This is a genomic window from Serratia sp. LSHTC3, from assembly GCF_057197125.1.
In genome coordinates this window covers 274,080-331,750 of the sequence record NZ_JBXUNP010000005.1, presented here as the reverse complement: position 1 = coordinate 331,750, position 57,671 = coordinate 274,080, and the positions used below count along the sequence as shown (strand labels likewise).

Annotated in this window: 48 protein-coding genes and 3 tRNA genes (1 of these 51 only partly in view); 21 read left to right on the top strand and 30 right to left on the bottom strand. The window is 60.0% G+C overall.

Going from position 1 to position 57,671, the window contains the following annotated elements:
* On the bottom strand, nucleotides 1–316 hold the beginning of the coding sequence (cydA, locus tag AC2CGI_RS19855; protein ID WP_004939873.1) for a cytochrome ubiquinol oxidase subunit I. Its footprint begins 1,253 nt before the window's first position; the window shows 316 of its 1,569 coding nt (coding positions 1–316); it begins with the start codon at nucleotides 314–316; its stop codon lies beyond the left edge, outside the window.
* A gap of 683 nt (nucleotides 317–999) precedes the next feature.
* Between cydA and AC2CGI_RS19850 the strand changes: the two genes are divergently transcribed.
* Complete coding sequence (locus AC2CGI_RS19850; RefSeq protein ID WP_076740477.1) at nucleotides 1,000–2,898, top strand: bifunctional metallophosphatase/5'-nucleotidase; 1,899 nt, start codon at nucleotides 1,000–1,002, stop codon at nucleotides 2,896–2,898.
* A gap of 72 nt (nucleotides 2,899–2,970) precedes the next feature.
* Here the strand turns inward: AC2CGI_RS19850 and sucD are convergent, their stop codons facing one another.
* The 8 genes from sucD to sdhC form a co-directional block, all read right to left on the bottom strand.
* Nucleotides 2,971–3,843: a succinate--CoA ligase subunit alpha gene (gene sucD, locus AC2CGI_RS19845; RefSeq protein WP_004939878.1), complete on the bottom strand. Its 873-nt coding sequence runs from the start codon at nucleotides 3,841–3,843 to the stop codon at nucleotides 2,971–2,973.
* Nucleotides 3,843–5,009 carry an ADP-forming succinate--CoA ligase subunit beta gene (gene sucC, locus AC2CGI_RS19840; protein ID WP_015376978.1) on the bottom strand — a complete coding sequence of 389 codons (1,167 nt, stop codon included), beginning with the start codon at nucleotides 5,007–5,009 and terminating at the stop codon, nucleotides 3,843–3,845. The genes sucD and sucC overlap by 1 nt, the downstream gene beginning before the upstream one ends.
* A gap of 122 nt (nucleotides 5,010–5,131) precedes the next feature.
* Nucleotides 5,132–6,349, bottom strand: coding sequence for a 2-oxoglutarate dehydrogenase complex dihydrolipoyllysine-residue succinyltransferase (gene odhB, locus AC2CGI_RS19835; protein ID WP_015376977.1), 1,218 nt, complete (start codon nucleotides 6,347–6,349; stop codon nucleotides 5,132–5,134).
* A gap of 64 nt (nucleotides 6,350–6,413) precedes the next feature.
* Entirely contained in the window at nucleotides 6,414–9,221 is a 2,808-nt protein-coding gene (gene sucA / locus AC2CGI_RS19830) for a 2-oxoglutarate dehydrogenase E1 component (protein ID WP_015376976.1), read from the bottom strand.
* 275 nt (nucleotides 9,222–9,496) lie between these two features.
* Nucleotides 9,497–10,213, bottom strand: coding sequence for a succinate dehydrogenase iron-sulfur subunit (locus AC2CGI_RS19825; RefSeq protein WP_015376975.1), 717 nt, complete (start codon nucleotides 10,211–10,213; stop codon nucleotides 9,497–9,499).
* A 16-nt stretch (nucleotides 10,214–10,229) separates the two neighbouring features.
* Nucleotides 10,230–11,996 (bottom strand): succinate dehydrogenase flavoprotein subunit, encoded by a 1,767-nt coding sequence (sdhA, locus tag AC2CGI_RS19820; RefSeq protein ID WP_015376974.1) that lies wholly within the window; start codon nucleotides 11,994–11,996, stop codon nucleotides 10,230–10,232.
* On the bottom strand, nucleotides 11,997–12,344 hold the full coding sequence (gene sdhD, locus AC2CGI_RS19815; protein ID WP_004939891.1) for a succinate dehydrogenase membrane anchor subunit: 348 nt from the start codon (nucleotides 12,342–12,344) through the stop codon (nucleotides 11,997–11,999). It abuts the gene before it with no gap.
* Nucleotides 12,338–12,727, bottom strand: coding sequence for a succinate dehydrogenase cytochrome b556 subunit (gene sdhC, locus AC2CGI_RS19810; RefSeq protein WP_004939893.1), 390 nt, complete (start codon nucleotides 12,725–12,727; stop codon nucleotides 12,338–12,340). Before sdhC ends, sdhD begins: the two co-directional genes overlap by 7 nt.
* 729 nt (nucleotides 12,728–13,456) lie before the next feature.
* Here sdhC and AC2CGI_RS19805 point away from each other — a divergent pair.
* Complete coding sequence (locus AC2CGI_RS19805; RefSeq protein WP_016928730.1) at nucleotides 13,457–14,749, top strand: citrate synthase; 1,293 nt, start codon at nucleotides 13,457–13,459, stop codon at nucleotides 14,747–14,749.
* 56 nt (nucleotides 14,750–14,805) lie between these two features.
* On the opposite strand, the gene nei is transcribed toward AC2CGI_RS19805, so the two are convergent.
* The 12 genes from nei to AC2CGI_RS19745 form a co-directional block, all read right to left on the bottom strand.
* The gene (nei, locus tag AC2CGI_RS19800) at nucleotides 14,806–15,597 is read right to left on the bottom strand and encodes an endonuclease VIII (RefSeq protein WP_076740478.1); all 792 of its coding nucleotides are present in this window, start codon (nucleotides 15,595–15,597) and stop codon (nucleotides 14,806–14,808) included.
* A gap of 54 nt (nucleotides 15,598–15,651) precedes the next feature.
* A complete protein-coding gene (gene pcp, locus AC2CGI_RS19795) occupies nucleotides 15,652–16,296 on the bottom strand; it encodes a pyroglutamyl-peptidase I (RefSeq protein ID WP_004939899.1) in 645 nt (214 codons plus the stop codon).
* Nucleotides 16,297–16,304: 8 nt separating this feature from the next.
* Complete coding sequence (locus AC2CGI_RS19790; protein WP_033642193.1) at nucleotides 16,305–17,324, bottom strand: DUF979 domain-containing protein; 1,020 nt, start codon at nucleotides 17,322–17,324, stop codon at nucleotides 16,305–16,307.
* Entirely contained in the window at nucleotides 17,321–18,052 is a 732-nt protein-coding gene (locus AC2CGI_RS19785; RefSeq protein ID WP_016928734.1) for a DUF969 domain-containing protein, read from the bottom strand. The genes AC2CGI_RS19790 and AC2CGI_RS19785 overlap by 4 nt, the downstream gene beginning before the upstream one ends.
* A 54-nt stretch (nucleotides 18,053–18,106) precedes the next feature.
* Nucleotides 18,107–18,847, bottom strand: coding sequence for a 5-oxoprolinase subunit PxpA (gene pxpA / locus AC2CGI_RS19780; protein WP_004939906.1), 741 nt, complete (start codon nucleotides 18,845–18,847; stop codon nucleotides 18,107–18,109).
* Nucleotides 18,837–19,769, bottom strand: coding sequence for a 5-oxoprolinase subunit PxpC (pxpC, locus tag AC2CGI_RS19775; protein ID WP_076740479.1), 933 nt, complete (start codon nucleotides 19,767–19,769; stop codon nucleotides 18,837–18,839). Before pxpC ends, pxpA begins: the two co-directional genes overlap by 11 nt.
* The gene (pxpB, locus tag AC2CGI_RS19770; RefSeq protein ID WP_015376968.1) at nucleotides 19,763–20,419 is read right to left on the bottom strand and encodes a 5-oxoprolinase subunit PxpB; all 657 of its coding nucleotides are present in this window, start codon (nucleotides 20,417–20,419) and stop codon (nucleotides 19,763–19,765) included. The genes pxpC and pxpB overlap by 7 nt, the downstream gene beginning before the upstream one ends.
* 156 nt (nucleotides 20,420–20,575) lie before the next feature.
* Nucleotides 20,576–21,319, bottom strand: a complete 744-nt coding sequence (locus tag AC2CGI_RS19765) for a type 2 GTP cyclohydrolase I (RefSeq protein ID WP_004939910.1) — start codon at nucleotides 21,317–21,319, stop codon at nucleotides 20,576–20,578.
* A gap of 18 nt (nucleotides 21,320–21,337) precedes the next feature.
* Nucleotides 21,338–22,318 (bottom strand): MBL fold metallo-hydrolase, encoded by a 981-nt coding sequence (locus AC2CGI_RS19760; RefSeq protein ID WP_076740480.1) that lies wholly within the window; start codon nucleotides 22,316–22,318, stop codon nucleotides 21,338–21,340.
* 22 nt (nucleotides 22,319–22,340) lie between these two features.
* Nucleotides 22,341–23,771: a deoxyribodipyrimidine photo-lyase gene (gene phrB / locus AC2CGI_RS19755; RefSeq protein ID WP_076740481.1), complete on the bottom strand. Its 1,431-nt coding sequence runs from the start codon at nucleotides 23,769–23,771 to the stop codon at nucleotides 22,341–22,343.
* Nucleotides 23,772–23,787: 16 nt separating this feature from the next.
* Nucleotides 23,788–24,744 carry a YbgA family protein gene (locus tag AC2CGI_RS19750; RefSeq protein WP_004939915.1) on the bottom strand — a complete coding sequence of 319 codons (957 nt, stop codon included), beginning with the start codon at nucleotides 24,742–24,744 and terminating at the stop codon, nucleotides 23,788–23,790.
* 142 nt (nucleotides 24,745–24,886) lie between these two features.
* On the bottom strand, nucleotides 24,887–25,096 hold the full coding sequence (locus AC2CGI_RS19745; protein WP_004939916.1) for a YbfA family protein: 210 nt from the start codon (nucleotides 25,094–25,096) through the stop codon (nucleotides 24,887–24,889).
* Nucleotides 25,097–25,537: 441 nt separating this feature from the next.
* On the opposite strand from AC2CGI_RS19745, the gene AC2CGI_RS19740 reads away from it, so the two are divergent.
* From AC2CGI_RS19740 to kdpE, 6 genes are all read left to right on the top strand, one after another.
* Nucleotides 25,538–25,627, top strand: coding sequence for a K(+)-transporting ATPase subunit F (locus AC2CGI_RS19740; protein ID WP_016928742.1), 90 nt, complete (start codon nucleotides 25,538–25,540; stop codon nucleotides 25,625–25,627).
* Nucleotides 25,627–27,315, top strand: coding sequence for a potassium-transporting ATPase subunit KdpA (kdpA, locus tag AC2CGI_RS19735; RefSeq protein ID WP_076740482.1), 1,689 nt, complete (start codon nucleotides 25,627–25,629; stop codon nucleotides 27,313–27,315). The genes AC2CGI_RS19740 and kdpA overlap by 1 nt, the downstream gene beginning before the upstream one ends.
* A gap of 26 nt (nucleotides 27,316–27,341) precedes the next feature.
* Complete coding sequence (gene kdpB, locus AC2CGI_RS19730; protein WP_021504609.1) at nucleotides 27,342–29,411, top strand: potassium-transporting ATPase subunit KdpB; 2,070 nt, start codon at nucleotides 27,342–27,344, stop codon at nucleotides 29,409–29,411.
* Between the two features lie 18 nt (nucleotides 29,412–29,429).
* A complete protein-coding gene (kdpC, locus tag AC2CGI_RS19725) occupies nucleotides 29,430–29,999 on the top strand; it encodes a potassium-transporting ATPase subunit KdpC (RefSeq protein WP_076740549.1) in 570 nt (189 codons plus the stop codon).
* Between the two features lie 73 nt (nucleotides 30,000–30,072).
* Nucleotides 30,073–32,769, top strand: a complete 2,697-nt coding sequence (gene kdpD / locus AC2CGI_RS19720; RefSeq protein ID WP_015376962.1) for a two-component system sensor histidine kinase KdpD — start codon at nucleotides 30,073–30,075, stop codon at nucleotides 32,767–32,769.
* Nucleotides 32,770–32,785: 16 nt separating this feature from the next.
* Nucleotides 32,786–33,475: a two-component system response regulator KdpE gene (kdpE, locus tag AC2CGI_RS19715; protein ID WP_033637458.1), complete on the top strand. Its 690-nt coding sequence runs from the start codon at nucleotides 32,786–32,788 to the stop codon at nucleotides 33,473–33,475.
* A gap of 27 nt (nucleotides 33,476–33,502) precedes the next feature.
* Here the strand turns inward: kdpE and AC2CGI_RS19710 are convergent, their stop codons facing one another.
* From AC2CGI_RS19710 to seqA, 4 genes are all read right to left on the bottom strand, one after another.
* Nucleotides 33,503–33,802 (bottom strand): DUF3861 domain-containing protein, encoded by a 300-nt coding sequence (locus AC2CGI_RS19710; protein ID WP_044031761.1) that lies wholly within the window; start codon nucleotides 33,800–33,802, stop codon nucleotides 33,503–33,505.
* Complete coding sequence (locus AC2CGI_RS19705) at nucleotides 33,802–34,440, bottom strand: PadR family transcriptional regulator (protein ID WP_484593964.1); 639 nt, start codon at nucleotides 34,438–34,440, stop codon at nucleotides 33,802–33,804. The genes AC2CGI_RS19710 and AC2CGI_RS19705 overlap by 1 nt, the downstream gene beginning before the upstream one ends.
* Before the next feature lie 191 nt (nucleotides 34,441–34,631).
* The gene (pgm, locus tag AC2CGI_RS19700; RefSeq protein WP_041922314.1) at nucleotides 34,632–36,275 is read right to left on the bottom strand and encodes a phosphoglucomutase (alpha-D-glucose-1,6-bisphosphate-dependent); all 1,644 of its coding nucleotides are present in this window, start codon (nucleotides 36,273–36,275) and stop codon (nucleotides 34,632–34,634) included.
* A 77-nt stretch (nucleotides 36,276–36,352) separates the two neighbouring features.
* Nucleotides 36,353–36,895 (bottom strand): replication initiation negative regulator SeqA, encoded by a 543-nt coding sequence (gene seqA, locus AC2CGI_RS19695; RefSeq protein ID WP_076740483.1) that lies wholly within the window; start codon nucleotides 36,893–36,895, stop codon nucleotides 36,353–36,355.
* Between the two features lie 224 nt (nucleotides 36,896–37,119).
* Here seqA and ybfF point away from each other — a divergent pair, with 224 nt between their 5' ends.
* From ybfF to fur, 4 genes are all read left to right on the top strand, one after another.
* A complete protein-coding gene (gene ybfF / locus AC2CGI_RS19690) occupies nucleotides 37,120–37,893 on the top strand; it encodes an esterase (protein ID WP_015376956.1) in 774 nt (257 codons plus the stop codon).
* Between the two features lie 256 nt (nucleotides 37,894–38,149).
* Nucleotides 38,150–38,437, top strand: coding sequence for a LexA regulated protein (ybfE, locus tag AC2CGI_RS19685; protein WP_004939936.1), 288 nt, complete (start codon nucleotides 38,150–38,152; stop codon nucleotides 38,435–38,437).
* 255 nt (nucleotides 38,438–38,692) lie between these two features.
* Complete coding sequence (fldA, locus tag AC2CGI_RS19680) at nucleotides 38,693–39,232, top strand: flavodoxin FldA (RefSeq protein ID WP_004939938.1); 540 nt, start codon at nucleotides 38,693–38,695, stop codon at nucleotides 39,230–39,232.
* Nucleotides 39,233–39,561: 329 nt separating this feature from the next.
* Complete coding sequence (gene fur / locus AC2CGI_RS19675) at nucleotides 39,562–40,008, top strand: ferric iron uptake transcriptional regulator (protein ID WP_004939939.1); 447 nt, start codon at nucleotides 39,562–39,564, stop codon at nucleotides 40,006–40,008.
* A 248-nt stretch (nucleotides 40,009–40,256) separates the two neighbouring features.
* Here the strand turns inward: fur and AC2CGI_RS19670 are convergent, their stop codons facing one another.
* From AC2CGI_RS19670 to nagE, 5 genes are all read right to left on the bottom strand, one after another.
* Nucleotides 40,257–42,914 (bottom strand): beta-N-acetylhexosaminidase, encoded by a 2,658-nt coding sequence (locus tag AC2CGI_RS19670; RefSeq protein ID WP_076740484.1) that lies wholly within the window; start codon nucleotides 42,912–42,914, stop codon nucleotides 40,257–40,259.
* Between the two features lie 13 nt (nucleotides 42,915–42,927).
* Nucleotides 42,928–43,254, bottom strand: a complete 327-nt coding sequence (chiQ, locus tag AC2CGI_RS19665) for a ChiQ/YbfN family lipoprotein (protein ID WP_076740485.1) — start codon at nucleotides 43,252–43,254, stop codon at nucleotides 42,928–42,930.
* A 46-nt stretch (nucleotides 43,255–43,300) separates the two neighbouring features.
* A complete protein-coding gene (gene chiP / locus AC2CGI_RS19660; protein ID WP_004939945.1) occupies nucleotides 43,301–44,704 on the bottom strand; it encodes a chitoporin ChiP in 1,404 nt (467 codons plus the stop codon).
* A 578-nt stretch (nucleotides 44,705–45,282) separates the two neighbouring features.
* A complete protein-coding gene (gene glnS, locus AC2CGI_RS19655; RefSeq protein WP_015376953.1) occupies nucleotides 45,283–46,947 on the bottom strand; it encodes a glutamine--tRNA ligase in 1,665 nt (554 codons plus the stop codon).
* Nucleotides 46,948–47,187: 240 nt separating this feature from the next.
* The gene (gene nagE, locus AC2CGI_RS19650; protein ID WP_031299992.1) at nucleotides 47,188–49,224 is read right to left on the bottom strand and encodes an N-acetylglucosamine-specific PTS transporter subunit IIBC; all 2,037 of its coding nucleotides are present in this window, start codon (nucleotides 49,222–49,224) and stop codon (nucleotides 47,188–47,190) included.
* 334 nt (nucleotides 49,225–49,558) lie between these two features.
* On the opposite strand from nagE, the gene nagB reads away from it, so the two are divergent.
* From nagB to AC2CGI_RS19605, 9 genes are all read left to right on the top strand, one after another.
* Entirely contained in the window at nucleotides 49,559–50,359 is an 801-nt protein-coding gene (gene nagB, locus AC2CGI_RS19645; RefSeq protein ID WP_076740486.1) for a glucosamine-6-phosphate deaminase, read from the top strand.
* Between the two features lie 18 nt (nucleotides 50,360–50,377).
* Nucleotides 50,378–51,517, top strand: coding sequence for an N-acetylglucosamine-6-phosphate deacetylase (gene nagA, locus AC2CGI_RS19640; protein ID WP_015376951.1), 1,140 nt, complete (start codon nucleotides 50,378–50,380; stop codon nucleotides 51,515–51,517).
* A gap of 27 nt (nucleotides 51,518–51,544) precedes the next feature.
* Nucleotides 51,545–52,765: a DNA-binding transcriptional regulator NagC gene (nagC, locus tag AC2CGI_RS19635; protein WP_004939956.1), complete on the top strand. Its 1,221-nt coding sequence runs from the start codon at nucleotides 51,545–51,547 to the stop codon at nucleotides 52,763–52,765.
* Between the two features lie 67 nt (nucleotides 52,766–52,832).
* Nucleotides 52,833–53,585, top strand: coding sequence for an HAD-IIA family hydrolase (locus AC2CGI_RS19630; protein ID WP_004939957.1), 753 nt, complete (start codon nucleotides 52,833–52,835; stop codon nucleotides 53,583–53,585).
* Between the two features lie 190 nt (nucleotides 53,586–53,775).
* On the top strand, nucleotides 53,776–55,218 hold the full coding sequence (chiC, locus tag AC2CGI_RS19625; RefSeq protein WP_076740487.1) for a chitinase ChiC: 1,443 nt from the start codon (nucleotides 53,776–53,778) through the stop codon (nucleotides 55,216–55,218).
* A 284-nt stretch (nucleotides 55,219–55,502) separates the two neighbouring features.
* Nucleotides 55,503–57,167: an asparagine synthase B gene (gene asnB, locus AC2CGI_RS19620; protein WP_019454068.1), complete on the top strand. Its 1,665-nt coding sequence runs from the start codon at nucleotides 55,503–55,505 to the stop codon at nucleotides 57,165–57,167.
* 219 nt (nucleotides 57,168–57,386) lie between these two features.
* Nucleotides 57,387–57,463, top strand: a tRNA-Met gene (locus tag AC2CGI_RS19615).
* A gap of 16 nt (nucleotides 57,464–57,479) precedes the next feature.
* Nucleotides 57,480–57,564, top strand: a tRNA-Leu gene (locus tag AC2CGI_RS19610).
* A 30-nt stretch (nucleotides 57,565–57,594) separates the two neighbouring features.
* Nucleotides 57,595–57,669: transfer RNA gene (locus AC2CGI_RS19605), tRNA-Gln, on the top strand.
* Nucleotides 57,670–57,671 lie beyond the last annotated feature (2 nt).

The following is a 57,671-nucleotide window of genomic DNA, read 5'->3' as shown; positions in this document are numbered from 1 at the left end:
GGAAGAACGCCATCAGACCTTCGATGGCCAGTGGGGCCCCGAAGATATCGCCGACGTAGTGAGAGAAATACGACCAGTTAGTCCCGAACTGGAACTCCATGGTCAAACCGGTGGCCACACCCAGAGCAAAGTTAATCGCAAATAACTTTCCCCAGAATTTGGTCATGTCTTTATAGATTTGTTTGCCAGACAGGACATATACCGTTTCCATAATTGCCAGCAAGAACGCCATACCGAGCGTTAATGGGACAAATAAGAAATGGTACATCGCCGTTAAAGCAAACTGTAAGCGCGACAGTTCGACAATATCAAACATCTTGACTCCTTGCTCCTCGCAGGAAGACTCCGACACGCGGTTATCGGCATACTTCTTTCAAAGCCGCCAGTAACGCCCCGCAGTGAATGCCCTTAAACACAACAAATTTGATCCAGCTTCTCCGCTTTCAACCGCACACTCGGCCAATAGCCCCTCGGGCCGCCGACAAGCACGCCACTGAAAACCGACAACGGGTAACAAATGCAACAAGATCAACCATCCATAATCACAACATGGATGATACTCGCCCAATCCCACACAATAAATAGGTTTTTACGTGACGTGGGTTGGACTTTTGGTTACAGGTCAAATCTTAGCCGAAAGAGGTACTTCGGGCTAATTTGATCTGAGACAATTTAAGCCTATCCGCATATTATTTCCATATTCATCAGCACATTTCGCCTATTTTTCTTGAGGGCATGTTGCGCAATGGTTTAATTGTTTTTTAATGATATTTTTGTGTTAAATAAATGTAATTTAAAAGAGCCGCCATTGTATTATTACGCGCTTATTCTGCGACATAATTAACCTTTTATTTCCATTAAGCCGTGACAGTGATTGCAGTCACAAAACAACAAATCTCTCTCCAATATTAGTCTATTTCTCGCGATGGGATCGTAAAGGTTGCGATTTTGTAGCAAAATGACCACTTATGTTAAAATTCCATTGAGTGACAATAAGTTATGAAAAAAATCATCTTTGCCTCTGTCTTGGGACTCTCGGGAAACGCCATGGCCGCCGAAACGGTAAACATCACCCTGCTGGGCACCTCCGATCTGCACGGCACCTTCGTGCCCTGGGACTACGCCAGCGACACGGAAAACCTGGCGGGCAGCCTGAGCCAGATAGCCACTCAGGTCAAAAAGGTGCGCGCCGAGCAGCCTAACCTGATCCTGGTGGACGCCGGCGACACTATTCAGGGCAACTTCGTTGAAACCTTCAAGCATGAGGCCATCAGCCCGATGATGCTGGGCCTCAATGCGCTCAATTACGACGTCTGGGTGATGGGCAATCACGAGTTCGACTTCGGCCTGCCGGTGCTGACCACCCCGCTCAAGCAGTTCAAGGGCGCGGCGCTGGCGGGCAACATCGTCTGGGACAACGGCAAGCCTTATCTGCCGGCCTACACCATCCTCGAACGTCAGGGCGTGAAGATCGGCATTATCGGCATGGACACGCCGATGACCGCTGAATTCGCCAAGGGCACCGATCGCATCAAAGGGCTGAACTTCACCGATCCGGTGCAGGCGGTGAAACAGGTCATCAAACAAATCGACGGCCAGGTCGACGCCATCGTACTGGTGGCGCATATGGGCATCGACAACGAGAACCAGCGCCCGGGCACCGGCGTGGCCGACATTGCCAACGCCAACCCGGAACTGGCGGCAATCGTCGCCGGCCACATGCATGTGAAGATCGACAAGGCGGTGGTCAACGGCGTCATCATCACCGAACCGGACAAATACGGCCGCGCGCTGTCACGCATCGATCTGCAATTTGAACGCCGCGACGGCAAATTCACGCTGATCGACAAAAACAGCTACACCTACCCGATCAAAGGGCTGACGCCGGACAGCGCCATGCAGGCTCTCTACCAGCCGTATCATGACATTTTGCGCGCCAACGCCAACCGGGTGGTAGCGAAGCTGAGCGGCAGCGATCTGGTGCCTGCCGACGAGTTCCGCGGCATTCCTCAGGTGCACGTGCAGGACACCGGCATCAGCGCGCTGTTCCAACAGGCCGCCCGGCACTATGCGCCGCTGGCGCAGGTGATCGCCCTGCAGATCGACAACGATCGCGCCAAACTGGACGTCGGCGACATCAAGGCCAAGGATATCGCCTTTAACTACCAATACGCCGGTGGCGAGATCACCGTTTATCAGCTTAACGGTAAAGCGCTTAAACGCTACATGGAGTGGTCCGCCGGCTACTTCAATCAGTTGCAGCCGGGCGACGTCACCTACAGCTTTAACCCGGCGCGGCGTTCGTCCAAATATTCCACCAACGATTTCTTCGATGGCGTCACCTATACCATTGATCTGCGCCAACCCGCCGGTTCACGCATCGTCGATCTGCATCTGGCGGACGGCACGCCGGTCACGGACGACATGCCGATCCGTCTGGGCATGAACAGTTACCGTATGGGCCACCTGACGCAAAAGGGCGGCGCGCTGGAAGGGCAATCCTTCCCGGTGCTGTTCGACAGCAAAGCGCAGTACGGTGAAGAAGAAGGCACCATTCGCCACCTGGCCCTGCGCTACCTGACGGAAGTGAAACACGGCCAATACCAGGGCGTGCCGCCGCAGCGCTGGAAACTGATCGGCATGGAGGGATACGAACCGCAGCGGGCGATCGTTAAACGGCTGCTGAATGAAGGCGTTATTCAGGTGCCGACCACCGACGATGGCCGCTACACCAACGTCGCCTCGATCAACGTCAAAGACGCGCTGTTCCGCAACGCCGACGATTACCGCGCCGCCCTCGCCTCGCTGGAGCAGCAGCGGCAAGCCGCCGCGGATCCGGTGCAGCAGCGCCGCCTGCAGGATCGGATCGCGCTGATCAAGGCGCTCAACGTTTTCTGAGTTTCGCCCATAAAAAAGGCCACCCAATGGGTGGCCAAACATGTCGAGATATTGTTATTTCGTACTAGGTTCTTAGCGCTTCAGCACCGCTTTTACCGCATCGCCGATGTCCGCCAGGCTGCGAACGGTTTTCACGCCCGCCGCTTCCAGCGCAGCAAACTTCTCGTCCGCCGTGCCTTTGCCGCCGGCGATGATGGCGCCTGCGTGGCCCATACGCTTGCCTTTCGGCGCGGTCACGCCGGCGATGTAGCCGACAACCGGTTTGGTGACGTGTTCTTTGATGTAAGCCGCCGCTTCTTCTTCAGCGCTGCCGCCGATCTCACCGATCATCACGATTGCTTCGGTCTGCGGATCCTGTTGGAACATCTTCAGGATATCGATGAAGTTGGAGCCCGGGATCGGGTCGCCGCCGATGCCCACGCAGGTGGACTGGCCCAGACCGGCATCGGTGGTTTGTTTCACCGCTTCATAGGTCAGGGTGCCGGAGCGGGAAACGATGCCCACTTTGCCCGGCAGGTGGATGTGGCCAGGCATGATGCCGATTTTGCACTCGCCCGGGGTGATCACGCCTGGGCAGTTCGGCCCGATCATGCGCACGCCGGCTTCGTCCAGCTTCACTTTCACGGTCAGCATGTCCAGGGTCGGGATGCCTTCGGTGATGGTGATGATCAATTTGATGCCGGCATCGATCGCTTCCAGAATGGAGTCTTTGCAGAACGGCGCTGGAACGTAGATGACAGAGGCCGTCGCGCCGGTCGCTTCAACCGCTTCGCGCACGGTGTTGAACACCGGCAGCCCCAGGTGCTGAGTGCCGCCTTTGCCTGGAGTGACGCCGCCAACCATTTTGGTGCCGTAAGCGATAGCTTGTTCGGAGTGGAAAGTCCCCTGGCTACCGGTGAAGCCCTGGCAAATTACTTTGGTGTTTTTATCGATTAAGATGGACATTATTTACCCTCCACTGCTGCAACAACTTGCTGAGCCGCATCAGTCAGGCTGGTCGCAGCAATGATATTCAGGCCGCTGTCCGCCAGTTTCTTGGCGCCCAGTTCGGCGTTGTTCCCTTCCAGGCGCACCACGACCGGGACGTTAACGCCCACTTCAGCCACTGCGCCGATGATGCCGTCAGCGATCAGATCGCAACGTACGATACCACCGAAGATGTTAACCAGAACCGCTTTCACCTTGTCGTCGGACAGGATGATTTTGAACGCTTCGGTCACGCGCTCTTTGGTCGCGCCGCCGCCAACGTCCAGGAAGTTGGCCGGTTCGCCGCCGTGCAGTTTAACGATGTCCATGGTGCCCATCGCCAGACCGGCGCCGTTCACCATGCAGCCGATGTTGCCGTCGAGGGCAACGTAGTTCAGCTCCCACTGAGCCGCACGGGATTCACGCTCGTCTTCCTGGGAAGGGTCACGCATTTCACGCAGTTCAGGCTGACGGAACAGGGCGTTGCCGTCGGCGCCCAGTTTGCCGTCCAGGCACACCAGATCGCCCTGCTTGGTGATCACCAGCGGGTTGATCTCAACCATCGCCAGGTCGCGCTCCAGGAACAGCGTCGCCAGGCCCATGAAAATCTTGGCGAACTGGCTGACTTGCTTGCCGGTCAGGCCCAGTTTGAAGGCCAGCTCACGGCCCTGATAAGGCTGTGGACCCGCCAGCGGATCGATGGTCATTTTGTGGATCAGTTCTGGGGTTTCTTCCGCCACTTTCTCGATTTCCACGCCGCCTTCGGTAGACGCCATGAATACGATGCGACGGGTCGCGCGGTCTACGACGGCGCCCAGGTACAGTTCTTTATCGATGTCGGTCGCCGCTTCAACCAGGATCTGGTTAACCGGCTGGCCCAGCGCGTCAGTCTGGTAAGTCACCAGACGCTTGCCCAACCAGGCTTCCGCGAAAGCACGGATATCTTCTTTGCTGTTGACGACTTTAACGCCGCCCGCTTTACCGCGGCCGCCAGCATGAACCTGACATTTCACCACCCACGGGCCGGAGCCGATTTTGGATGCGGCTTCTTCTGCTTCACGCGGAGTGGTACAGGCGTAACCGGTCGGTGCCGGCATGCCATACCGAGCAAACAGCTGTTTTGCCTGATATTCGTGTAAATTCATGATGTTCTATCCATTCAGTTCTGAAGGTTTTTAGCCGGACCATTATTACGCGGTAAACCGCATGGTTTTCCGGCCACATAGCACAGAGTGCGGGCGCGGCACGCCGCGCCCGGCAAGGGTTACTAGACGTCCAGCAGCAGACGAGCCGGATCTTCCAGCATCTCTTTGACCGTCACCAGATAACCGACGGATTCCTTACCGTCGATCAGGCGGTGGTCATAAGACAGCGCCAGATACATCATCGGCTGGATCACCACCTGACCATTGACCGCCATTGGGCGATCTTTGATGGCGTGCATGCCCAGGATGGCGCTCTGCGGCGGGTTGATGATCGGGGTGGACATCAGCGAGCCGAATACGCCGCCGTTGGTAATGGTGAAGTTACCGCCGGTCAGCTCTTCCACGGTCAGTTTGCCGTCGCGGCCCTTAACGGCCAGCTCTTTGATTTTCTTCTCGATGTCAGCCATGCTCATGGCGTCTACATCGCGCAGTACCGGCGTCACCAAGCCGCGCGGGGTAGAAACCGCGATGCTGATGTCGAAGTAGTTGTGGTAAACCACGTCGGAACCGTCGATCGACGCGTTCACTTCCGGGAAACGCTTCAGCGCTTCAACCACCGCCTTGATGTAGAAGGACATGAAGCCCAGACGCACGCCGTGGCGTTTCTCGAAGGCTTCGCCGTACTGCTTGCGCAGATCCATGATCGGCTGCATGTTGATTTCGTTGAAGGTGGTCAGCATCGCGGTGCTGTTCTTCGCTTCCAGCAGACGCTCGGCGACGCGTTTGCGCAGGCGGGTCATCGGCACGCGTTTTTCGCTGCGGCCGGCCAGAGCCGGCTGCGGTGCGGCTTCAGCGGCGGCGGCCGGTTTGGCGGCGGCGCCGCCTTTGGCCAGGTGCGCTTCCACGTCTTCACGGGTGATGCGGCCACCCACGCCGGTGCCTTTGATGGCGCCGGCATCGAGGTCATGTTCGGCGATCAGGCGGCGAATCGCCGGGCTGAGCGCGTCATTGCTTTCTTCTTCCAGGCTCGCGGTCGCGCGCTGTGCAGGCGTGGACTCTTTCTCCTGGCTCTTCTCGGCGGTCGGTTTGCCGGAGCTGTCGCCTGGGCGAATGCGGCCGAGCAGCTGGCGAGACAGCACGGTCGCGCCCTCTTCTTCCACGATAGCATCGAGAATGCCCGCTTCACTGGCCGGCACTTCCAACACCACTTTGTCGGTTTCGATTTCAACCAGGACTTCATCACGCTGCACGCTGTCGCCCGGTTTTTTGTGCCAGGTGGCTACGGTCGCATCGGCAACCGATTCAGGAAGGTCAGGAACCAGAATATCTACGCTACTCATTTAGCTTTCCCTTAAGTTTTTTATCATCTGCTTGCCGGCCCCTCGGCCGGCAAGCGAGCGAACATTAGTCAATATTCAGCGCGTCATTCACCAGAGCCTGCTGCTGCTTCTGGTGTACGGACATATAGCCCACCGCCGGAGAAGCGGAGGCCGGACGTCCTGCGTAACGTAAAGAAGCCCCGAACGGCACCACTTCACGGAAGTTGTGTTGGCTGCAGTACCAGGCGCCCTGGTTCAGCGGCTCTTCCTGACACCAGACGAAATCATGCACGTGCGAGTATTGCTCCAGCACGGCCTGCACGGCCTGATGCGGGAACGGATACAGCTGCTCGATGCGCACGATGGCCACGTCTTTCTGCTCGTTCTTGCGACGCTGTTCCAGCAGGTCGTAGTAGACCTTGCCGGAGCACAGCACGACGCGCTTGACCGCTTTCGGATCCAAGTCGTCGATCTCGCCGATCGCCGGCAGGAAGGTGCCGTTGGCCAGCTCGTCCAGCGAAGAAATCGCCAGCGGATGACGCAGCAGCGACTTCGGCGACATCACCACCAACGGACGGCGCATACCGCGCAGCGCCTGACGACGCAGCATATGGTAAACCTGCGCCGGCGTAGACGGGACGCACACCTGCATGTTCTGCTCTGCGCACAGCTGCAGATAGCGTTCCAGACGCGCGGAAGAGTGCTCAGGGCCCTGGCCTTCATAGCCGTGCGGCAGCAGCATCACCAGGCCGCACATACGGCCCCATTTTTGCTCGCCGGAGCTGATGAACTGGTCGATAACGACCTGTGCGCCGTTGGCGAAGTCGCCGAACTGCGCTTCCCAGATGGTCAGCGTGCGCGGTTCCGCCGTGGCGTAGCCGTATTCGAACGCCAGCACCGCTTCTTCAGACAGCACGGAGTCCCAGACCTTGAATTCGCCCTGGCCGCTGTGGATGTTCGCCAGCGGAACGTAGACCGAACCGTTTTTCTGGTTGTGCACCACCGCGTGACGGTGGAAGAAGGTGCCGCGGCCGGCGTCTTCACCGGAGATGCGGATTGGAATGCCTTCATCCGCCATGGTGGCGTAGGCCAGCGTTTCGGCGGCGCCCCAGTCGAACGGCTTGTTGCCTGCGGCCATCTCGGCGCGGTCCGCGTAGATTTTCGCCACGCGCGACTGCATTTCGATCGCTTCCGGCACGGTGCTGATGCGGCGGCCCAGCTCCTGCAGGCGCTTCATCTCAACCTTGCTCGGGTACTCTTCGTCCCACTCGTGGTTCAGGTACGGCGACCAGGTGAAGGAGTGCAGGTTCATCGGACGCCACTCTTCAACCACGCAATCGCCGCGGTCGAGCGCATCACGATACAGGTTGACCATTTCCGTGGCATCTTCCAGGCTGGCCACTTTCTGTTCGGTCAGAACGTCAGCGTAGATTTTGCGCGGCGTAGGGTGTTTCTTGATCTTCTGATACATCACCGGCTGGGTGGCGCTCGGCTCGTCGGCCTCGTTGTGCCCATGGCGACGGTAGCAGACCAGATCGATCATCACGTCACGCTTAAAGGTGTTACGGAAATCCAACGCCAGGCGAGTGACGAAGGCCACGGCTTCCGGATCGTCCGCGTTAACGTGGAAGATCGGTGCCTGAACCATTTTGGCGATGTCGGTACAGTATTCGGTAGAGCGCGCATCCAGCGGGTTGGAGGTGGTGAAACCAACCTGATTGTTGATGACGATGCGCACGGTGCCGCCCACTTCGTAGCCGCGAGCCTGAGACATGTTCAGGGTTTCCTGAACCACGCCCTGGCCGGTGATGGCGGCGTCGCCGTGGATGGTGATCGGCAGCACCATGTTGCTGCGCGCTTCGTCCAGACGATCGCGACGGGCGCGTACCGACCCCATGACCACCGGGCTGACGATCTCCAGGTGCGACGGGTTGAACGCCAGCGCCAGGTGAACCATGCCGCCTTCGGTTTCCACGTCGGAGGAGAAGCCCTGGTGATATTTCACGTCACCGGTGCCGAGGTGTTCTTTATGCTTGCCGGCGAATTCGTCGAACAGATCGGCCGGCTTTTTGCCCAGCACGTTGATCAGCACGTTCAGACGGCCGCGGTGGGCCATGCCCAACACCACTTCGCGCGTGCCGTTCTTGCCGGCGTGGCGCACCATCTCTTTGAGCATCGGCACCAGCGCGTCGCCGCCTTCCAGCGAGAAGCGTTTGGCGCCCGGGAATTTGGCGCCCAGGTAGCGCTCCAGGCCCTCCGCCGCGGTCAGCTCGTTCAGGAAACGGCGTTTTTCGTCGGCGGTAAAGCTGGCGCGCCCCACCACCGACTCGATGCGCTGCTGGATCCAGCGTTTCTCTTCGGTGTTGGTGATGTGCATATACTCAGCGCCGATCGACCCGCAATAGGTCTGCTTCAGCGCGGCGTACAGATCGCCCAGCTTCATGGTTTCTTTGCCGATGGCGAAAGAGCCCACGTTGAAGGTTTCCTGGAAATCGGCTTCGGTCAGGTTGTGGTAAGCGGGATCAAGGTCAGGAACTTGCTCGCGCTGCCACAGGCCGAGCGGATCGAGGTTGGCATGCTGATGCCCGCGGAAGCGGAAGGCGTTGATCAGCTGCAGTACCTTGACCTGTTTGGCGTCGGTTTCCGGATCGGTGATGGTGGTGTTGTAGCGCGCGGAGTCTTTCGCCAGGCGGCGGAAGTAATCGCGCGTTTGAGAGTGAAGCTGATCGGGTTTGACACCCGCGGTTGGTAGCTGTTGAAAAATGGAACGCCAGCTATCTTCAACGGAACCCGGATCGGTTAAGAAGTCTTCATAGAGCTGCTCTATGTAAGACTGGTTCGCGCCCGCCAGATAGGAGGAATCCAGCCAGGCCTTCATTGCGCCGTTCTGCATCATGATCCCTTAAGCTTTGAAGCTTTAGTTTTCGCCGTGGTTAACATAATTACCGTGATGAATACGGTTTGCCGTAAAACGGTTCACTCGACGTACTTGCGGCCATGTCGGCCCGATACGTTCTGTTATGGACCTTGCGGTCCCTTACAAGGAACCTCTAAAAACCGGCGGAAGAACCAGGCTGCATAGCGCCGCAGCCGCGGGTCAGTTTTTAGAGGTTCCCTCCCCTATGGGACGTGCGCCGGAAAAGAGCCCGGCGCAGCATCTCATTCCGTTTATGCGCCGCGTTGCAGCAGCATGGACTTGATATGCCCGATCGCACGCGTCGGGTTCAAGCCTTTAGGACATACACTGACACAATTCATAATGCTATGGCAGCGGAAAACACTAAAAGCGTCGTCCAGATCATCTAAACGTTCTTGCGTTTCCGTGTCACGGCTGTCGATCAGGAAGCGATACGCCGCCAACAGACCGGCTGGGCCGATGAACTTGTCCGGGTTCCACCAGAACGATGGGCAAGAGGTCGAACAGCAGGCGCACAGGATGCACTCGTACAGACCGTCCAGCTTGGCGCGCTGCTCCGGCGACTGCAGGTGCTCGCGCGCCGGCGGGTTCTTGCCGTCGTTCAGCAGGTATGGCTTGATCTTTTCATATTGGGTATAGAACTGGCCCATATCCACCACCAGATCGCGCACCACCGGCAGGCCCGGCAGCGGACGGATCACGATCTTGCCGTTGCCTTTGCGCAGCGACGAAACCGGAGTGATGCACGCCAGGCCGTTTTTACCGTTCATGTTCAGGCCGTCGGAACCGCACACGCCTTCGCGGCATGAGCGACGGAACGACAGGGTCGGGTCTTTTTCTTTCAGCTGGATCAACGCATCCAGCAGCATCATGTCACGGCCTTCTTCCGCTTCCAGGGTGTAGTCCTGCATGTGCGGGGCATCGTCGACATCCGGGTTGTAGCGATAAATGGAAAATTCGAGTTTCATCTGTCGATCTCCGCAATTAGTAAGAACGCACTTTCGGCGGGAATGCCGGGCGCAGCTTCGGTTGCATGTTCACTTCGCGGCGCGTCATGCTTTCCGATTGCGGCAGATACAGCGAATGGCACAGCCAGTTGGCGTCATCGCGTTCCGGATAGTCGAAGCGGCTGTGCGCGCCACGGCTCTCGGTACGGAAGTTGGCCGACACGGCGGTGGAATACGCGGTCTCCATCAGGTTATCCAACTCCAGGCATTCGATGCGCTGGGTGTTGAACTCGCTGGAGGTATCGTCCAGGCGTGCGTTCTTCAAACGTTCACGGATCACTTTCAGTTCTTCCAGGCCCTTGGCCATCGCATCGCCTTCGCGGAATACCGAGAAGTTGTGCTGCATGCAAGACTGCAGCGCTTTGCGAATTTCGACCGGGTCTTCGCCGGAACGGGTGTTGTTCCAACGGTTCAGACGATCCAGCGAGGCTTCCACGTCGGAGTCGCTGGCGTCACGGCTCACGCCCTGCTCTTCCAGCGATTCCTGCAGGTGCATGCCGGCGGAACGGCCGAACACCACCAGATCCAGCAGCGAGTTGCCGCCCAGGCGGTTGGCGCCGTGCACCGATACGCAGGCGATTTCGCCCACGGCGAACAGCCCCGGGATCACCACGTCTTCACCTTTCTCGTTCACGGTCAGCGCCTGGCCGGTCACCTTGGTCGGAATGCCGCCCATCATATAGTGACAGGTTGGGATAACCGGGATCGGCTCTTTCACCGGATCGACGTGCGCGAAGGTGCGGGACAGTTCCAGAATGCCCGGCAGACGGGATTCCAGCACCTCTTTGCCCAGGTGATCCAGCTTCAGCTTGGCGTGCGGGCCCCAAGGACCGTCGCAGCCGCGGCCTTCGCGGATTTCGATCATGATCGAACGGGCAACCACGTCGCGGCCCGCCAGATCTTTGGCGTTCGGCGCATAACGCTCCATGAAGCGCTCGCCGTGCTTGTTCAGCAGGTAGCCGCCTTCGCCGCGGCAGCCTTCGGTCACCAGCACGCCCGCGCCGGCGATGCCGGTCGGGTGGAACTGCCACATTTCCATGTCCTGCACCGGCACGCCGGCGCGCAGCGCCATGCCGACACCGTCGCCGGTGTTGATGTGGGCGTTGGTGGTGGACTGGTAAATGCGGCCAGCGCCGCCGGTCGCCAGCACGGTGGCCTTGGCTTTGAAGTAAACCACTTCACCGGTTTCGATGCAGATAGCCGTGGTGCCGACCACCGCGCCGTCCTGGTTTTTCACCAGATCAAGCGCATACCACTCGGAGAAGATGGTGGTGTGGTTTTTCAGGTTCTGTTGATACAGGGTGTGCAGCAGCGCATGGCCGGTACGGTCGGCTGCGGCTGCGGTACGCGCCGCCTGCTCGCCGCCGAAGTTCAGCGACTGGCCGCCGAACGGGCGCTGATAGATGCGGCCGTCGTCCAGACGAGAGAACGGCAGCCCCATGTGTTCCAGTTCCAGAATCGCTTCCGGGCCGGTTTTACACATATATTCGATGGCGTCCTGGTCACCGATATAGTCGGAACCTTTCACCGTGTCGTACATATGCCATTCCCAGTTGTCCTCGTGGCTGTTGCCCAGCGCGACGGTGATGCCGCCCTGTGCAGACACGGTATGGGAACGGGTCGGGAAAACTTTGGACAGCAGGGCACAGGTCGAGCCCGCTTGGGAAATTTGCAGCGCGGCACGCATGCCCGCACCGCCGGCGCCGATTACGACGGCATCAAACTCTCTGACTGGCAGTTTCATTTAAGCACCCCACACTACGATTGTTCCGTACAGTAAATAGACCAGCAACGCGACCACGACAGCCAGCTGCAACACCAGGCGAACCGCCAGCGGCTTGACGTAGTCCGTCAGCACCTGCCACAGCCCGATCCAGGCGTGCACCAGAATCGACAGCAGGGTCAGCAGAGTGAACACTTTCGTAATGGAAGTGGCGAAGAAACCGCGCCAGATGTCATAAGTGAGTTCCGGAGCCGTGACGAAAAAGCCCAGGATATACAGGACGTACAGGGTAATGATGATAGCGGAAGCGCGCAGCAGCAGCCAATCGTGCACGCCGTTGCGCCCTAATGCAGAAACGTTGTTTACCATACGAGGACTCCAGCCAGAACTGACAGCACGACGGTCAGACCGATCGCCACCTGGGCGGAACGGGTGCCGGCGGCCAAACTCTCTTCGATGTAGCCAAAATCCATTAACAAGTGACGGATGCCACCGCAAATGTGATAGGCCAGCGCCGTGAGGATGCCCCAGAATATGAATTTGACGATGAAGCTATTCATGATGGCGGCCGCCTGCAGGAACCCCTCTTGGGAAGAGAGTGACAGGCCCAGCAGCCAGAGGAGGATACCCACGGCAACGAAGGTAATTACGCCAGAGACTCGGTGTAAGATAGACGCTATCGCAGTTACGGGGAACCGGATCGTTTGCAGATCCAAGTTGACAGGTCGTTGTTTTTTCACGTATTTGCCCACACAGCTCTTATTATTTTCCTTCCTCCGGGCCTGGGCGGGGATCAGACAGCGTTAAGAGCCTAAAACCCTTACACGTCACGCGCTCAAACATCAACATCCTCTGTGCTCAAACGGCGCGCATTTATAACGCTGGGTGCTCCTACTTCAGGGTAATCCGGAGACCTGGCGGCAGTATAGGAGGATCACATTCTGATTACAATTCTCATACAACCGCTTTGATAACATTTCCCCCGAACAGTGATTCAGATCACGGATTTCACAATTAGTGCAAAATTAATTATCTGATTTGACAAGAGATCAACATTTCCATTACATATAGGGGCACAAACGGTCCTATGATGCGCTATGGGTCAGCAGATACACTTCCTCCCGGGTTCGAGTTATGCAACAGTGTATTTGGCGAACCTATCCCAATAGCCGTTGTTTCCCGCTCGAGTTTGCCGGCGTCTAAAGCAAATAAAGCACACAAAAACAGATTATTGGGATAGGTTCACATCTCTTCGAACAGCTCATAGGTAAGATTAACAGACTATAACGAATTACTATGAATCGTTAACAACTGGTCACCCGTCTCGTTCGCCTGGTCAGCACTCTGTACCCTACCCGCGCACAGTTGCGCAGTCGCTCACAGAGTTAGCGTCCGCACCATTTTTTTGCGGGCAACCTGCAGAGATTTAAGGTATTTCAGTTGTTAGTGGTTTTTAAAATAAGGCGCTAAGGAGACAGTAAATGACTGATAAGAAAGCGACGCTAACCATTAACGACAGCGAAGCTCCGATCGAACTGGGCGTATTGACACCGACACTGGGCCCCGATGTCCTCGATGTCCGCGCTCTGGGTTCCAAAGGTTATTTCACATTTGATCCCGGCTTTACCTCCACCGCTTCTTGCGAATCCAAGATTACCTTCATCGACGGCGACAAAGGCGTGCTGCTGCACCGCGGCTTCCCTATCGAGCAGCTGGCGAAAGAATCTTCCTACCTGGAAGTGTGCTACATCCTGCTGTACGGCGAGACCCCAACGCCGGAAGAGTTCGAAACCTTCAAGACCACCGTGACCCGCCACACCATGATCCACGACCAGATCACCCATCTGTTCCGTGGCTTCCGTCGCGACTCGCACCCGATGGCGGTGCTGTGCGGCGTGACCGGCGCGCTGGCGGCGTTCTACCACGATGCGCTGGACGTCAACAACGAGCGTCACCGTGAAATCACCGCGTTCCGTCTGCTGTCCAAAATGCCGACCGTGGCCGCGATGTGCTACAAATACTCCCTGGGCCAGCCGTTCGTTTATCCGCGCAACGATCTGTCCTACGCCGGCAACTTCCTGCACATGATGTTCGCCACCCCGTGCGAAGAGTACGTGGTGAACCCGGTACTGGAACGCGCCATGGATCGCATCCTGATCCTGCACGCCGACCATGAGCAGAACGCCTCTACCTCAACCGTGCGCACCGCCGGCTCTTCCGGCGCCAACCCGTTCGCCTGCATCGCGGCCGGCATCGCCTCCCTGTGGGGGCCGGCGCACGGCGGCGCCAACGAAGCGGCGCTGAAAATGCTGGAAGAGATCAAGACCGTCGAGCACATTCCGGAATTCATCAAGCGCGCCAAGGACAAGAACGACTCCTTCCGCCTGATGGGCTTCGGCCACCGCGTGTACAAGAACTACGATCCGCGCGCCACCGTGATGCGCGAGACCTGTCACGAAGTGCTGAAAGAGCTGAACAAGAAGGACGACAACCTGCTGCAGGTGGCGATGGAGCTGGAACACATCGCGCTGAACGACCCGTACTTCATCGAGAAGAAACTGTACCCGAACGTCGACTTCTACTCCGGCATCATCCTGAAGGCGATGGGCATTCCTTCTTCCATGTTCACCGTGATCTTCGCCATCGCGCGCACCATCGGCTGGATCGCCCACTGGAACGAAATGCACGACGAAGGCATCAAAATTGCCCGTCCGCGTCAGCTGTACACCGGCTATGCCGAGCGTGATTTCAAATCCCAGCTGAAAAACAAGTAAGCCGCTTTACCGGCTGAAACGCACAGCGCCGCCCTTTCGGGCGGCGTTTTTTTTGGTTATTTCTGGCAGCCCGGGCACCAATAAAACGGCCGCGACGACAGCTCGGTACGCACGATCATCCCACCGCAGCGTTCACAGGGTTCACCGCTGCGATGAAACACCTTGAAGCGAAACAGCGCGCCATGATGGCGGTTGTCATCCGCCTGCCCGCGCGTCTGGTAGGAAAGGCGCGGCACCGCCAGCAATGCCTCCGCCAGGCGCCGCAGCGCCTCTGGCGCCAGATCCTGTGGTTTGTGCTGCGGCGCCAACTCGGCCTGCCACAGGATTTCGGCGCGCAGATAGTTGCCCAATCCGGCGAGAAACGCCTGATCGAGCAGCATGCCGCTCAGCTGCCGGCGGCGAAAACGCGGCGTCAGCAACCGCTCCACCACATCGTCTACCGTCAGCGACATGTCCAACACGTCAGGGCCGATGCGTTGCAAAAACGGGTGTTGCTCTATTTCCTCGCGCGGCCCGACGGTAATATCGGAAGCGCTGTAGAGCAATATCGCGCGGTGGGCGGTTTCCAGCCGCACCCGCAGATCGCGCTTGGTCTCCGGCGTCTCCCCGGCCGCCGCCACTTTCCACACGCCGTACAGCTGGTTATGGCTGTACATCGTCAGCCCGTTGGAAAAGTGGGTCAGCAGCGCCTTGCCGCGCGGCTCGATGGCGACGATACGCTCGCCGAGCAGACGCTGGCGATAGTGCTTCAACTGGGGAAAAGCGAAATCGACGGCGGTCAGCGGCTGCTCGATCACCGCCGCCGCCAGTTTGTCCGCCGCCCGGCGGATCTCCGGTCCTTCCGGCATAGACCACTCCTTGCGTAGACCCGGCGCAGCCCGATGCGCCGGGGATTCTCTTGATTAATGCGTTGCGCCGCCCGCCACTTTCAGATCGTGTTCCACCTGCAACGCGATGGAAACGGCCAGCTCCAGCGCAAACAGCACCGTCGAGGCCGCCATGCTCGGTGCGCCGGGGTGCGCCGCCGCCTGTTCCGGCAGGTACGGGATATGAATAAACCCGCCCTTCACCTCGCGCTGGCCGCTCAACCGGTGCAGCAGGCCGTACATGACATGGTTGCACACGTAGGTGCCGGCGGTCTGCGAAACGGAGGCCGGAATGCCGGCCTCGCGCATCGAGCTGACCATCGCCTTGATCGGCAAGGTGCTGAAATAGGCCGCCGGACCGCCGGCGACGATCGGCTCATCCACCGGCTGCTGCCCCTGATTATCGGGGATACGTGCGTCGTCGACGTTGATCGCCACCCGTTCAATCGTGATGTCGGTGCGGCCGCCGGCCTGGCCGACAGCCAGCACCATCAGCGGCTGCACCTCGTCGATCGCCGCATTGAGCGCCTCCAGCGCCGCGCCGAACACGCACGGCAGCTGGCGCGCCACAATGCGCGTACCCACCAGCTCCATATCATTGAGCTGCTTCACCACTTCCCAGGAAGGGTTGAGCCGCTCGCCGCCAAACGGCTCAAAGCCGGTAATCAATACTTTTTGCATCCTTACTCCTACAGGAACATCAGGAAATACAGCAGGAACACGTTAACCAATAGCAGCAGCACGCCGGTCGGCACCTGCGCCTTGATCACCGCATTCTTGTCCGGCAGCTCCAGCAGCGCCGCCGGCACAATGTTGAAGTTCGCCGCCATCGGCGTCATCAGGGTGCCGCAATAGCCGGAGAACATGCCGATCGCCGCCATCACCGCCGGGTTGCCGCCGTGTTGCAACACCAGGATCGGAATGCCGATGCCGGCGGTAACGATCGGGAAAGCGGCGAAGGCGTTGCCCATCACCATGGTCAGCACCGCCATACCGATAGCGTAGACCGCCACGGCGATAAAACGGTTATCGACCGCCAGATATTCCTGGGTCAAATGCGAGATCGCAGTGCCAACGCCGGCGACGGTAAACAGCAGCCCCAGCGTGGCGAGGATCTGCGGCAGAATGAACGCCCAGCCGATCGAATCCAGCAGGCGCCGCGCTTCCTGTATCGGCTGCAGCGCCTTCTCATGGGTCATTGTCACCGCGATCGCCAACCCGATCAGGCAGCCGACGGTCATCGAGAACAGGGTAATTAGCGTCGCGTGGTTACCGCTGCCGAATACCGCGTTTTGCAACGCCGGCACGTTGTTGAACAGCAGCACGCCGACCACCGTCACCACCGGGATCGCCAGCGCGGGAATGAACAGCTTGTTGCCCAGGCGCTTGGCGCTCGCCTCGCGCTCCTGCGGCGTCCGCTGGTGATAGCTGCCGAGGCGCACGCCGCCGAAGCCGGCAATCAGGGCCATCACCACCACCACCGCGCCAACGATGATATGCAGCATGCGTTTTTCGTTACTGCCCTCGCCCAGTACATCGCCCAGCAGGCGATAAGTCCAGTCGCCGACCAGGAATACCAGGCCGTACAGCCCCCAAAACAGCCCGGTGGTGATGCGGCGCGGGTTGGCGCGATCGCGCAAGGACATCACCGCCACAATCAGCAGCACCGCGCCGGCCAGCCAGTAAAGGTATTGTTGCTGGAAGTTCATCGCGCTTCCCCCTTCGCCTGCAGCGCCGCCTGATTCAGCTGCGCCAGCTCGGCGCTCAGCTGTTTATCCATCCGATACAGCCGGAACGCGTGGATCAGGAAAGCGAAAATGGCGGTCGGAATGCCCCACAGCGCGATATGCAGCGGCTCGGTCTGAATGCCGCCGGACTCCAGCATAAAGTTATGCATGAAGATGATCGCACCGAAGGCCACGAAGATATCCTCGCCGAAGAACAGCCCGACGTTGTCGGTAGCGGCCGACATGGCGCGCAGGCGGTGGCGGGTACGCTCCGGCAGCTCGCCGTAGCGGTTTTCCGTCGCCCCTTCCGCCATCGGCGCCAGCAGCGGCCGCACCATCTGCGGATGCCCGCCCAGGCTGGTCAGCCCCATCGCCGCGGTGATCTCGCGCACGAACAGGTACACGATCAGCAAACGGCCGGCGGTGGCGCTTTTGATCTTGGCGATCCACGCCTGCGCCCGCTCTTTAAGCCCGTGACGTTCCAGCAGGCCGATCACCGCCAGCGGCAGCAGCAGGATCAGCGGCAGGTTTCGGGTATTGAGAAAGCCCTCGCCGAGCTTTTCCAGAATGACGTCCAGCGGCATCAGCGCCGCCAGACCGGTAATGATGCCGGCGGCGATCACCACCAGCACCGGATTGAAACGCAATACAAACCCGACCACGATCGCGGCGATGCCGATCAGTGGCCAGAGATTCACGGCCTGTTCCATAGTCTTCCCTCGATATTTTCTAATAATTTTTTGTTTGTGATGTTGTGTCTTGCTTTACTGCTCTGCGCTGACGCGGATGCCTTGTTGAACAAAACTGTCCCGCAGCTTGCGCGCATACGCCAGCGCATGCTCGCCGTCCCCGTGCAGGCAGACGGTCTCCGCCTGTACGGCGGTCCAAACGCCATCGACGCTGCGCACCCGGTGATGGCGCACCATCTCCAGGGTTTGCGCCAGCGCCTGTTCGTCATCCTCGATCAATGCCCCCGGCAAACCGCGCGGCACCAGCGTGCCGTCGGCCTGATAACCGCGATCGGCGAACACCTCCTGCCGGGTGGTCAGACCGAGCCGTTGCCCGGCGCGGATCAGCTCGCTGCCGGCCAGCCCCACCAGCCGCAGCGCCGGATCGACCGCCTGCACCGCCCGGGCGATGGCTTCCGCCAGCGCCGGCTCAACCGCCGCCTGGTTGTACAGCATGCCGTGCGGCTTAACGTGCACCATCACCCCGCCCTCGGCGCGGGCGATGGCCGCCAGCGCCCCGAGCTGATACACCACCTGCGCGTACACCGTTTCCGGCGGCAGCTGCATGCGAGTGCGGCCGAAATTCTCCCGATCGGGAAAACTCGGGTGGGCGCCGATCGCCACGCCGTACTGCAATGCCCAGCGCACCGACTGACGCATGGTCTGCGCATCGCCGGCGTGGAAGCCGCAGGCGATGTTGGCCGAACTCACCAATTGCAACAGCGCCTGGTCGTTGGCGCAGCCTTCGCCGAGATCGGCGTTCAAATCAACGATCATGTAACCCCCAGGCAATCTGTCGAAGGAAAAGATCCTGCTCGGACTTGGCGCGCTGCGCCTCGGCCAGTGAACAGAGAACGAAATGGATCGGTTCGCCGAGACGGATCTGCGCCAAATGGTAAAGATCGGCTTCGATCACGCAGGCAATGCGCGGGTAACCGCCGGTGGTTTGCGCATCGGCCATCAGCACGATCGGCTGGCCGTTGTGCGGCACCTGCACCACGCCGGGCAGCAGGCCGTGCGACAGCATCTCGCGGCCGGTGGTGCGCGCCAGCGGCGTGCCGCCGTGCAAACGGTAGCCCATGCGGTTGCTCTGCGGGCTGAGCTGCCAGGCGGTACGCCAGAACGTCTCCTGTGCCTCTTCGCTGAATTCAGCGTACTCCGGCCCCGGCAACGCGCGGATGCGGTTGGTGAACAGCAGTTGCTTCACGCCGCAGGAATGTTGCGGTTCAGCGGCGGATTTACCCAGCGGCAACCGATCGCCGTCCTTCAGATTACGCCCCTCGCATCCGCCAAAGGCGGCTTTCATGTCGGTGCTGCGCGAGCCCAGCATTTCCGGCACGGCGATACCGCCGGCGATCGCGAGATAACTGCGCATGCCGCGCTTCGGCGTGCCCAGCACCAGACGCTGCCCCTTTTTCACCGGGTAGCGCCAGCCGGTCCACAGCGGCTTACCGTCCAGCTGCGCGTCGCAGCCGGCGCCGGTCAGGGCGATCCAGCCGGGACGGGTAAACTCGGCGCTGAACTGGCCGAGCGTGATCTCCAGCCCGGCGGCCTCCGGCGCGTTGCCCACCAGCAGGTTGGCGATCTTCAGCGCCGGTTGATCCAACGCGCCGCCGGTACTGATGCCCAGACGGCGAAATCCTTCACGGCCCAAATCCTGCACCGTGGTATAGATGCCGGCGCGCAGAATAATCAGCATACGCCCTCCTTCTGCGGCACAAAGCGTACGCTATCGCCCGGGCGCAGCAGCGTCGGCGGCATTTCATGCGGATTGAACAGCGCCAGCGGCGTGCGGCCAATCAGCTGCCAGCCGCCGGGCGTCACCAGCGGATAGATGCCGGTCTGGCCGCCGCCGATGCCGACGGAGCCGGCCGCCACCGCCAGACGCGGTTCAGCGCGGCGCGGCGTCGCCAGTTGTTCCGGCATGCCGCCCAAATAGGAAAAGCCCGGCTGAAAGCCGAGGAAATAGACCACATAGGCCGCCGCCGCGTGGCATTCCACCACCTGTTGCGGCGTCATGCCGGTATGACGCGCCACCTCATCCAGGTCGGGGCCCTGTTCCCCGCCGTAGATAACCGGAATATCCACCTGACGCGATTCCGGCGTCAGGCGCTCTTTGCTCTCCCACCCCTGCTGCAGCAATGCCAGCATCGCTTCGGCGTCGGCCTGCGGCGTATGCAGCAGCAGCGTCAGGTTATTCATCCCCGGCACCACTTCCCGCACGTCGGGATGGTGATTCAGCTTTTCCGCCAGCGCCCAAATGCGCTGCTGGCTCGGTAACGTCACCGGCGGCGACAGTTCAAGCACTACCGCTCTTTCACCCAACAGGTAATAACGTGCTTGTTGCACCCTTATTCTCCTTATTATCGCGCTGAAAAACACACCAGTTATGCGTGACGCGGCCCCGGCTGTCAATAGAACGCAACCATAAGGAAAATAAGGAAATAGCGCGGTAAAAGGATTCAGCCGGCGCGCAGGCCGGGCTGGATCCGGGGAAGAAAAAGATCAGGCGGGATTCGGGATATCGATAAAGGTCACATCAAAGCCGTGGTGCTGGGCCAGCCAGTCCCCCAACGCCTTCACGCCGCCGCGCTCGGTGGCGTGGTGACCGGCGGCGAAGAAATGCACGCCCATTTCGCGCGCGCTGTGAATGGTCTGCTCAGAGACTTCACCGCTGATGAACGCATCGACGCCGAAGCGCGCCGCGCTGTCGATAAAGCCCTGGCCGCCGCCGGTGCACCAGGCCACTCGGCGAATATGCTCAGGCGCGTTATCGCCGCAGTGCAGCACCGCGCGCCCCAGCCGGCTTTCGATGCGCTGTTGCAGCGCTTCGCCGGTCAGCGGCTGTTCGAATTCCCCGTGCGGCACCAGCGGCTCGATTTCACCAATCACCCGAATGCCCAGCGCCTGCGCCAGCTGCGCGTTGTTGCCCAGCACCGGATGCGCGTCCAGCGGCAAATGATAGCCGTACAGGTTGATGTCGTGGGTCAACAGCGTTTTCAGGCGGTTGCGCTTCATGCCGCGCACCGCCGGCGCCTCGTTTTTCCAGAAATAGCCGTGATGCACGATAATCGCGTCGGCCTGATGCGCCACCGCGGCGTCCAGCAGCGCCTGACAGGCGGTGACGCCGGTCACGATGCGCTGTACATGCGCACGCCCCTCTACCTGCAAACCGTTGGGGGCGTAGTCCTGAAACGCCGCGGCGTTCAGTTCCGTGTTGATCAGTTGTTCCAGATCGAGGTTACGCATTCTCTTCTCTCTTCATAGTCAAAATGTCTGCCGGTCGCCCTGCGCCATCAGGATGAATTTCACCCCCAGATCGTTGCCCTGCGCCAGCTGCTGCGCAATGGCGGCGCGCGTGTCTTCGCCCTGCTTCAAGCTGGGCTTGATGTGGCTGATCACTACCGGCAGACCGTTCAGCGAGCCTTCACCGCCGCTGTACTGCGTCAGGTTCTTCAGCTCCTTCAGCAGCCAGGCCGGCGTCAGATGGCCGTACAGATGTTTGTCCTCCACCCCGTTGGGGTAAGAGGTTTCGATAATCATGCCCTTGAGCTTTTTCTGCTCGACAAGCGGCCCCAGCACGCGCCAGACGGTATCGAGATCGCGCGACTGCTCCACCTTATCCGGCCCGGTATCGCCGAAATAGGCGAAGAACTCGTTGCCGTTGGAAATCAGCAGCATCGACGACGGGTAGCGATCGTGGCTGAGCGGATACATCACGCCGGTCAACCCGGTCAGTCCGAGGGTAAACCGCTGCTGCGGCCGCACCGTTTGCAGCCGGTAGGTGCCCAGCCGCGCACCATTGCCGGCATCGGTAAAGTTCGGCCAGGCCTTCCAGTTAAAGTAATGGTTGCGCAGGGTCAGCACGGTGTCCGCCTGGGCGTAAACGGTTTTTTTATTGTCTTCCGGCGAGCCGACGATCAGCCCCGCCACGTGGTCCAGATGGCCGTGGCTGATAAAGTAGCTGCCGATCAACTGCCGAAACACGTAGCCCTGCGGCGTATAAGGCGCGGCCAGCTCGGGCGTCACCTGCGGGAAGCTGCCCTTCTCCAGCCCTTTGGCGATGCCCGGCAGCAGCGAACCGGCGTCCAGCGCCACATACTGCGGCTGATTGTCGCTGCGGATCAGGTAGGAAGTCAGGTTGCCGTCGCTGACGCCGCCGTCGACGCCCAGCGCCACCACGTCAAAGCCGGCGATCGCCAGCGCGGAATAGCCGCTCAGGCACAGGGCCAGCACCTTTTTCATCATTGCGTCGCTCCTTGCAGTTGCCTCAAGACTCTCCCCGTTTCGCCGCCTCGAACGCCGCCAGCGTCTCCAGGCGGGCTTGCTTATGATCGACGATCGGCAGCGGGTAATTCAGCACGCATGGCTGCTTTTCCGCCCAGCGGTGGGGATGATGGATGTCATTGTCGGGCACATCCGCCAGTTCCGGCAACCATTTACGGATAAAAGTGCCTTGTGGATCAAAACGTTCACCCTGGGTGGTCGGGTTGAAGATGCGGAAATACGGCGCGGCGTCGGTGCCGGTGGAAGCCGCCCACTGCCAGCCGCCGTTGTTGGCCGCCAGATCCCCGTCCAGCAGTTGCGACATGAAGTAGCGCTCCCCGGCGCGCCAGTCGATCAGCAGATCCTTCACCAGGAAACTGGCGCTGATCATGCGCAGCCGGTTATGCATCCAGCCGGTAGCGTTCAGCTGGCGCATGGCGGCATCGACGATCGGATAGCCGGTCTCGCCCCGCTGCCAGGCCTGCAGCTTCGCCGCGTCATCGCACCAGCGCACTTTGTCCGTCCAGGCGATAAACGGCCGATGGCGGCACAGCTCGGGATAGGCCACCAGCAGATGGCGGTAGAACTCGCGCCAAATCAGCTCGTTCAGCCAGGCGAAAGCGCCGCTCTCGCGATCTTCCAGCAGCTGCAGGCATTCGGCGCGCAGGCGGTTAAAACACTGGCGCGGCGACAGCGCGCCGATCGCCAGATAAGGCGACAGGCTGCTGGTGCCGGCGATGGCGGGCAGATCGCGCTGGCGAAGGTAATCCTGCACTTGCTCACGACAAAAGGCGCGCAGCCTCTGTAGCGCGGCCTCCTCGCCGGCGGGATAGTCATTCCCGATGTCCGCCGCGGGATAATCGAACGCCGCCGGCGCTTCAGGCGCTGGCAACGCGCCATCGGCACGGATCTTCGGCGCCGGCAGGCAGCTCACGTCGGACTCAGTCAGGCGCTGAATAAAGGCGTTGCGAAACGGCGTATAAACCTTGTACATCTCGCCGCCGCCGGTTAGCACGCTGCCCGGCGGCAACAGCAGGCTGTCATCAAAACCGTGGCACGTTACCCGTCCATTCAACTGCTGCTCCAGCCGCGCATCGCGTCGCCGTTCATTCAGTTCGTACTGGCGGTTGTAAAACAGCGCGTCCACCTGCTCTCGCCGGCAATAGTCTGCCAGCCAGTCGATCGATGCAGCAAAGTCCGAACAGGCATGGCAATGCAGCGCAATGCCCTTTTGCGCCAGCGCCTGCTGTACCGCCCGCAGGCTGGCGTGGATCAGCGCCGCCTGCCGCGGCGCCATCTCATGCTGCCGCCACTGCTGCGGGGTGGCGATAAACACCGCCAGCACCCGGGCTTTGGGATCGCTGCAGGCAGCATGCAACGCTTTGTTGTCGGTGATACGCAGATCGTTACGCAACCAGACCAGATGCGTGGTCATAAAATTCCCTTGTCAATCAATGGCCGTAACGCAAACGCAGCGCCTCCGGATAAGGTTCGAAATAGCGTTGTTCCGCCAGATAACTGTCGGGGTATTCCGCCATGTAATGCTTAAGCAAGGCGATCGGCGCCAGCAGCGGCTGCATGCCCTGCCGGTAGCGGTCGATCAGGTGCGCCAGCTCCTGGCGCTGCGCCGCGCTGAGCTGGCGGCGGAAGTACCCCTGCACGTGCATCAGCACGTTGGTATGGTTGCGGCGCGTCGCCTTGTGCGCCAACAGCGCCATCAGGCGGCTGCGATATTCCACGGCGAAGGCCTCCAGCGAGTCCCAGCGATGAATGTCGGCGACGAAACGCCCCAGTTCGCGGTACGCCGGCTGCGAATGCGCCAGCAGCGACAGCTTGTAGCGGCTGTGAAACGCGATCAGCCCGCCGCGGGTCAGCCCCTGGCGCCACAGCATATTCAACTCATACAGCGCGTACACCCGTTCAATGAAGTTTTCCCGCAATGCCGCATCCTGCAATCGTCCGTCTTCTTCCACCGGCAGCCACGGCATCTGACGCAGCAGTTCGGCGGTAAACAGCCCGACGCCGTTTTTACGCGAGTCCTTGCCGTTCTCACTGTAGACCCGCACCCGCTCCAGGCCGCAGCTCGGCGACTTGGCGCAGACGATATAACCGCACAGGTGCTGCAACGCGGCCACGCGCTGCGCGGAGAAACTGCGCATCTCCTCGGTCAGATCCACGCCGGCGTCGTTGCTGTAGCGCATCGCCGGCCAGGGCTGCGCCTGTTTCACCAGGCGCAGCGCCGGGCGCGGCGTGGGCAGGCCGATCGCCATTTCCGGGCATACGGGCTCAAAGCGCACATAGGGCGCCAACTGTTCCACCGCGAAGGCCAGCCGCTTGTGGCCACCGTCGAAACGCACCGCGTCGCCCAGTAAACAGGCGCTGATGCCGATAGGGATCTTGTCACTCATACCGTTCTCTCGTGGTGTTGGTCGATGGGGAAAGTGTAGAAGAATGGCTTGCCAAATACGACCTTGCGCTTGACGGCAGCGGGCTTGGGGCATAAAAAAACCCCCGCCGCAGGGCGAGGGTTGTTCGTGAATCGGCAGCGACTCAGTAGAAATCGCAGGACGCCAGTTCCGCCTGCTGCAGCCAGACCGGCTTATCGCTGGTTTTTGACCAGACGCGGTGCAGGTAGCTGTAAAAACGCCCGCGATCGCTGCGGAACAGCATCACCGGCAGAGCCAAAATGCCCGCGATAACCACTGCGCTGCGGCGCAGGAGAATCCGATGCAGTGAATAAGCGTGATAGGTCGTAGACATGCGAACCTCCTTAAAAACGCCTGCCGTTGATTTGTCAGGGAAAACGGCGTCGGCGTATCAAATGAACAATCGGTAATTTGGTAACTGGACAAAATTTTAGCGCACTTGATGAAAGTTTACTACTCATCCGACCACTAAATCGCACAAAAAATCGCTAATCACCGCAGCGATTCGTAATTTTGTTACAATCAAGTTAATTTTTAACTAAACATGGGTTACATTGTGGTTATTATTCGGTTCTTCATCCCACGCCCCAGCCCCGGCTTATTCACACATCAGGCGCAATCTCGCCGCAAGCAGGTTGCCTGAAACGGCCAATTTCCGCTGAAATTTCAGCCATTTTTATACTTTTTTTACACCCGCCCGCGCGATTTTTTCATCTTCTTTCTACCCCGCTCCCTACACTGCCTCTATCAAAAACAACACCTCTGGAGGTGTCCCGTGAGTTTCAGCGTTATTGGTGGTGCGCTGTTGGTTCTGCTGCTGTTGGCCTATCTGGTCTACGCCCTGTTTAACGCGGAGGATTTCTGATGGCGGCTTCAGCCTTTTTACTGATCGCCAGTTTCCTGTTGGTGCTTCTGCTGCTGGCCCGGCCGCTGGGCGGTTTTATGGCGCGCCTGATCGAAGGTGAGCCGCTGCCTGCGCTGCGCGCAGTGGAAGCCGGCGTCTGGCGCGCCTGCGGCATCCGCCCCACCGAGATGAACTGGTGGCAGTACGCGCTGGCGATCCTGGCGTTTAACCTGCTCGGCCTGGCGCTGCTGTTCGCCCTGCTGATGGCGCAGGGCTCGCTGTCGCTCAACCCGCAAGGCTTCCCTGGCCTCTCCTGGGATCTGGCGCTCAACACCGCCGTCAGCTTCGTCACCAACACCAACTGGCAAGCCTACAGCGGTGAAAGCGCCCTCAGCTATTTCAGCCAGATGGCCGGGCTGGCGGTGCAGAACTTCGTTTCCGCCTCCACCGGCATCGCCGTGGCCTTTGCGCTGATCCGCGCCTTTACCCGCCGCGCCGGCAAGACCGTCGGCAACGCCTGGGTCGATCTGTTCCGCATCACGCTGTATGTGCTGCTGCCGATCGCGCTGCTGATCGCCCTGTTCTTCGTCAGCCAGGGCACGCTGCAAAACTTCCTGCCTTACCTGCACGTCACCACGCTCGAAGGCGCGCAGCAGACGCTGCCGATGGGGCCGGTCGCTTCGCAGGAAGCGATCAAGATGCTCGGCACCAACGGCGGGGGGTTCTTCGGCGCCAACTCGGCGCACCCGTTCGAAAACCCGACCGTGCTGACCAACTTCGTGCAGATGCTGGCCATCTTCCTGATCCCCTGCGCGCTGTGCTTCTCCTTCGGCCAGCTGGCCGGAGAAAACCGTCAGGGCCACGCGCTGATCTGGGCGATGGCGCTGATCTTCGTGGTGGCGGTGGTGGTGGTGATGGTTGCCGAGCTGGCGGGCAACCCGCACCTGAGCGCGCTGGGCGCCGACAGCAACATCAATATGGAAGGCAAAGAGTCGCGCTTCGGCATTCTCGCCACCAGCCTGTTCTCGGTGGTGACCACCGCCGCGTCCTGCGGGGCGGTCAACGCCATGCACGACTCCTTCACCGCGCTGGGCGGCATGGTGCCGATGTGGCTGATGCAGATCGGTGAAGTGGTGTTCGGCGGCGTCGGCTCCGGCCTGTACGGCATGCTGCTGTTCGTACTGCTGACGGTGTTTATCGCCGGTCTGATGATCGGCCGCACCCCGGAATATCTGGGCAAGAAGATCGACGTTTACGACATGAAGATGACCGCGCTGGCGATCCTGGTCACGCCGACGCTGGTGTTGCTGGGCAGCGCGCTGGCGATCGGCACCGACGCGGGCCGCGCCGGCATCCTCAATCCGGGCGCCCACGGCTTCAGCGAAGTGCTGTATGCCCTGTCCTCCGCCGCCAACAACAACGGCAGCGCCTTCGCCGGGTTGAGCGTCAATACGCCGTTCTACAACCTGCTGCTGGCCTTCGCCATGTTCGTCGGCCGCTTCGGGGTGATCCTGCCGGTGCTGGCGATCGCCGGTTCGCTGAGCGCCAAGCCACGCCAGCCGGCGGGCAACGGCACCCTGCCAACCTATGGGCCGCTGTTTATCGGCCTGCTGATCGGCACCGTGCTGCTGGTGGGCGCGCTGACCTTCGTGCCGGCGCTGGCGCTGGGCCCGGTGGCCGAGCATTTGCAGCTTTGGCTGGCAAACTAACCGACGTCACAGAGAGAGAATAAGAGATGACTCGCAAACAACGCGCGCTGTTTGAACCGGCTCTGGTGCGCACCGCGCTGATCGATGCGGTGAAAAAACTGGATCCTCGCGTTCAATGGCGCAACCCGGTGATGTTCGTGGTGTATATCGGCAGCCTGCTGACCACCGCTATCTGGCTGGCGATGCTCACCGGCCAAACCGACGGCGCCGCCGCCTTTACCGGCAGCGTCTCCCTGTGGCTGTGGTTCACCGTGCTGTTCGCCAACTTCGCCGAGGCGCTGGCCGAAGGCCGCAGCAAGGCCCAGGCGGAAAGCCTGAAGGGCACCAAGAAAACCAGCTGGGCGAAAAAACTGGCCGGCCCGCGCCGCGACGGCGCCACGGAGAAAGTGGCCGCCGAGAGCCTGCGCAAAGGCGATATCGTGCTGGTGGAAGCCGGCGATACCATCCCGTGCGACGGCGAAGTGCTGGAGGGCGGCGCTTCGGTGGATGAAAGCGCCATCACCGGCGAATCCGCGCCGGTGATCCGCGAGTCCGGCGGCGACTTCTCTTCGGTCACCGGCGGCACCCGCGTGCTGTCCGACTGGCTGGTGGTGCAGTGCAGCGTCAACCCGGGGGAAACCTTCCTCGATCGCATGATCGCCATGGTGGAAGGTGCCAAGCGCCGCAAAACGCCGAACGAGATCGCGCTGACCATCCTGCTGGTGGCGCTGACCATCGTGTTCGTGTTGGCCACCGCCACCCTGTTCCCGTTCTCGCAATACAGCGTCGAGGCGGCCGGCAGCGGCAGCGTGGTCACCATCACCGTGCTGGTCGCGCTGCTGGTTTGCCTGATCCCCACCACCATCGGTGGCCTGCTGTCCGCCATCGGCGTGGCCGGGATGAGCCGCATGCTCGGCGCCAACGTGATCGCCACCAGCGGCCGCGCGGTGGAAGCCGCCGGCGACGTGGACGTGCTGCTGCTGGATAAAACCGGCACCATCACGCTGGGCAACCGCCAGGCTTCGGAGTTCCTGCCGGCGCCGGGCGTGAAAGAGCAAGAGCTGGCGGATGCCGCGCAGCTGGCCTCGCTGGCGGACGAAACGCCGGAAGGCCGCAGCATCGTGGTGTTGGCCAAACAACGATTCAACCTGCGCGAGCGCGATCTGCAGGCGCTGAACGCCACCTTCGTGCCCTTCTCCGCCCAGACCCGCATGAGCGGCGTCAACGTGCAGGAGCGCATGATCCGCAAAGGCGCAGTGGATGCCATTCGCCGTCACGTCGAATCCAATCAGGGGCACTTCCCGCGGGCGGTGGACGATCTGGTGGAAAGCGTGGCGCGCACCGGCGGTACACCGCTGGTGGTGGCGGAAGGCGCCCGGGTACTGGGCGTGGTAGCGCTGAAGGATATCGTCAAGGGCGGCATTAAGGAACGCTTCAATGAGCTGCGCAAGATGGGCATCAAAACGGTGATGATCACCGGCGATAACCCGCTGACTGCGGCGGCGATCGCCGCCGAAGCCGGGGTGGACGACTTCCTGTCGGAAGCCACGCCGGAAGCCAAGCTGGCGCTGATCCGCCAGTATCAGGCGGAAGGCCGTCTGGTAGCGATGACCGGCGACGGCACCAACGACGCCCCGGCGCTGGCGCAGGCCGATGTGGCGGTGGCGATGAACTCCGGCACCCAGGCCGCCAAAGAGGCGGGCAACATGGTCGATCTGGATTCCAACCCGACCAAGCTGATCGAAGTGGTGCATATCGGCAAACAGATGCTGATGACGCGTGGCTCGCTGACCACCTTCAGCATCGCCAACGACGTGGCCAAGTACTTCGCCATCATTCCGGCGGCGTTCGCGGCCACCTATCCGCAGCTGAACGCGCTGAACGTGATGCACCTGCACTCCCCCGCCTCCGCCATCATGTCGGCGGTGATCTTCAACGCCCTGGTGATCGTGTTTCTGATCCCGCTGGCGCTGAAAGGGGTGAGCTACAAACCGATGAGCGCCGCGGCTCTGCTGCGCCGCAACCTGTGGCTGTATGGGGTCGGCGGTCTGCTGGTGCCGTTCATCGGCATCAAACTGATCGACCTGATCCTGGTCGCGCTGCACGTCGCCGGTTAACCATTGAGGGAAATGAACATGACGTATTTACGACCTGCGCTGGTGATGTTGATCCTGCTGACTCTGATCACCGGCATCGCCTATCCGCTGCTGACCACCGGGCTGGCGCAGCTGCTGTTTTCGGGCGCGGCCAACGGTTCGCTGCTGTACCAGGGCGACAAGGCGGTCGGCTCTGCGCTGATCGGCCAGAACTTCACGCGCGCCGACTATTTCTGGGGCCGCCCGTCGGCGACCGGCGATTCGGCTTATAATCCACAGGCCTCCGCCGGCAGCAACCTGGCGGCCACCAACCCGGCGCAGGATAAGGCTATCGCCGAACGCGCGGCGCAGCTGCGCCAGGCCAATCCGGCCATGAGCGGCCCGATCCCGGTGGATCTGCTGACCGCCTCCGGCAGCGGGCTGGATCCGCAGATTTCGATCGCCGCGGCGCGGTATCAGCTGGCGCGGGTCGCGGCGGCGCGTCATCTGCCGCCGGAACAGGTCGCCAAACTGATCGAAGACAACACCGATCGGGCCACGCCCAACTTCATGGGGGAATCGGTGGTCAACGTGCTGAAGCTGAACCTGGCGCTGGATGCGTTGAAGTAGCGCGCCGTATTCAGCATAGTGATAGGGTTCGGCATGCCGAACCCCTTTTTGCTTGGTAACACAAGGAATTGTCATGGTCGAAGAAGAACAGCAGCGTCCCGATCCCGATAGCCTGCTGGCGCTGGCCAATGAAAAACCGCGCGGCCGGTTGAAGGTATTCTTCGGCGCCTGCGCCGGCGTGGGCAAAACCTATGCCATGCTGCAGGAGGCCCAGCGTTTGCGCGCTCAGGGGCTGGACGTGCTGGTCGGCGTGGTGGAAACCCACGGCCGCAGCGAGACCGCCGCCCTGCTCGACGGCCTGGCGCTGTTGCCGCAAAAGCGCATCCAGCATCGCGGCCGGCTGGTGCATGAATTCGATCTCGACGCCGCGCTGGCGCGCCATCCGGCGCTGATCCTGATGGATGAACTGGCGCACAGCAACGCTCACGGTTCGCGCCACCCCAAACGCTGGCAGGATGTGGAAGAGCTGCTGGACGCCGGCATCGACGTGCTGACTACCGTCAACGTGCAGCATTTGGAAAGTCTGAACGACGTGGTGGGCGGCGTGACCGGCGTGCGGGTGCGCGAAACGGTGCCCGACCACGTGTTTGACGAGGCCAGCGAAGTGGTGCTGGTCGATCTGCCGCCGGACGATCTGCGCCGGCGGCTGCACGAAGGCAAAGTGTATATTCCCGGCCAGGCCGAGCGCGCCATCGAGCATTTTTTCCGTAAAGGCAACCTGATCGCCCTGCGCGAGTTAGCGCTGCGCCGCACCGCCGATCGGGTCGATGACCAGATGCGCGAGTTTCGCGACACCCAGGGGCGCGAGAAAGTGTGGCACACCCGCGACAGCATTCTGCTGTGCGTCGGCCACAACAGCGGCAACGAAAAGCTGGTGCGCATCGCCGCCCGCCTGGCGGCGCGGCTCGGCTGCCACTGGCATGCAGTCTATGTGGAAACCCCCAAGCTGCACCGGCTGCCGGAAAACCAACGCCGCGCCATTCTGCGTGCGCTGCGGCTGGCGCAGGAGCTGGGCGCCGAAACCGCCACCCTGGCCGATCCGTCCGAAGAGCGCGCGGTGCTGCGCTACGCCCGCGAACATAACCTCGGCAAAATCATCATCGGCCGCCGCAGCGAGCAGCGCTGGAAGCTGCGCGGTAGCTTCGCCGATCGCCTCGGCAGACTGGGCCCGGATCTCGATCTGGTGATCGTCGCGCTGGACAGCGACGCCGCACCGCCGCCGCCGGGCAAGGAGCACGACGGCCGCAGCTTCAATGAGAAATGGCGCATGCAGCTGCGCGGCTGTGCGGTGGCGGTGGCGCTGTGCGCACTGATCACCCTGCTCTCGCAGTGGCTGCTGCCGGGCTTCGATCAGGCCAACCTGGTGATGGTCTACCTGCTCGGCGTGGCGATCGTCGCGCTGTTCTTCGGCCGCTGGCCATCGGTGCTGGCGGCGGTGATCAACGTCGCCAGTTTCGATCTGTTCTTCGTCCAGCCCGAATGGTCGTTCGCCGTCAGCGATATGCAGTATCTGCTGACCTTCGGCGTGATGCTCGCCGTCGGCATCATCATCGGCAACCTGACCGCCGGGGTGCGTTATCAGGCCCGGGTGGCGCGCTACCGCGAGCAGCGGGCGCGCCATCTGTACGAAATGTCACGCGGGCTGAGCCGCGCGCTGACCGTGGCCGACATCGCCAACACCAGCCGTCATTTCCTCTCCAGCAGCTTCCAGGCGAAAACCGTGCTGCTGCTGCCGCAGGAAGACGGCCGGCTGCAGCAAATGATCGGCGAGGAAGGCGGTCTGCTGTCGGTAGACGAAGCCATCGCGCGCTGGAGTTTCGATAAAGGCTTGCCGGCCGGCGCCGGCACCGACACCCTGCCCGGAGTGCCTTACCAACTGCTGCCGCTCAATACCCCCAAACAGACCTTCGGCCTGTTGGCGATCGAGCCCAACAACCTGCGCCAGCTGATGGTGCCGGAACAACAGCGGCTGCTGCAAACCTTCGCAGTGCTGATCGCCAGCGCGCTGGAACGGCTGCACCTGGCGCGCAGCGCCGAAGAAGCCAAGCTGGACGCCGAACGCGAACAGCTGCGCAACTCGCTGCTGGCGGCGCTGTCGCACGATCTGCGCACCCCGCTGACCGTGCTGTTCGGCCAGGCGGAAATTCTCACGCTGGACCTGGCGGCCGAAGGCTCCAATCACGCCACCCAGGCCAGCCAGATCCGCCAGCAGGTGCTGAGCACCACCCGGCTGGTGAACAACCTGCTGGATATGGCGCGCATCCAGTCCGGCGGTTTCAGCCTGCGTAAAGAGTGGCAGTCGCTGGAAGAGATCGTCGGCGCCTCGCTGCACATGCTGGAGCCGCTGCTCAGCCAGCATCCGATCGTGGTCGAACTGCCGCCGGAACAGATCCTGGTCAACTGCGACGGCAGCCTGCTGGAACGGGTGTTCACCAACCTGTTGGAAAACGCCAATAAATACGCCGGCGCCGAGGCCACCATCGGCATTCGCGCCCGCACGCTGCCCGAGTGGCTGGAAGTCGAGGTCTGGGATAACGGCCCCGGCATCCCCGCCGATCAGCTGCAGCTGATTTTCGACAAGTTTTCACGCGGCAATAAAGAGTCGGCGATCCCCGGCGTCGGCTTGGGGTTAGCCATTTGCCGTGCCATTATTGAAGTGCATGATGGCCGCATCTGGGCGGAAAACGGCGCCAACGGCGGCGCCAGCTTCCGCTTCGTGCTGCCGCTGGAAAAACCGCCCGAGATCGACGGCGATGCCTTCGATCTGTAATCAACGCAGGGGAAACGTGAGCATAACGCCAACCAACATTCTGATTGTTGAAGATGAAAAAGAGATCCGCCGCTTCGTGCGCACCGCGCTGGAGAGCGAAGGCCTGCGGGTGTTTGAAAGTGAAACCCTGCAGCGTGGGCTGATTGAGGCCGGCACGCGCAAACCGGATCTGATCATCCTGGATTTGGGCTTGCCGGATGGCGACGGGCTGAGCTACATCCGCGATCTGCGGCAGTGGAGCGCCATTCCGGTGATCGTGCTGTCGGCGCGCAACGCCGAAGAGGACAAGATCGCCGCGCTGGACGCCGGCGCCGACGACTATCTCAGCAAACCGTTCGGCATCGGCGAACTGTTGGCGCGGGTGCGAGTCGCGCTGCGCCGTCACTCCGCCAGCCAGCAGGAAAGCCCGCTGGTGAGCTTTTCGGCGATCACCGTCGATCTGGTGAATCGCCGGGTGCTGCGCAACGACGAAGATCTGCACCTGACGCCGATCGAGTTTCGCCTGTTGGCGGAGCTGCTGGCCAACGCCGGCAAGGTGATCACCCAACGCCAGCTGCTGAGCCACGTCTGGGGGCCGAACTACGTGGAACACAGCCACTACCTGCGCATCTACATGGGCCATCTGCGGCAGAAGCTGGAAGCCGATCCGGCCCGGCCCAAACACCTGCTGACCGAAACCGGCGTCGGCTACCGTTTCATGCCTTAACCCCGACGGGCGCGGTTTGCCGCGCCGTTACGCCACCGGGCCCTTCTTCAATCCGACCATAAATTCCTTGAACGCCTCGCGCAGCGGAGCGAACACCGGGTGTTTGCGGTTTTCGATCATCACTTCGGAGAACAGTTTCAACCCCACGGCGAAGGCCGCGCTCTGCTCAGGGCCGAAGTTCAGATCGTCACGCGCCCGAATGCGCTCGACGATCTCAAGAATATCGTCATGGTTGGTCACCTCAAAACTCAGCGGTGCCTTCTCGACGGGGTTGCCCTGGCGGTCGCTCAGGGCTTCAACGGTAATGTTAAAACGGTAGCCGGGCATCAGTTCTCCTCCTGCTGCGTGGGTTGAATGTGCATTTCGCTTTCGATCGCCGCCACGGCGGTCAACAGTGCGGCGTTGATGCGCTCCACCTGCTGCGGCGTAAGATCGGCGCGCATCACGTTGCCGCGCAGCAGACTGCGCAGACGGTTCATGGCGTCGTAAATGCCTTCCGCCAGGTTGCCGTGCCGATGATGCTCGCGGCCGGCGCCCGCCAGACGCGCCAGAATGACCTCAACCACCTGTTGATGCTTTTGCAGCTCGCCCTCGCCCGCCGAGGTGATGCGGTAGCTTTTGCGGCCGTTGCCGGTGGTGAGCGGTTCGAGAAAATCCTGCTCTTCCAGCAGCGTCAGCGTGGGGTAAATCACCCCCGGGCTCGGCACATACAGGCCGGAAGAAGCTTCTTCTATTGCTTTGATCAACTCGTACCCGTGGCTGGGCTTGCGCGCCACCAGCGCCAGCAACACCAGACGCAGATCGCCGTGTTCGAGCAGACGATGACGCCCGCCCCGGCCGCCGCGCCCGCCACGGCCATGCTCTTCGCCGTCGCCGCCGAAGTGATGGCGCCCACCGCGATGACGGCGCCCCTCTTCACATTCATGATGGTGATGATGCCGGTGTAAACCTAATCGATGAAACATAGGGTGATACCTCGCTTTAACAGTGAACATCAATACGAGGTTGTTTAGATATATCTAAACAGCGTCGATAACGCTAATCTAGATCGATATATCTAAATGCGCAAGCGCGTGCCGTGAAAAAGATATATCTAAATTACGGGCATAAAAAAAGCGCTGTAAAAACAGCGCTTTTTATCAGACGAGAACAACGATTATTTGGCGGAAGCCAGCACTTCGCTGACGATCTCAACCGCTTCGTGCTCGATTTTCTCGCGGTGTTCCGCCCCGAGGAAGCTCTCGCAGTAGATCTTGTATGCCTCTTCGGTACCGGAAGGACGGGCCGCGAACCAACCGTTGTCGGTCATCACTTTCAGACCGCCGATCGACGCGCCGTTGCCCGGCGCTGCGGTCAGACGCGCGGTGATCGGGTCCCCGCCCAGCGTACTGGCCTTGACCATCTCCGGCGACAGCTTGGACAGCGCCGCTTTCTGCGCATGGGTTGCCGGCGCCTGGATGCGGTTGTAGCTTGGCGCACCGAAGCGCTTGGCCAGATCGTCATAGTGATGCTGCGGATTTTCACCGGTTACCGCGGTGATTTCAGCCGCCAGCAGGCACATGATGATGCCGTCTTTGTCGGTCGACCAAGGCTGGCCGTTGAAGCGCAGGAACGAGGCCCCGGCGCTCTCTTCGCCGCCGAAGCCCAGGCTGCCGTCGAACAGGCCGTCCACGAACCATTTGAAACCAACCGGCACTTCCACCAGCTTGCGGCCCAGGTCAGCCACCACGCGATCGATCATCGCGCTGGACACCAGCGTTTTACCTACCGCCACATCGGCGCCCCACTGCGGGCGATGCCGGAACAGGTAGTTGATGGCTACCGCCAGATAGTGGTTCGGGTTCATCAGGCCCTTCGGCGTGACGATGCCGTGACGGTCGTAATCCGGATCGTTGGCGAACGCCAGATCGAATTTGTCGCGCAGTGCCAGCAGGCCGGCCATCGCCGACTCGGACGAGCAGTCCATGCGGATGATACCGTCGTGATCCAGGTGCATAAAGCGGAAGGTCTGATCGATGGAGTCGTTCACCAGCGTCAGATCCAGCTTGTAGTGTTCCGCCACGCGCTGCCAATAGGCGATGCCGGAGCCGCCGAGCGGATCCACGCCCAGTTTCAGGCCGGCGCGTTGAATGGCCGGCATGTCGACCACGTCAACCAGGCCTTCGACATAAGGCTGCACCAGATCTTTGGCGTGCAGGTGGCCGCTGTTCCAGGCTTTGTCCAGCGACTGGCGCTGAACGCCTTTCAGCTGCTGCGCCAGCAGTTCGTTGGCGCGCTTTTCGATCACCGACGTCAGGTTGGTGTCAGCCGGACCGCCGTTCGGCGGGTTGTACTTGATGCCGCCGTCTTCCGGCGGGTTGTGGGACGGCGTAATGACGATGCCGTCGGCCTGCGCGCCGCCGCGGCGGTTGTGGCACAGAATGGCGTGCGATACCGCCGGCGTTGGCGTGAAGCCGTTGTTTTCCTGCACGATCACATCGACGCCGTTGGCGGTCAGCACTTCCAGCACGGAAATAAAGGCCGGTTCGGACAGCGCATGGGTGTCTTTACCCACGTAGCACGGGCCGGTGGTGCCCTGCTGATGACGAACTTCGGCGATCGCCTGAGCGATGGCGAGGATGTGCGCTTCGTTGAAGCTGTGGCGCTGCGCGCTGCCGCGGTGGCCGGAGGTGCCAAACTTCACCGCATGTGCGGCATTGCCGGCTTCCGGTTGCAGCACATAGTACTGCGACGTCAGCTGGGCTACGTTGATCAGATCGCTTTGGCGGGCGGGCTGCCCGGCACGTGGATTATTCGCCATCGACATATCTCCCTCATCCCTGTCGGTGACCGGGCAAATACGTCGCGCACGGCCATCATGACGGGCTGTTCGCTAAATTAGACGGTACCGCAAACTTTCTCGATCAGTTCCGCCGGGAACTGCATCGCCTGCATGATGTGTTCGATCATGCTGCGCTTGCGGCCGGTATTGGTATTGGTGATCACCCAGTAAGGGGTGCCAGGCACATGCTTCGGCTTGGTATGCGTGCCGTTGGCCAGCAGGGTCTGCTGATCGCCGGCGAAATAGGTGCGGGTACGGCCGGTCAACGCCTCGGTGGCGGCGGCAAAACCGGCGGCATCGAGGGTGTACAGCGTGGACAGCACCAGCATGAAACGGTTGACCGCTTTGTTCTGCTCGGCGTATTCATCCGACAGCAGCAGTTCACGCACGGCGCGCACGCGATCGCGCGGGCGCTGAACCGACGCCGTTTTTTCCTGTTCGACGGACTGCGACGCACTGGCGGCAGGCAACGCGCGCACCGGCTGGCCGGCGGTGAATTTCAACATGCGGCGTAAAATATCGGACGCGCTTTCACCGATGTGTTGCGTGTGGCTGGCAATATAACGGTAAAGCTCTTCGTCGACTTCAATAGTTTTCATCTTTATCCAATACTGTTTTTTCTACTTAGAACCTGAAGCCAGATCCTGCATTCAAGCCATGGGATTATAAGGTTAAAAGCGCTGGGGCGAACACAACAATGTGCCTCCGGACGGCAAATGCAGACTAATACCTATAGCCGGCACTGCCAAGCCCGCGCCGCGAAAATTCCGCATGATTCATCGTGCGATTCAATCATGATACCCTAATCTGAATCTCTCTCTGTATGAACTTCGCCATGAAATTACATTATCAACTGCTGGCCGCCGAGTCAGACGCGCTGCCGGTGCTGCTGATCCACGGGCTGTTCGGCAATCTCGACAACCTGGGCGTGCTGGCGCGCGATCTGCATAAACAGCACAGTGTGATCAAGGTCGATCTGCGCAACCACGGCCTCTCCCCGCGCGCCGACGACATGAACTACCCCGCCATGGCGCAAGATCTGCTGGCGCTGCTCGACGAACTGCAGCTGGAGAAAGCGATCGTCATCGGCCACTCGATGGGCGGCAAAGCGGCGATGGCGCTGACCGCCATCGCGCCCGAGCGCATCGCCAAGCTGATCGTCATCGACGTCGCGCCGGTGGATTACCAGACCCGACGCCATGACGAGATCTTCGCCGCGCTGAAGGCCGTCAGCGCCGCCGGCATTACCCAGCGCCAGGCGGCCGCCCAGTTGATGCGCGACTACCTGCAGGAAGAAGGCGTGATCCAGTTCCTGCTGAAGTCCTTCCATAACGGTGAATGGCGCTTCAACCTGCCGGTGCTGATCGAACGCTACGAAGACATCACCGGCTGGCAGGAAGTCCCGGCCTGGCCACACCCGACCCTGTTCATTCGCGGCGGCCTGTCGCCGTACGTGCAGGACAGCTACCGTGCAGACATCGCCCGCCAATTCCCGCAGGCACGCGCGCACGTCGTCGCCGGCACCGGCCATTGGGTGCACGCCGAAAAACCGGAAGCGGTGCTGCGCGCCATCCACCGTTTCCTCGGCGAAGCCTGAAAAACGCGCTCACCTGGCGAAAAAACGCGCTAAAGATAACGGCTTAGCGCGTTTAGCCCGCAGTTAGGCATTGTCGCCGCTCCATCTGCTGGGGTAATATGGCGCGCTATAATTTTGCCGCCGCGCCAGCGCGTTCGCGAACGCCGGTTCGGGGGTAAATTTGGGTTAGGGTTTATTGGCCCGAAGTGTGTTAACCGATGCCTCCGGAAGCGTGCGAGCGCTTTTTGATGCAAACTCCCTTGCAGTACCGCTACCTATGGCAAAAGAACAAACGGATCGCACGACGCTGGATCTGTTCGCAGATGAACGCCGTCCGGGGCGCCCGAAAACCAACCCGCTTTCCCGCGATGAACAGCTTAGAATCAATAAGCGCAATCAGTTACGGCGCGATAAAGTGCGCGGATTGCGGCGCGTAGAGCTGAAAATCAACGCGGATGCGGTGGACGCCCTGAACAAACTGGCGGAACAGCGCAACATCAGCCGCAGCGAACTCATCGAGCAGATGCTGTTGGCGCAACTGGCGGAAGAACAGCCGGAACATTGATCTCTTCGGCCGCACGCGCGGCGCGGCGTTAAGGACAACGCCGGATCGACCACGCTTTTCTTCATCCTTCGGCATCGCATAAATGCGATAAAACCCCGGCGCCACTTTCTGGCATGATACGCATTTACCGGTAAGAGACTGCGCCTGTCGGCGCCCGCCACCGTGGCGAAAGGCTCTTGCCATGGCATCATTTTAATCGGCGGCAGTGCCGGCGCCGAGTAATGCAATTAATTGAATTTAAAGGTTATACGCGATATGGCTACTGTAGGCATTTTCTTTGGCAGCGACACTGGCAATACCGAAAACATTGCCAAAATGATCCAGAAAATTCTCCAGAAACAGTTTGGCGACGACGTCTCTGAAGTGCACGACATCGCCAAAAGCAGCAAAGAAGACCTGGAAGGGTTCGATATCCTGCTGCTGGGTATCCCGACCTGGTACTACGGTGAAGCGCAGTGTGACTGGGACGATTTCTTCCCGACGCTGGAAGAAGTCGATTTCAACGGCAAACTGGTGGCGCTGTTCGGCTGCGGCGACCAGGAAGACTACGCGGAATACTTCTGTGACGCGATGGGCACCATCCGCGACATCATCGAACCGCGCGGCGCGGCCATCGTGGGCCACTGGCCGACCAAAGGCTACCACTTCGAAGCTTCCAAAGGCCTGGCGGACGACAACCACTTCATCGGTCTGGCGATCGACGAAGACCGTCAGCCGGAGCTGACCAATGAGCGCGTCGACGCCTGGGTCAAACAGATTGTCGAAGAGCTGAGCCTGGCCGATATCGTCGGCTAAACGCCGGGACTGGCGAAAGGTTGAACAAAGGCCCTGTAAAGTGCATAGTGTGCCGACAGGGCCGTCATCGGCAACAGGGATTGCTGCGATAGAAGCTACAGATTTGTAACTTCCCACCCCGTCACGGTAGACTGAGATATCGGTTTATCCCATCCATCAAGGCGTTGCATGCAAAACATGCAATAGTGCAATTATATCTTTGTTAACAACCGGCGGTTTCCATTTAGTACAACCGGTTCTATAATGAGACGCATTAACTCTTTGTGCCGACCGATGCCACAGGCGAGTACGCCTCAACTTGATTAGCATAGTAACAGGACTGAATTCGCATGACCGACAACAACATCGCATTGAAGAAGGCCGGCTTAAAAGTCACGCTTCCGCGACTCAAAATCCTGGAAGTACTGCAAAATCCGGAATGCCATCACGTCAGTGCGGAAGATTTGTACAAAAAACTGATTGATATGGGCGAAGAGATCGGCCTGGCAACGGTTTATCGCGTACTGAACCAGTTTGACGATGCGGGCATTGTGACACGTCACAACTTCGAAGGCGGCAAGTCCGTGTTCGAGCTGACCCAACAGCATCACCACGATCACCTGATTTGCCTGGACTGCGGCAAAGTGATCGAATTCAGCGACGAATCCATCGAAGTGCGCCAGCGTGATATCGCCAAGCAGCACGGCATCAAGCTTACCAACCACAGTCTGTACCTGTACGGCCACTGTGAAACCGGTGACTGCCGCGAAGACGAATCGCTGCACGACAAGAAATAAGCCTCACCGGCTATGAGAAACCGCCTCACATTGAGGCGGTTTTTTTATGCCCGCCGTACAACGGGCAAAAAAATCCCCGGGCAAGCCGGGGAAAGATCATGTCATGAAATACTACAATTGCAGCGGCACTGCGACTCCACGTACTGCTCTCACTTCAACATCCGCCCCACGCCGGCACGCGCGGGGGCGAACGCATTCCCCCTTCGTTAAGCGGCCCGCCGCCATGACGACAGGCCGATGTGCCGGGCTTAGACCTTCTCGGCGCGGCTGTAACGTTTACCGTCCGGGCTGACCGAGCGCACCTGTACTTCGCCGGAGACCGCCGGTTTGGCCTTGGCATCATAGCGCTGCCACTGCTTACCGCCGTCGGTGGAGTACTCGATGCCCAATCCCGGCAGCGCGATATTCGCTTCCAGCTTGCCGCCCGCCACGCGCGCGCCCGGCACCGGCAGACGGTAAGCGACGCCGCCTTTGTCCAGCTTGGCCAGTTCTCGTTGGCCCAGGATATTGGCGAAGCGCAACCAGTCTTTCTCCAGCGCCTTGGTGTCGACAAAGTGGGTTTCCCCGCCTTTGTATTCACGGCCGGCGCGATAGTCCTGCTCCCAACCGGCTCGGTGCCAGGCGCGTTCCGCCACCGACAGCGCGCGCGGGAAGATCATGTATTCCATCTGCGGATCGGTGCGCTGGGTTTCGCTCCACAGCTGAGCGGACAGACCGTAGGCGCCCGGCCACGGCTTGTCGCTTTTGGCGTTAAAGTGGTTGCCGTCGCGGTCGACCGAGGTTTCCGCGTTCTGCGGCATGTTGTCCGGCGCGAAGCTGAACACCTTGCGCTCGTCGCTGAAGCGGGTGCCCCAGTAGTAACCACGCTCGTCCGGGTTCACCTCGTAAGGGAAGTCCATGTAGACGTAGTCCGGGTTGGAGACCACCACTTCATATCCTTTGTTGGCCCAGTCGTTGACGCTATCGAAACCGCCCCAGTACAACGTATCCCAGAAGTTGACGCCCACGCGCGAGGTGGCGAACGCCTTTGCGTTCTCGGCGTCTTTCAAGCCGTCTTGCCAGGCCTGCATTCTGTCGATGCCGTGCGCCTTCACCAGCTTGCTGACCTCCTGGCCGAAGTAGCTCGGCAGGTGTTCCATGTCGGCCACCTTGCCTTCTTTGATCATCGTCTGGCAAACCTGCGACTTGGCCCACGGCTTGTCTTCGTTGCTCTGGTCGATGATGCCTTTACCCGGCTCCGGTTTCGCCTTGTCGGTATAGCCGGCGCCCAGGCGGATGTTTTTCGCCTCATCGCCGCCGAAGTGCCAGGTTTTGATCGGCTGCCCGGCTTCTTTATGCATCTGGGCAATCTCGCCAATCACCTTGTCGACAAAGCGCTGGGAGGAATCCAGGCACGGGTTCAGGTAGCTCTGGCGGTTAAAGAACTGCACCGAGGTGGTATTGGAGGTATCGGTCGGATCCACCAGGCGGAACTCGTTGGCCTCCTGCTCTTTGCCGGCGGCATGCAGTTTCTTGTAGCGCGCTTCCATAGAGACCACCGCCGCGCGGGCGTGCGCCGGCATGTCGATCTCCGGGATCACCTCAATCTGGCGCGCCTGGGCGTATTTGATGATGTCGATATAGTCCTGACGGCTGAAGAAGCCGCCGTAGACGTCCGGCCCCTGGCCGTACTGCGGCAGCAGGCAGGTGGTTTCGCTCAGATCGTGGCAGCGCTGGCCGCCGACTTCCGTCAGCTCCGGCAAACCGGGGATCTCGATGCGCCAGCCTTCGTCATCGCTCAGGTGGAAGTGGAATTTATTGAGCTTGTAAGCCGCCATCTGATCCAGCAGGCGCAGCACCGCGTCCTTCTTATGGAAGTTGCGCGCCACGTCAAGGAAAATGCCGCGATACTGGAAGCGCGGCGCATCGCTGGCGTCGAGCGTGGCGATCTTGCCGCTGCCGTCGCTCGGCACTAACGACAGGATCGACTGCAACCCGTAGAACACCCCGGCCTGATCGAAGCCGATCACCCGCGCCTCTTTCTTACCGATTTTCAGCTCATAAGCGCCCGGCACCGCCATCGCGCCTTTAAACTTGCCCGGCTGGATGTCGGTCTTGATCGGGTAACCGTTGGCCTGAACCGGCACGCCCAGCAGCGCGAAGCGCTGGTTGACGACGTCCGCCGCCGGCTTGACCAGCGTGCTCAGATCCGGCGATACCCCTTTGCGCAGGTCGGCGTCCTGTGCGTGCACTTTCACCTGCATCGGTGTCGGCACGATCTGGCCGCGCAGCGCGCCGGCGGGCAGCGTCTGCAGATCGGCATTGCTGACAAAGCGCGAAGCCGGCGTCATCAGAATGTTTTTGTCGTCCTTGGTGCGCTTCCACTGATCGCCGGTGAACGGCGCCACGAACTGGTCCAGATTTTCGGTGTCGGTATTCGCCAGCATTTTCGGCTTGGCGTCGCCGGAGGTGGCATACCAGCGCGGCAGGAAGTCGTTTCTGAACAGCTGCCAGTATTCGGCGACCACCGGGATTTCCACCGCCTTGCCGGCAGGGAAACCGCTGAATTTGGCGGTCGGCTCCAGCTTGTACAGATCGCCGGTCAGATGCGCGATCTTGAACTGATCGTTATCCACCCGCAAGGTCTGGCGCGGGCTGTGGAAATAGATGACCCAGTCCTTGCCGTCGATCGCCTGCCCGTCGTTGCTGAGGGTGAACAACACCCGGTTGCATGAGGCCCAGTCGGCGCCCAGCGCCGCGCAATCCACGCCGTTTTCGCCGGCGCGGTTATCCAGCATTTTCACGTTCAGCTTCAGCTGGCTCAGCTGATCCACCAGCTGTTGATCGGCCATGGCATTACCCATGCCGCCCAGGAATCCCATCGTTGCCGTCAAAGCGGCCAGTGCGCTCAGTTTGAATGCGTTCATCTTCTCGTCCTTCTTAATTATTGTTATCGCGAATTTCTTGCCACAGCTTGCCGCACTTGGCGTCGTAAGCCTGACCGTTACCGCTGTGCACCGCCATAATGCAGTTCTGATAATCCATCACCCGCACCGTTTCCTGCGCGGCGAACTGCTGGTGCTGTTTCTCTTGTTTCAGCACGTTCAGCACCGCCTTGCAGGGCTGCAGACGCTCCGGCGAGCCTTCGGCGGTGTTGATGCAGGCGCTGTAAGCCTGCTTCAATTTGGCGTCTTCCGGCGGCGCGGCGGGTTGCGCGCAGGCGCTCAAGAGCGCGGCGGCCGCCAACATCAGCATGATTTTTTTCATCGTTGAATTCCCTTAACTGCCCCCGGCGACGAGGCCGGGGAACGCATCAGAAGATGGTGAATGGCGCGATGACCATGAACTTGACGTCTTTCTCGTCCTGGAAGATGTTGCCGTAACCGCCGCCCCAGCTCGGGATGTTGGTGTGGTTGTCATACTGGGTGTAGTGCAGCTTGATCAGCGTGCCCTTGGCGCGCCCTTCCTGGATGGTGTACATCGCGTCCAGGCTCCAGGCGCTCTCTTTCAGGCGCTGGCTCTGATCGTAGATCGGGTTGGTGCTCGGCTTGGCGTCCCAGGCGTAAACGTAGGAGCCGCCGACCGCCATGCCCGGCAGGTTCCAGTTGCTGAGGTCATACATCACGCCGGCGTACACCGCTTTCTCGCCGTTGGCGTTAAAGTCGGAGCGGTTGTCCCACCACACGTCCAGGCGGCCGTTGGACGAGGCGTAGGTCGGGGTCATGCGCTGCAGGAAGAAACCCTGGTTGCCTTCCGCCTTGACCATGGTGCCTTCCAGACGCCAGTTGAACTGGCCGGTGGTGTAACCGAAGGTCAGCGCCTGCAGCCAGGCCAGCCCGTCGTAGATGCTGTTCGGATCGTTCTTGTCGCTGATGCGATCTTCCGCACCGTAGAACTGGTAACTGGTGGTCAGCGGGTTGCCCAGCACATCGAATTTGTAAGACGCCTTGGTGAAGTACTGATTCACGTAACCCTGGGCCTGGCCGAAGGCGGCTTCCAGCACCAGATCGTTTTTGAAATCGTACTTGGCGCCCAGCGAGTGCAGGTAGGAGACGCGGGTTTTCTTATCGTTCTGGCGGAAGTCGTCCACCTCGATATGCCACGGCGCCTTGTATTTGTCGGCCCACATGTAGGAGAAGCTCAACGCGCCGGCATCGCCGTAGTCGAACTTGGCGCCGGCCTCGGCGCCCTGATAGGTGCCCGGCATAAAGCTCCAGTGCGGCGCCAGCAGGGTTTGGCCGCTCGGCTGAATATAGCCGGCGCGCGCCCAGACCGGGCCGTATTTGAACTTGGCGGCGGCTTTGTACAGGCTGACGCCGCCTTTGTCACCGGAATAGTCTTCGTCGTAGGTACGGTTTTTTGAGGAGAACGCGATCTCGTTAGGGTGGCCGCTGGCGCTGGATTCCGCCAGCTCGATGGCGGTAAAGGCACCGACATCCAAGCCGAACATGTCCCAGGCGTAGCCCGAGGCGAAATCCAGGCTCAGGTTGGCGGTAGAGTGCGACAGGTTGGTGGTGTATTGGTTGTAATCCTTGCTGTCCGGATTGAGATCTTTACGGTCGCGCTCACGTTGCCAGTAATAGATGCCGCCGGTCAGCGTGGAATCATCGATAAACCCTGCGGCTTTCGCCTCAGGCGCCATGGCAAACCCTGTTCCCAACAGCGCGCCCGCGACTGCGAGCGCCAGCGTTTTACGCTGAGCACCGTGCGTACCCATATTGAAATTCCTCTTTGACTTAACTTAAAAGTTGCAGCCGCCTGTGTTCACCACTGCCCTGCACGACTGCCAATAAAAAACCCGAACGGGTAAAAAAAATTGCCGACGAGATGTTATTCCCACAGCACTAATTGCTACAGACAGACTATTTTTCGCGACGCGAATTATCAAATGAAAAATGCGGGAGATTTGTCAAAATATGACAAGGAGCACATATCAGTGAGATTTTGTTACGCCGGTGTTCATGGAAGGTGTCGAATAAAAAATTCAATTAAATCAGAATAAATTGAGATACGAGGTCAACAAGAGACGATTAATGGTTTCAGCCTGACCAAATCCGTCATTCAGACAATAAAAATTGAGAGCGCTCTCCAAATGAAATTAATTCGCATCACGAATATATAAGTAAAAATTAAGATTATTAAGTCCAATATCAGAAAACTTATTGATTAACGCACCGCGGTTAATTAAGCACAGCCCGGAATAACGCTGCAGGAATAGATGATTTGCTCAATGGCAGACATAAAAAAAGCGCGGCCTAAGCCGCGCTGATTCATTAATTTCCAAGGCGAATAAGATTAGCCTTCGATTTTCGCCCAGGTGTCACGCAGACCAACGGTGCGGTTAAACACCAGATGCTCGGCCGACGAGTAACGGTTGTCAGCACAGAAGTAGCCTTCACGCTCGAACTGGTAGGCCTTCTCCGGCTGGGCGGCCGCCAGACTCGGCTCGACGAAACCGTGCTTGATGACCAGCGATTCCGGGTTGATGGTGGAGAGGAAATCCTCCGCCGCGCCCGGGTTAGGCACGCTGAACAGGCGATCGTATAGGCGAATTTCCGCCGGCAGCGCGTGCGCCGCGGACACCCAGTGGATCACGCCCTTCACCTTGCGGCCGTCGGCAGGATCTTTGCTCAGCGTTTCCGCATCGTAGCTGCAGAAGATGGTGGTGATCTCGCCCGCTTCGTCCTTCTCGACGCGCTCGGCCTTGATCACGTACGCATTGCGCAGACGCACTTCCTTACCCAGCACCAGACGCTTGTACTGCTTGTTGGCTTCTTCGCGGAAGTCGGCGCGATCGATATAGATCTCACGGCTGAACGGCACATCGCGGCTGCCCATTTCCGGCTTGTTCGGGTGGTTAGGCATGGTGACCATTTCCACCGCGTCGCCCATGTTCTCGATGACGATTTTCACCGGATCCAGCACCGCCATGGCGCGCGGGGCGTTCTCGTTCAGATCGTCGCGAATGCAGGATTCCAACGCCACCATCTCGACGTTGTTGTCTTGCTTGGTCACGCCGATGCGCAGGCAGAACTCGCGAATCGAGGCGGCGGTATAACCGCGGCGGCGCAGACCGGAGACGGTCGGCATGCGCGGGTCATCCCAACCTTCGACGATCTTCTCGGCCACCAGTTGGTGTAGCTTGCGCTTCGACATGATGGCGTATTCGAGGTTCAGACGCGAAAACTCGTACTGCCGCGGGTGGCAAGGAATGGTGATGTTATCCAGCACCCAGTCATACAGACGGCGGTTATCCTGGAACTCCAGGGTGCACAGCGAATGGGTGATCCCTTCCAGCGCATCGGAAATGCAGTGGGTGAAATCATACATCGGGTAGATGCACCATTTGTTGCCGGTCTGGTGGTGTTCGGCAAACTTGATGCGGTACAGCACCGGATCGCGCATCACGATAAACGGCGAAGCCATATCGATCTTGGCGCGCAGGCAGGCGGCGCCTTCGGCGAACTCGCCGTTGCGCATCTTCTCGAACAGCGCCAGGTTCTCTTCCACGCTGCGGTCGCGGTACGGGCTGTCTTTGCCCGGCGAGGTCAGGGTGCCGCGATATTCACGGATCTGCTCCGGCGACAGCTCATCGACGTAGGCCAGCCCTTTGGTAATCAGCTCAACCGCATACTGGTGCAGCTGATCGAAATAGTCTGAGGAGTAATGAACGTTGCCGCTCCACTCAAAGCCCAGCCACTCCACGTCGTGCTTGATTGACTCCACGAACTCGATGTCTTCTTTCACCGGGTTGGTGTCATCGAAACGCAGGTTGCACTGGCCCTGATAGTCCTTGGCGATGCCGAAGTTCAGGCAGATGGACTTGGCGTGGCCGATATGCAGATAGCCGTTAGGCTCCGGCGGGAAACGGGTATGTACCGACGTGTGTTTCCCCGACGCCAGATCTTCATCGACGATCTGACGGATAAAATTGGTTGGGCGGGCTTCAGCCTCACTCATTTCACTGTTCCTCAATGCAAAGCGCTACACATAACCGCCTATGATCCAACAAGCCACGTCTGGAAACAACCGTTTGTTTCACGAAAAATGCGGCAGATTGCACCATCGGCGCGCAGCGCACCGCCGTGGAGCGAAATGGGATAAAAAAAGCGGGAAGAGATCGCTCTCTTCCCGCCAAGTCGGGGCAAACTCCGCCATGATGCGTGACCGGCCCCGGGTACTACTCAGGTAAAAACAGCCTTATTTCTGGATCTCGTACAGCTTGGTCTGACCGGCGACCACCGAGCCGCTGGCCAGCGCCGCCAGGCCGGCATAGTCGTCAGAATTGCTGACTACCACCGGGCTTATCATCGAACGCGCATTGGCGTTCAGGTAATCCAGATCCAGTTCCAGAATCGGTTGACCGGCTTTCACTTCCGCGCCTTCCTCCACCAGGCGTTTGAAGCCCTGGCCTTCCAGCGCGACGGTGTCGATCCCCATGTGCACCACGATCTCGGCGCCCTTGTCGGTTTCCAGGCAGAAGGCGTGGTTGGTATTGAAGATTTTCACCACGGTGCCGTCAGCCGGCGACACCACGATGTTGTCGGTCGGGCGAATCGCCAGGCCGTCGCCTACCGCCTTGCTGGCGAAGGCTTCGTCCGGCACCTGATCGAGCGCCACCACTTCACCGGTTACCGGCGCCACCAGCGTTTCAAACGCGGCTTTCGGTGCGTTCGGCACCGCCTGCGGTTTGGCTTCTGCAGCAGGGGCCGCCGCCGGAGCCGCCGCTGCCGCTACCGGGCCGGCCGCGATCACGTTGCGCATCGCGCTGGCGATAAGTTCGGCACGGGTGCCGACGATCACTTGCACGCTCTGCTTGTTCAGGCGGATAACGCCCGATGCGCCGAGGCGTTTCGCCAACGCGTCGTTCACCAGCGCGGAGTCTTTCACATTCAGACGCAGGCGGGTGATGCAGGCATCGATGCCGGTCAGGTTGTCGGAGCCGCCGATCGCGCCGACGTAGCGACGGGCCAGCGTGGTGGTTTCGTTCTCGTCTTTACCGGCGTTGCTGTCGACGTTGACGTCGTAGCCGTCGGTTTCGTCACCGGCAACCGCCAGCTCGCGGCCCGGGGTCATCAGGTTGAACTTGTTGATAGTGAAGCGGAACACCACGTAGTAGATGACGAAGAACGCCAAGCCTTGCGGGATCAGCATGTACCAGTGGGTCGCCAGCGGGTTGCGGGACGACAACACCATATCCACCAGGCCGGCGCTGAAGCCGAAACCGGCGATCCAGTGCATGCTGGCGGCGATGAACACCGAGATACCGGTCAGCACGGCGTGGATCACATACAGCACCGGCGCCACGAACATGAAGGAGAATTCCAGCGGTTCGGTGATACCGGTAAAGAAGGCGGCGAACGCGGCCGCCAGCATGATGCCCGCCACTTTGGCTTTGTTCTCAGGACGCGCGCAATGATAAATGGCCAGCGCCGCACCCGGCAGACCGAACATCATAATCGGGAAGAAGCCCGCCTGATAACGGCCGGTGATGCCGACAACCGCTTTACCGGCTTCGATCGACTGCTGGCCACCGAGGAAGTTAGGAATATCGTTGATGCCGGCCACGTCGAACCAGAACACCGAGTTCAGCGCGTGGTGCAGGCCAACCGGAATCAGCAGGCGGTTGAAGAAGGCATAGATGCCCGCGCCGACCGAGCCCATTTTCTGGATGTGTTCACCGAAGTTCACCAGACCGTTGAAGATCACCGGCCAGATGTACATCAGAATGAAAGCGACCAGGATCATCAGGAAGGAGATGAGGATCGGCACCAGGCGGCGGCCGCTGAAGAACGACAGCGCCTTAGGCAGCTCGACGCCGCTGAAGCGGTTGTACACTTCGGCGGAAATGATGCCCACCAGAATACCGACGAACTGGTTCTGGATCTTGCCGAACGCGGCAGGCACCTGATCCAGCGGGATCTTCTGAATCATCGACACGGCGGCCGGTGAACAGAGGGTGGTCAGCACCAGGAAGCCGACGAAGCCGGTCAACGCGGCGGCGCCGTCCTTGTCTTTGGACATGCCGTAGGCCACGCCGATAGCGAACAGCACCGACATGTTGTCGATGATAGCGGAGCCGGATTTAATGAAGAAAGCGGCGAGCGCGTTGTCGCCGCCCCAACCAACAGGGTCAATCCAGTACCCGACGCCCATCAAGATGGCGGCGGCGGGCAGCGTGGCGACCGGCACCATCAGCGCCCGTCCCACCTTTTGCAAATAACTAAGAATGTTCACCTTTTCCCCCTATGTTGTCCGCGGACGGACCCTATTAGTAGTTTATTTGGAGCTCTCACTACCTTTTTAGAAACAACGCATGGCACGTATCACTCATGCCGAGTGTAAAAAATTTATTTTGTATCGCAAATTAAAACCTCCCTTTTTGTGATAAATATCACCAAAAAGTAGTCTTTACCTCCCAGATTGCTGGCCATCACACAAAACTTATTTTATCATTCAAAAAATCAACCGGACGGACGATTCACGCGAGAATCATAAAGCTGGGTTACGCTTAGGACTCCCGCAGGCCCGTACAGTATAGCTTTAGTTTACTTATCCCAAGAGGTGTTAGATGAGACTTATCCCACTGAAAGATACCGCACAAGTCGGCAAATGGGCCGCGCGTCATATCGTTCAACGCATCAACGCATTCAAGCCAACCGCAGAGCACCCGTTTGTACTCGGCCTGCCTACCGGCGGCACGCCGCTGGAAGCCTACAAACATCTGATTGCGATGCACAAAGCAGGTGAAGTAAGCTTTAAGCATGTTGTGACTTTCAACATGGACGAGTACGTTGGCCTGCCGCAGGAACACCCGGAAAGCTACCACACCTTCATGTACCGCAACTTCTTTGATCACGTTGATATTCCTCGTGAAAACATCAACCTGCTGAACGGCAACGCCGCGGATGTCGACGCCGAGTGCCGCCAGTACGAAGAGAAGATCAAGTCTTACGGCAAAATTAACCTGTTCATGGGCGGCGTGGGCATCGACGGCCATATCGCGTTCAACGAGCCGGCTTCGTCCCTGGCTTCGCGCACCCGCATCAAAACGCTGACCGAAGACACCCGCATCGCCAACTCGCGCTTCTTCGGCGGCGACGTCAGCCTGGTGCCGAAATATGCGCTGACCGTCGGCGTGGGCACGCTGCTGGACGCGGAAGAAGTGATGATCCTGGTCACCGGCCACGCCAAGGCGCAGGCGCTGGAAGCCGCAGTGGAAGGCAACATCAACCACATGTGGACCATCAGCTGCCTGCAGCTGCACGCCAAAGCGGTGGTGGTGTGCGACGAACCGGCCACCATGGAACTGAAAGTCAAAACCGTCAAATATTTCCGCGAGTTAGAAGCGGAAAGCGTGAAAAGTCTTTAATCTTTGCAGGGGGCTACGATGTTCGCTTTAACCCACGGCCGAATCTATACCGGCCACGACGTACTTGATGACCATGCAGTCATTATCGCTGATGGGCTGATCGAGAAAGTCTGCCCGGTGGCTGAATTGCCCGCCGGCATCGAAACGCGCGACCTGGGTGGCGCCATCCTGGCCCCCGGGCTTATCGACGTGCAGCTGAACGGCTGCGGCGGCGTCCAGTTCAACGATTCGCTGGAAGCGATCTCGGAAGAAACGCTGGAGATCATGCAGCGCGCCAATGAGAAATCCGGCTGCACCAGCTATCTGCCGACGCTGATCACCAGCAGCGACGAATTCATGAAGCACAGCGTCGACGTGATGCGCGCTTATCTGAAAAAGCACCAAAATCAGGCGTTGGGCCTGCACCTGGAAGGGCCGTATCTCAGCCCGGTGAAAAAAGGCACCCACAACCCGGCGTTCATTCGCAAGCCGACCCAGGACATGATCGATTACCTGTGCGCCAACGCCGACGTGATCACCAAGGTGACGCTGGCGCCGGAAATGGTTGAGCCGCACTTTATCAAGCAGCTGACCGAGGCCGGCATCGTGGTCTCCGCCGGCCACTCGAACGCCACCTACGATCAGGCGCGCACCGGCTTCGCCGCCGGTATCAGCTTCGCCACCCACCTGTACAACGCCATGCCGTATATCACCGGCCGCGAACCGGGGCTGATGGGGGCTATCTTCGACACGCCGGAGGTCTATACCGGCATCATCGCCGACGGCCATCACGTGGCCTGGGCGAGTATCCGTAACGCCAAACGCCTGAAAGGTGATAAATTGGTCTTGGTCACCGACGCGACCGCACCGGCGGGTGCAGATATTGACCAATTTATTTTCGCCGGTAAAACAATATACTATCGGGACGGGCTGTGCGTGGATGAGAACGGCACCCTGAGCGGTTCCGCGCTGACCATGATCGAAGCGGTGCAAAACAGCGTCGAGCATATCGGCATCGCGCTGGACGAAGCGCTGCGCATGGCGACGCTGTACCCGGCGCGCGCCATCGGCGCCGATCGCCGTCTGGGCACCATCGAAGCCGGCAAGGTGGCTAACCTGACCGCCTTCACCCGTGATTTCAAGATCACCAAAACGCTCGTTAACGGTAACGAGGTTTAATTCAATGAACAGCGAGTAACATTATTGATGAGCACTGGCGGACAAGCACAAATAGGGAACGTTGACTTAGTCAAACAACTTAACGGCGCGGCAGTTTATCGCCTGATCGACCAACAGGGCCCGATCTCGCGCATTCAAATCGCCGAACTCAGCCAGCTCGCCCCCGCCAGCGTCACTAAGATTACTCGCCAGCTGCTGGAGCGCGGGCTGATCAAAGAAGTCGATCAGCAAGCCTCCACCGGCGGCCGCCGCGCGATCTCCATCGTGTCGGAAACCCGTCATTTCCATACCGTCGCGGTGCGCCTCGGCCGCCACGACGCCACCATCACGCTGTATGACATGAGCGGTAAGTCGCTCAGTGAAGAACACTATCCGCTGCCGGAACGTACCCAGGAAACGCTGGAGAATGCGCTGTTTGCCGCCATCGCCCAATTCATTGAAGCGAACCAGCGCCGCCTGCGCGAACTGATCGCCATCGCGGTGATCCTGCCTGGCCTGGTGGATCCGGCGCTGGGCGTGGTGCGCTATATGCCGCACATCAGCGTCAGCAACTGGGCGCTGGTAGACAACCTGCAGCAGCGCTTTAACGTCACCAGCTTCGTCGGCCACGACATCCGCAGCCTGGCGCTGGCGGAGCACTACTTCGGCGCCACCCGCGACTGTGAAGACTCGATTCTGGTGCGCCTGCACCGTGGCACCGGCGCCGGCATCATCGTCAACGGGCAGATTTTTCTCGGCAACAACGGCAACGTCGGCGAGATCGGCCATATCCAGATCGATCCGCTCGGCGAACGCTGCCACTGCGGCAACTTCGGCTGCCTGGAGACGGTGGCCGCCAACGCGGCGATCGAACAGCGCGTGCGCCAGCTGCTGAGCCAGGGCTACCCGAGCAAACTGACGCTGGAAGACTGCGGCATCAACGCCATCTGCAAGGCCGCCAACCGCGGCGATCTGCTGGCCAGCGAAGTGATCGAACACGTCGGCCGCTATCTGGGCAAGGCGGTGGCCATCGCCATCAACCTGTTCAATCCGCAGAAGGTGGTGATCGCCGGTGAGATCACCGAAGCGGACAAGGTGCTGCTGCCGGCGATCCAGAGCTGCATCAATACCCAGGTGCTGAAGGACTTCCGCAAAAATCTGCCGGTGGTGACCTCCGAACTCAATCATCGCTCGGCGATCGGCGCTTTCGCCCTGGCCAAACGCGCGATGCTCAACGGCGTGCTCTTGCAGCGATTGCTGGAAAGCTGATCCGCCGCTTCTGGCAGGTGTGTTATCGTCACTTCTTGCCTGCCGTAATCATGAGAAACAGCGACAAATGAAAATCAAAAACGTTATATGCGATATCGACGGCGTGCTGCTGCATGACAATACGCCGGTGCCCGGCGCCGATCTGTTCCTGGCGCGCATCCAGGAACAAGGCATGCCGCTGGTGGTGCTGACCAACTACCCATCACAGACCGCACAGGATTTGGCGAACCGCTTCGCCGCCGCCGGGCTGGAAGTGCCGGAGAGCGCGTTCTATACCTCGGCGATGGCCACCGCCGACTTCCTGCGCCGTCAGGAAGGTAAAAAAGCCTATGTGGTCGGCGAAGGCGCGCTGATCCATGAGCTGTACAAAGCCGGTTTCACCATCACCGACATCAACCCGGATTTTGTGATCGTCGGTGAAACCCGCTCTTACAACTGGGACATGATGCACAAAGCCGCCTACTTCGTCAGTAACGGCGCGCGCTTTATCGCGACTAATCCGGATAGCCACGGCCACGGCTTCTCGCCGGCCTGCGGTGCCCTGTGCGCGCCCATCGAGAAGATCACCGGCCGCAAGCCGTTTTATGTCGGCAAGCCCAGCCCGTGGATCATTCGCGCCGCACTGAACAAAATGCAGGCGCACTCGGAAGAGACGGTGATCGTCGGCGACAACCTGCGCACCGACATTCTGGCGGGCTTCCAGGCCGGCCTGGAAACCGTGCTGGTGCTGTCCGGCGTCTCCACGCTGAGCGACATCGAAACCATGCCGTTCCGCCCGAGCTACGTTTACCCTTCCGTCGCCGATATCACCATCTTCTGATGCGACCATGGCGGCCGCCCGGCCGCCGTTATTTCCTTCTCCCCCAGCGTCAGTTTGAATTTAATTCGTTCATGGCCGTAAAAGGTTTCAGCCTGCCTGCGTTAAAAATCCTCATTATAACGTTACGCCCCGCCAATAGCTGATATTGCCGGCGAGCGGAAAACCCTTACCCCTAATTAATGAGGCTACCATGAGCACAAATAACATTATTAATGCCGTCGCCGCCGATGACGCGGCCATTATGCCGTCTATCGCCAATAAAAAGATCCTGATGGGTTTCTGGCACAACTGGGCCGCCGGCGCCAGTGACGGCTACCAGCAAGGACAGTTCGCCAATATGAACCTGACCGACATTCCCACCGAGTACAACGTGGTGGCCGTCGCCTTTATGAAAGGCCAGGGCATCCCGACCTTCAAGCCTTACAACCTGTCCGACACCGAGTTCCGCCGCCAGGTGGGCGTGCTGAACAGCCAGGGCCGCGCGGTGCTGATCTCCCTCGGCGGCGCAGACGCGCATATCGAGCTGAAAACCGGCGACGAAGACAAGCTGAAAGACGAGATTATTCGCCTGGTGGAAGTCTATGGCTTCGACGGCCTGGATATCGATCTGGAACAGGCGGCGATCGGCGCCGCCAATAATAAAACCGTCTTGCCTGCGGCGTTGAAAAAAGTAAAAGACCATTACGCCGCGCAGGGAAAAAATTTTATTATCAGCATGGCGCCGGAATTCCCGTATTTACGCACCAACGGCACCTACCTGGATTATATTAATGCCCTCGAAGGCTATTACGACTTTATCGCGCCGCAATATTATAACCAGGGCGGCGACGGTATTTGGGTGGATGAACTCAATGCCTGGATCACGCAGAATAACGACGCCATGAAAGAGGACTTCCTCTACTACCTGACGGAAAGCCTGGTTACCGGCACCCGCGGCTATGCGAAGATCCCGGCGGCGAAATTCGTCATCGGCCTGCCAAGCAACAACGATGCCGCCGCCACCGGCTACGTGGTCAACAAACAGGCGGTGTATAACGCTTTCTCGCGTCTCGACGCCAAAAACCTGTCGATCAAGGGCCTGATGACCTGGTCAATCAACTGGGATAACGGCAAGAGCAAAGCCGGCGTCGCCTACAATTGGGAGTTCAAAACCCGCTATGCGCCGCTGATTCAGGGCGGCGTCACCCCGCCGCCGGGAAAGCCTAATGCGCCGACGGCGCTGACGGTCGCCGAACTGGGCGCCACCTCTCTGAAACTGAGCTGGGCCGCCGCCACCGGCGCTTTCCCGATCGCCAGTTACACCGTCTACCGCAACGGCAACTCGATCGGCCAGACCGCCGGTCTGTCGCTGGCTGACGGCGGTCTGACGCCGGCGACCCAGTACAGCTACTTCGTTACCGCGACCGATAGCCAGGGCAATACCTCGCTGCCAAGCAGCGCGCTGGCGGTCAAAACCGCCAACGACGGCACGCCGCCCGATCCGGGGGCGCCCGAGTGGCAGAACAACCACAGTTACAAGGCTGGCGACGTGGTGAGCTATAAAGGCAAGAAATATACCTGTATCCAGGCGCACACCTCCAACGCCGGCTGGACGCCGGACGCCGCCTTCACCCTGTGGCAGCTCATCGCCTAATCGCTAATCGATTGCCGGCCAAACTGGCCGGCAATCCCGCCATCACGCTAAAAATTGCATAATCGATAATTTTTCACGTCGATAACTGAACATCCGTTAAAAACCACATCTAAGCAAACAACTATTTCTCAACGCATGGCTAAAACGCTTGCATCTCCCGCAGCTTTTGGCGCATTTTCATAACCACAGCGCAGCAAAACCGGGTTATCGCTGATAAATCGGCAATGCTGCCCATAACAGTAAAAAACAACATCACAGTCATAAAAGCCCGTTAGGAGAGTTGTATGTGTTCTATTTTCGGTGTGCTCGATCTGAAGTCCGATCCCGTTGAACTGCGTAAGAAAGCGCTGGAGCTGTCACGTCTGATGCGCCACCGCGGCCCGGATTGGTCCGGCGTTTACGCCAGCGACAAAGCCATTCTGGCTCACGAACGCCTGTCGATCGTCGACGTCAACAATGGCGCTCAACCGCTGTACAACGCTGCGCACACCCACGTTCTGGCGGTCAACGGCGAAATTTACAACCATCAGGCGCTGCGCCAACAGCTGAGCGAACGCTACGCGTTCCAGACCGGTTCCGACTGTGAAGTGATCCTGGCGCTGTACCAGGAGAAAGGCCCGGACTTCCTCGACGATCTGCAAGGCATGTTCGCCTTCGCCCTGTATGACACCGAAAAAGACGCCTACCTGATCGGCCGCGATCACCTGGGCATCATTCCGCTGTACATGGGCCATGACGAACACGGCAACCTGTACGTCGCCTCGGAAATGAAAGCGCTGGTGCCGGTGTGCCGCACCATCAAGGAATTCCCGGCCGGCAGCTACCTGTGGAGCCAGGACGGTGAGATTCGTGAATATTATCGCCGCGATTGGTTCGATTACGACAGCGTCAAGGACAACGTGACCGACGCCGCCGCCCTGCGCACCGCGCTGGAAGAGTCGGTGAAAAGCCACCTGATGTCCGACGTACCTTACGGCGTGCTGCTGTCGGGCGGGCTGGATTCCTCGGTCATTTCGGCGATCACCAAGAAGTACGCCGCGCGCCGCGTGGAAGATCAGGAACGCAGCGAGGCCTGGTGGCCACAGCTGCACTCCTTCGCCGTCGGCCTGGAGGGCTCGCCGGATCTGCGCGCCGCGCAAGAGGTGGCCAACCATCTGGGCACCGTGCACCATGAAATCCACTTCACCGTACAGGAAGGCCTGGACGCCATCCGCGACGTGATTTATCACATCGAAACCTACGACGTCACTACCATTCGCGCCTCGACGCCGATGTACCTGATGTCGCGTAAAATCAAGGCAATGGGTATCAAGATGGTGCTTTCCGGCGAAGGCGCGGACGAAGTGTTCGGCGGCTACCTGTACTTCCATAAGGCGCCGGACGCCCGCGAATTCCACGAAGAGACCGTACGCAAGCTGCTGGCGCTGCACATGTTCGACTGCGCGCGCGCCAACAAGGCGATGTCCGCCTGGGGCGTCGAAGCCCGCGTGCCGTTCCTGGACAAGAAATTCCTCGACGTGGCGATGCGCATCAACCCGAAAGATAAAATGTGCGGCAACGGCAAAATGGAAAAACACATCGTTCGCGAATGTTTCGAGTCCTATTTGCCGGCCAGCGTGGCCTGGCGCCAGAAAGAGCAGTTCTCCGACGGCGTCGGCTACAGCTGGATCGACACGCTAAAAGAGGTGGCTGCGCAGCAAATCAGCGATCAACAGCTCGAAACCGCGCGTTTCCGCTTCCCGTACAACACGCCGACCTCGAAAGAAGGCTACCTGTACCGCGAGATCTTCGAAGAGCTGTTCCCGCTGCCGAGCGCCGCCGAATGCGTGCCGGGCGGCCCGTCCGTCGCCTGCTCGTCCGCCAAGGCCATCGAATGGGATGAATCGTTCAAGAAGATGGACGATCCTTCCGGCCGCGCCGTCGGCGTGCACCAGGCCGCCTATAAATAAACGCGCGGCGTTTTCCCTTGGGGCGGGCCTTTTGGCCCGCCTTTTTGTTGCCTTTTCCGCCCGCCAACTGCCTGAATTGCCGATTTTATCGCCATAATGTTCACAACCCAGACAAACGGCGCTTCCGGGCGCTTTTTCGGGAAAAAACTTGTTGACGCAAATCGGTCATATACGCATAATGCGCCCCGCAACGCCGATGAAGGCAAAGCAAAAAAAGAGGGCTACGTAGCTCAGCTGGTTAGAGCACATCACTCATAATGATGGGGTCACAGGTTCGAATCCCGTCGTAGCCACCATCTCTTTTTTGCATTTGCGGGAGTGGCGAAATTGGTAGACGCACCAGATTTAGGTTCTGGCGCCGCAAGGTGTGCGAGTTCAAGTCTCGCCTCCCGCACCATTTCTCTTCATCGTCGGCGCAGTATGTTGATGGGGTATCGCCAAGCGGTAAGGCACCGGTTTTTGATACCGGCATTCCCTGGTTCGAATCCAGGTACCCCAGCCATA

Bases quoted from the DNA above. Each gene is read 5' to 3' on its own strand.
- kdpD (WP_015376962.1), top strand. From the start codon at position 30,073: ATGGTCGAAGAAGAACAGCAGCGTCCCGATCCCGATAGCCTGCTGGCG.
- chiC (WP_076740487.1), top strand. From the start codon at position 53,776: ATGAGCACAAATAACATTATTAATGCCGTCGCCGCCGATGACGCGGCC.
- AC2CGI_RS19750 (WP_004939915.1), bottom strand. From the start codon at position 24,744: ATGAGTGACAAGATCCCTATCGGCATCAGCGCCTGTTTACTGGGCGAC.
- pcp (WP_004939899.1), bottom strand. From the start codon at position 16,296: ATGCAAAAAGTATTGATTACCGGCTTTGAGCCGTTTGGCGGCGAGCGG.
- AC2CGI_RS19745 (WP_004939916.1), bottom strand. From the start codon at position 25,096: ATGTCTACGACCTATCACGCTTATTCACTGCATCGGATTCTCCTGCGC.
- AC2CGI_RS19710 (WP_044031761.1), bottom strand. From the start codon at position 33,802: ATGCCCGGCTACCGTTTTAACATTACCGTTGAAGCCCTGAGCGACCGC.
- odhB (WP_015376977.1), bottom strand. From the start codon at position 6,349: ATGAGTAGCGTAGATATTCTGGTTCCTGACCTTCCTGAATCGGTTGCC.
- kdpB (WP_021504609.1), top strand. From the start codon at position 27,342: ATGACTCGCAAACAACGCGCGCTGTTTGAACCGGCTCTGGTGCGCACC.
- AC2CGI_RS19850 (WP_076740477.1), top strand. From the start codon at position 1,000: ATGAAAAAAATCATCTTTGCCTCTGTCTTGGGACTCTCGGGAAACGCC.
- pxpA (WP_004939906.1), bottom strand. From the start codon at position 18,847: ATGATCGTTGATTTGAACGCCGATCTCGGCGAAGGCTGCGCCAACGAC.
- AC2CGI_RS19790 (WP_033642193.1), bottom strand. From the start codon at position 17,324: ATGAACTTCCAGCAACAATACCTTTACTGGCTGGCCGGCGCGGTGCTG.
- chiP (WP_004939945.1), bottom strand. From the start codon at position 44,704: ATGGGTACGCACGGTGCTCAGCGTAAAACGCTGGCGCTCGCAGTCGCG.
- pxpC (WP_076740479.1), bottom strand. From the start codon at position 19,769: ATGCTGATTATTCTGCGCGCCGGCATCTATACCACGGTGCAGGATTTG.
- nei (WP_076740478.1), bottom strand. From the start codon at position 15,597: ATGCCGGAAGGACCGGAGATCCGCCGGGCGGCGGACAAACTGGCGGCG.
- phrB (WP_076740481.1), bottom strand. From the start codon at position 23,771: ATGACCACGCATCTGGTCTGGTTGCGTAACGATCTGCGTATCACCGAC.
- ybfE (WP_004939936.1), top strand. From the start codon at position 38,150: ATGGCAAAAGAACAAACGGATCGCACGACGCTGGATCTGTTCGCAGAT.
- AC2CGI_RS19825 (WP_015376975.1), bottom strand. From the start codon at position 10,213: ATGAAACTCGAATTTTCCATTTATCGCTACAACCCGGATGTCGACGAT.
- asnB (WP_019454068.1), top strand. From the start codon at position 55,503: ATGTGTTCTATTTTCGGTGTGCTCGATCTGAAGTCCGATCCCGTTGAA.
- chiQ (WP_076740485.1), bottom strand. From the start codon at position 43,254: ATGAAAAAAATCATGCTGATGTTGGCGGCCGCCGCGCTCTTGAGCGCC.
- sdhA (WP_015376974.1), bottom strand. From the start codon at position 11,996: ATGAAACTGCCAGTCAGAGAGTTTGATGCCGTCGTAATCGGCGCCGGC.
- nagC (WP_004939956.1), top strand. From the start codon at position 51,545: ATGAGCACTGGCGGACAAGCACAAATAGGGAACGTTGACTTAGTCAAA.
- fur (WP_004939939.1), top strand. From the start codon at position 39,562: ATGACCGACAACAACATCGCATTGAAGAAGGCCGGCTTAAAAGTCACG.
- AC2CGI_RS19760 (WP_076740480.1), bottom strand. From the start codon at position 22,318: ATGATGAAAAAGGTGCTGGCCCTGTGCCTGAGCGGCTATTCCGCGCTG.
- AC2CGI_RS19785 (WP_016928734.1), bottom strand. From the start codon at position 18,052: ATGGAACAGGCCGTGAATCTCTGGCCACTGATCGGCATCGCCGCGATC.
- AC2CGI_RS19805 (WP_016928730.1), top strand. From the start codon at position 13,457: ATGACTGATAAGAAAGCGACGCTAACCATTAACGACAGCGAAGCTCCG.
- sucA (WP_015376976.1), bottom strand. From the start codon at position 9,221: ATGCAGAACGGCGCAATGAAGGCCTGGCTGGATTCCTCCTATCTGGCG.
- seqA (WP_076740483.1), bottom strand. From the start codon at position 36,895: ATGAAAACTATTGAAGTCGACGAAGAGCTTTACCGTTATATTGCCAGC.
- fldA (WP_004939938.1), top strand. From the start codon at position 38,693: ATGGCTACTGTAGGCATTTTCTTTGGCAGCGACACTGGCAATACCGAA.
- AC2CGI_RS19765 (WP_004939910.1), bottom strand. From the start codon at position 21,319: ATGCGTAACCTCGATCTGGAACAACTGATCAACACGGAACTGAACGCC.
- kdpC (WP_076740549.1), top strand. From the start codon at position 29,430: ATGACGTATTTACGACCTGCGCTGGTGATGTTGATCCTGCTGACTCTG.
- glnS (WP_015376953.1), bottom strand. From the start codon at position 46,947: ATGAGTGAGGCTGAAGCCCGCCCAACCAATTTTATCCGTCAGATCGTC.
- nagA (WP_015376951.1), top strand. From the start codon at position 50,378: ATGTTCGCTTTAACCCACGGCCGAATCTATACCGGCCACGACGTACTT.
- sdhD (WP_004939891.1), bottom strand. From the start codon at position 12,344: ATGGTAAACAACGTTTCTGCATTAGGGCGCAACGGCGTGCACGATTGG.
- AC2CGI_RS19670 (WP_076740484.1), bottom strand. From the start codon at position 42,914: ATGAACGCATTCAAACTGAGCGCACTGGCCGCTTTGACGGCAACGATG.
- pgm (WP_041922314.1), bottom strand. From the start codon at position 36,275: ATGGCGAATAATCCACGTGCCGGGCAGCCCGCCCGCCAAAGCGATCTG.
- sucC (WP_015376978.1), bottom strand. From the start codon at position 5,009: ATGAATTTACACGAATATCAGGCAAAACAGCTGTTTGCTCGGTATGGC.
- AC2CGI_RS19630 (WP_004939957.1), top strand. From the start codon at position 52,833: ATGAAAATCAAAAACGTTATATGCGATATCGACGGCGTGCTGCTGCAT.
- kdpA (WP_076740482.1), top strand. From the start codon at position 25,627: ATGGCGGCTTCAGCCTTTTTACTGATCGCCAGTTTCCTGTTGGTGCTT.
- AC2CGI_RS19705 (WP_484593964.1), bottom strand. From the start codon at position 34,440: ATGTTTCATCGATTAGGTTTACACCGGCATCATCACCATCATGAATGT.
- ybfF (WP_015376956.1), top strand. From the start codon at position 37,120: ATGAACTTCGCCATGAAATTACATTATCAACTGCTGGCCGCCGAGTCA.
- sucD (WP_004939878.1), bottom strand. From the start codon at position 3,843: ATGTCCATCTTAATCGATAAAAACACCAAAGTAATTTGCCAGGGCTTC.
- nagB (WP_076740486.1), top strand. From the start codon at position 49,559: ATGAGACTTATCCCACTGAAAGATACCGCACAAGTCGGCAAATGGGCC.